Genomic DNA, 47,787 nt, shown 5'->3' on the forward strand with positions numbered 1-47,787 from the left:
GGCATTTTGGGGTGTTTTTTGGTTTTGGTGTGCGCGGCTTGGGTGGGTGCCTTTTTTGGGGGGCGCGGGGGGGGGGGCGGGGCGCGCGCCGCAATCGTTCTCCGGGCCCCGCCCCGCCCCCCGCCCCCTCCCTCCTCCCCACCCCAACCCCTTCCCCTTCCCCTTCCCCTTCCCCTTCCCCACCTGATGGCTGGGAGGAGAGGAGGGCGGGGTCAGCCGGGCGGGGCTCGCGGGGTGTGCGAGCCCCGCCCGGTACGGGAGGCGGGCGCTCCGTCCGCAGCGTGCGAGCGGGGCTTGCGCGCCTCGTGCGCCGCCTGCGGGTGCACGGACACCCCGAGGACGGCCGGCGATCCGCCCGTCACCGCGATGTCGCCCACCCGATCGGTGCGCAGCACGCTCGCACCCAGCGCGCGCAGCCGGTCCACCGTCCGCACGGACGGATGCCCGTACGCGTTTCCCTCGCCACACGAGATCAATGCCAGCCGGGGACGCAACGCACCGGTCAAAGCCCAGTCCTGATGCGCCGATCCGTGGTGCGCCACCTTCAGGACGTCCACCCGCCCCAACCGGCCCAGCAGCGCCGACTGGGCAGGCGGTTCGAGGTCCCCGAGCAACGCCATCCGCAGTCCGCCCGCCACCGACACCAGCAGCGCGACGCTCGCGTTGTTCGCCCCCGGGGCCTCGACAGCCGCCCCGGCGTCGGGCCAGACCACCTCCCAGGACAACGCCGGGCCCGCCGAGCGCCGTTCACCGCGCCCCGCGCGCAGCAGCGGGACTCCGGCACCGACCGCCCAGCCCGCCACCCGGGCCGCCTCACCCGGTGGATCGTCCAGGGTCGTGCCCTCGATCGCTCCGACCCGGCGGCCCCGGACCACCCCCGGCACACCCTCGACGTGATCGGCGTGGAAGTGCGTCACCACCAACAGCGGCACTTCCGTGACACCCAGATCCCGCAGGCACCTGTCGGCGGCGTTCGGATCCGGCCCCGCATCGACCACCACCGCGCTGTCCGGTGCACCGGCCGCGAGCACCAGCATGTCCCCTTGGCCCACGTCGCACATCACCATCCGCCACCCCGGCGGCGGCCAGCCGGTCGCGATCCGGGTGAGCTGTGGTGGCCGCAGCAGCACGGCCAGCAGGACCACGAGCAGCACCCCCGTCACCAGCGCCCGCACCCACCGCCGCCGGGCACGGACGGGCTTGCCGGACGGCGCTCGCCGTGGCAGCAGGAGCGGCATCACCCAGCAGGCCGCCAGGGTGGCCAGCGCGACCGTCGCCGTCCCGAACCACCCGCCCGGCCAGGAGAGTTGGCCGCCCGGAAGTTCGGCGCCGCGCCGCGCCACCAGGGCGAGCCAGCCGACCGGCACTCCGGCCGGCTCCGCGAGCAGGCGGGCCAGGTCCGGGAGGAGCGGCTGCAGCACGAGCACCCCGAAGCCGAGCAGGGTCGCCGGGGCCACCGCCAGTTCGGCCAGCAGGTTGCACGGGATCGCGACCAGGCTGACGTGCCCGGACAGCACCACCGTCACCGGCGCGCACAGGGCCTGGGCGGCGGCCGTCGCCGCCAGGGCACCCGCCAGGTGGTGCGGCCAGCGCCGGGACCGCAGCGCCTCGGCCCAGTGCGGCCCGAGGACGAGCAGCCCGGCCGTGGCGAGCACCGAGAGCAGGAATCCGAAGGAACGCGCCAGGAACGGGTCGAGCAGGACGAGCACCAGGACCGCCCCGGCGAGCGCGGGCACCGCCTGCCGGGGCCGGCCGGTGGCCAGCGCGAGCATGCCGATCAGCCCCGTCCCGGCCGCGCGCAGCACGCTGGGCTCCGGCCGGCAGACGGCGACGAAGGCCAGCGTCAGCGCCGTCCCGAGCAGCGCGCTGGTGTGCAGCGAGAGCCCCAGCAGCGCGGCCAGCCCGCGCCGTTCCGGGGTGCCGGCCTGCCCCGGGGCGCCCAGCAGCGCGCCGAGGACGATCGCCAGGTTGGCCCCGCTCACCGCCACCAGGTGCACCAGGTCGGTGGCCCGGAAGGCGTCCTCAAGGTCGTCGGGCAGTCGCGAGGTGTCCCCCACGACCAGGCCCGGGAGCAGCCCGCGCGCGTCCGGCGGGAGCCCGTCGCTGGCCGTGCGCAGACCGGCACGCAGCCGCCCGGCGATCCGCTGCGGCAGGTTCGGCGGCGCGAGGCGGCGGGGCGGGCCGTGGACGACCAGCAGCGCCGCGCACTCGGTGTCGTAGCCGTCTCCCGCGGGCCGCACCTCGGCCTCCACCACCAGCCGCTCCGACGGGAGCAGCCCCTGCCAGGGCCCGGATTCCGCGCCCCGGACCATGACGGTCACCGGGGTTCGCGTCCGGGTACTGCGCCCGTCCGGCAGGAGCGTGACCCGGTCGGCCACCGCGTCGACGGTGAGGAGGGTCTGCCCGCCGGTGGTCCCGCCCCGGGCCGCGTGGGACTTCGGGTCCCCCGCGACGGTCAGCTCCGCCTCCACCACCCGAGCGGGCTCGCCCGGAGATCGCGGCGGGGCGTGCTCGGCCGCTCGGACGAGCTCCGGCAGCGGACCCCGGTGCAGATCGGCGGTGTGCAGCGGGGTGGCCACCGCGGCGGCGGCTCCGGTGAGCAGGACGGCGGCCAAGGTCACCGCCGCTGCGCGTCGGCGTGGGAGCGCGGGCCTGACGAGCAGCAGGACGGCCGCCAGCGCGGCGGCACCCGCCAGGCCGAAGGCGAGGACGTCGTACCCCGGCTCCAGGCCGAGGAGCGCGGCCGTCACCACCCAGGCCGAGACGGCGGGAAGCAGCAGCCGGAAGTCGGCACCGGTGGAGCGGTTCGGCAGGTTCGGTTCGGTGGTGGCGGGCACGGCGGTACCTCCCTTCGGCGGGTGGCGGCGACGGACGAACGACGACGACGACGAGCAACGACGGCCGACGACGGACGGGCGGGAGAACAGGCGGGCAAGGGGACGGACGGGGAGGTCAGAGGGTCAGCAGCGGACGGAGTTCCGCGAACGTGCGCGCCCCGATGCCGCTGACCTGCCGGAGCTGGTCGAGCGTGCGGAACGAGCCGTGCGACGTGCGATAGGCGAGGATGCGCTGGGCGAGGGTCGGGCCGACGCCGGGGAGGGTGTCCAGCTGTTCGAGGCCGGCGCGGTTGAGGCTGACGGGCGGTCTGGGCGTGCCGGCCGCCGGCGGTCCGTTGCCGGCTCCGGCTCCCGGGGCGGAGGCCTGAGCCGGCTCGCCGACCAGGATCTGTTCACCGTCCGTCAGGACCCGGGCCAGGTTGAGGCTTCGGGTGTCCGTCTCCGGCAGCGGACCGCCCGCCGCCCGTAGGGCGTCGGCCACCCGCGAGCCGCCGGGCAGGGTGTGCAGGCCGGCGAGGTGAACCCGCCCGCCGATGTCGACCACGACGACCGCCCCGCCCCCGGGGCCGACGGGATCGGCCACCGAGACCGCGGCCGGGCCCGGGCCCAAGGCCGGAGTCGGCACGGACGCGGATGCCGCCCCCGCCACCCCCTCCACCCCCGGCGAGACCGGTGGGACCGGTGAGACCGGGGCGGACGCCAACGCCGGCACGGCCACCGCCTGCGGTCTGGCCAGCCAGAAGTGCTGCACGGCGTAGCCGACCGCGAACAGCAGCAGGACGGCCAACCCGGCCACCGCCCGCCGGTCGAGTGCCATCGCCGAGCCGAATCGAAGGCCCGACCCGGCCCCCGGCCCCGGCGGATCCGCGTCACCGCCCGCCCTGACCGGCTCCAACGGCACAGGCGGCACAGGCGGCGCAGGCCCCGCCGACGGAGGCCGCTCCCCCGCCCCGGACGGAACCGCGCCCGAAGGCGGCCCGGTCGACGCGAGCGCGCCCATCGCGGCACCGGAGCCCACCGGCCCGCCCGCCCCGGCCTCTGCTCCCGCCCCATCTCCCGCGACGCCGCCGCCGGTCGGCAGCAGCGCCGCCATCCGCAGCCGGACGGTCTCGTTGATCTCGTGGCGCTTCGCCGCGCCCAGGCCCATGGTCGTCATGCCGAGGACGGTAGGAGTCCTCGGCAGAGTACGCAGAAATTACCGAACCCCTGTGGATAACTCAGGGGTTGTGGACAAAACAGATCACTCACACGAGTGATCAGCGCCACGAAGAGTTGACCAGAGCCCGCGACACGGCACGCCCGGCCCGCTCAGCGCGGCGCGACGACCACCGCGAGCAGCCCCGGCCCGACGTGCGCGCCGATCACCGCCCCCACCTCGCCCACGTACAGCTCCCGCAGCCCCGGCACCCGGGCCCGCAGCCGCTCCGCGAGCGGCTCGGCCCGTTCCTCGGCCGCCAGGTGGTGCACGGTGATGTCGACCTCCCCGCCCCCCGACCGCTCGACGGCGATCTCCTCCAAGCGCGCGATCGCCCGCGACGCGGTGCGCACCTTCTCCAGCGGTTCGATCCGCCCCCCGTCCAGGTGCAGCAGCGGCTTGACCGCCAGCGCCGACCCGAGCAGCGCCCGCGCCGCCCCGATCCGGCCGCCCCTGCGCAGGTGTTCCAGGGTGTCGACGTAGAAGAACCCGCTGGTCACGGCCGCCCGCCGGGTGGCGGCCTCGGCCGCCTCCGCCAGGTCCCGCCCGGCCGCGATCGCCTCGGCCGCCGCCAGCACCGCGTATCCGAGGGCCATGCCGACCAGTCGGCTGTCCACCACCCGCACGGGTACCGGCGCCTCGGCGGCCGCCAGCCGGGCGGCCTCCACCGTGCCGGACAGCTCGCCGGAGATGTGCACCGAGACGATGCCCTTCGCCCCGGCCTCGGCGGCGGCCCGATAGGCGGCGGCGAAGGCCTCGGGGTTCGGTCGGGAGGTCGTCACCCGCTGCTTGTCGCGCAGCGCCTCGGCGACGTCCTTGGGGGAGATCTCGACGCCTTCGCACAGGACCGCGTCACCGACCGCGACGCTCAGCGGGACCACCGTGATCCCGTACCGGTCGAGGGTCTCCTGCGGCAGGTAGGCCGTGGAGTCGGTGACAAGTGCGAGGTCAGAGGGCATGAGGCGGAGATTACTCCCCGTTCGTCCGGGAGGACAGCGCCCGGGTGCGAGCCCCGAAAGGCCCCGAGGGCGCCGCCGGAGCAAGCACGCAGCACCCGCCGAAGCACGGCCGCAGCACCCGGCGCGGGGTGCTCGGCTCAGGCTCGGCTCGGCTCAGCTCAGCCTGCCGTGGGCCCCGCCGACGGCTTCCGCAGCCGCTGGGCCAGCTTGGCCAGCGGGTCGGCGAGTCCGAGGAGCTCCTCGGCGCTCGGACGGCCCTTCCCGTCCGTCAGCCCGGCCCGCGCAGCACCCCCGGAGGCCGCCCCCGAGCCAGAACCCGAACCCGAGGACGCCCCCGAACCCGAGGACGCGGAGGACGCGGAGGAAGCAGCGGAGCCGGAGGCGGACGCGGACGACGACTCCCCCGAGGTGTCCCAGTGCCGCAGCGCCCCCGCCTCGCTCTCGCACTCCTGGCTGAGCCGGCTCAGCTCGTCGTCCGCGAACCGGTGCATCCGGTCCTGCGCGGCCCAGCGCATGGTCTCCGCGGAGTGGGTGATCCGTTCGGCGCGCTCGCGCAGCTCCGGCAGCTTGGCCGCGATCCGCGCGGTGTCCGGCTCCCGCTCCAGCATCCGCAGTTCGCCGTCGAGTTCGGCGGCGTGTGCGTCGAGCCTGCCGAGCAGGGCGAGGGACTCGCCGAGCTGGCCGTCCTGGGGGAGGCCGCTCTCCAGCACCTGCCGGGTGCCGTCGAGCGAGGTGCGCAGGCCGAGCCGGACGGCGGCGATCTGGCCGGGCGGTCCGACCTTGGTGAAGGTCTTCGCCTTGAGGGTGGCGTTCTCCACGGCGCGCCGGGCGTTGGCCTCGTGCCGCCCGATCTTCGTGGCGACGGCCTTCGCCGCCTTGACCGTGCCGACCACGGCAAGGACGAACGCCGCGATCCCGAAGAGCAGGACCAGGCCGATCATCACGCCGAACGCGTCCATCGCGAGCCACCTTCCGCCACCGTTTCGGCCCCCACCGGACCCAACGCGGGCCGTACTGCCGAGGGTTCCACGGTAGCCGCCGGATCGGGCCCGGGGCGGACGGAACGGGCCCGGGCGGCGGAGATCAGGGACAGATCGGGGATCTCCCCGAGGGTTCGAGGGTCCTCCCAGGGCCCCGGACACGAGCAAGGGCGGGCGTCCCGAAGGACACCCGCCCCAGCAGCCTCAGCCGGCCGACTACCAGCCGACCGACATCAGCCGCGCGACCTCAACCGCAGCCGACCGACCTCAACCGCAGCCTCTCAGCCTCAGCCCGTGACGATGTTCACCAGCTTCGGCGCCCGCGCGATCACCTTGCGCACCGGCGCCTCGCCGATCGCCGCGACGACGGCCGGGTCGGCCAGCGCCAGCGCCTCCAGCTCGGCGTCCGAGATCGTCGGCGCGACCTCCAGCCTGGCCTTCACCTTGCCCTTGAGCTGCACCACGCAGGTCACCGTCTCGTCCACCACGTACGCCGGGTCGGCGACCGGGTAGTCGGTGTGCGCCAGCGACTCGTCGTGGCCCAGCCGGCGCCACAGCTCCTCGGCGATGTGCGGGGCCAGCGGCGCGACGATCAGGACCAGCTGCTCGGCCACGGCGCGCGGCGTGGAGCCGCGCTTGACCAGGTAGTTGTTCAGCTCGATCGCCTTGGCGACGGCCGTGTTGAACCGCAGCCCGGCCATGTCGCCGCGGATGCCGTCGATCGCCTTGTGCAGGGCACGCAGCGTCGCCTCGTCCGGCTCCTCCTCGGTGACGACCAGGTCGCCGGTGGCCTCCGAGACGACGTTGCGCCACAGCCGCTGCAGGAAGCGGTACGAGCCGACGACGGCGCGGGTGTCCCAGGGGCGGGAGACGTCCAGCGGGCCCATGGACATCTCGTACAGGCGCAGCGTGTCGGCGCCGTACTCGTCGGCGATCTCGTCGGGGGCGACGGCGTTCTTCAGGGACTTGCCCATCTTGCCGGCCTCGCGCTTGACGGCCTCGCCCTGCCAGAAGTACTGGCCGTCGCGCTCCTCGACCTCGGCGGCGGGCACCGGGAAGCCGCGCTCGTCGCGGTAGACGTCGGCGGTGATCATGCCCTGGTTGAACAGCTTGTGGAACGGCTCGACGGACGAGACGTGGCCCAGGTCGTGCAGCACCTTGTGCCAGAAGCGCGCGTACAGCAGGTGCAGCACGGCGTGCTCGGCACCGCCGACGTACAGGTCGGCGCCGCCGGCCGGCTTGGTGGCCGTGGGGCCGAGCCAGTACTTCTCGTTGGCCGGGTCGACGACCGCCGAGGAGTTCGACGGGTCGACGTAGCGCAGCTCGTACCAGCACGAACCCGCCCAGTTGGGCATGGTGTTGGTCTCGCGCCGGTAGGTGCGGACGCCGTCGCCCAGGTCCAGTTCGACGTTGACCCAGGCCTCGTTGCGCGACAGCGGGGTCTTGGGCGAGGAGGTGGCGTCGTACGGGTCGTAGGTGTGCGGCGAGTAGTCCTCGACCTCGGGGACCTCGACCGGCAGCATCGACTCGGGCAGCGCGTGCATGACGCCGTCCTCGTCGTAGACGATCGGGAAGGGCTCGCCCCAGTACCGCTGGCGGCTGAACAGCCAGTCCCGCAGACGGTAGTTGACGGTGCCCTCGCCGATGCCGCGCTCGGCCAGCCAGGCGGTGACGGCGGCCTTGGCGTCGACGACGCCCAGCCCGTCCAGCGTCAGCCCGTCCCGGGAGGAGTTGACGATGACGGAGTCGTAGGTGTCGAAGGCGTCGTCCCAGGCGGCCGGGTCCTCGCCGCGCCCGTCGGTGGGCTGGACGACGCAGCGCATCGGCAGCGCGAAGGCGCGGGCGAAGGCGAAGTCGCGGTGGTCGTGGGCGGGGACGGCCATGATGGCGCCGGTGCCGTAGCCCATCAGCACGTAGTCGGCGATGAACACCGGGACGGACGCGCCGCTGACCGGGTTCACGGCGTAGGCGCCGGTGAAGACGCCGGTCTTGACCTTGGCCTCGACCTGCCGCTCGACGTCCGACTTGGCGGCGGCGGTGGCGCGGTAGGCGGCGACGGCCTCGGCGGGGGTGGCGGCGCCGCCGGTCCACTCGGCGGGCACGTCCGCGGGCCAGGCGGCCGGGACGATCGAGTCGACCAGGCCGTGCTCGGGGGCCAGCACCATGTAGGTGGCGCCGAACAGGGTGTCGGGCCGGGTGGTGAAGACGGTGATCTTCTCACCGGAGTCGACGGCGAAGTCGACCCGGGCGCCCTCGGAGCGCCCGATCCAGTTGCGCTGCTGGAGCTTGATGGCCTCGGGCCAGTCCAGCAGGTCCAGGTCGGAGATCAGGCGGTCGGAGTACGCGGTGATGCGCATCATCCACTGGCGCAGGTTGGACTTGAACACCGGGAAGTTGCCGCGCTCGGAGCGGCCGTCCGCGGTGACCTCCTCGTTGGCCAGGACGGTGCCCAGGCCGGGGCACCAGTTGACCGGCACCTCCTTGGAGTACGCCAGCCGGTACTCGCCCAGCAGTTCGTCGCGCTCGGCGGCGGACAGGTCGGCCCACGGGCGCCCGTCCGGGGTCGGCTTCGCGCCGGACTCGAACCGGGCGATCAGCTCGGCGATCGGCCGGGCCCGGCCGGCCTGCTCGTCGTACCAGGAGTTGAAGATCTGCAGGAAGATCCACTGGGTCCAGCGGTAGTACTCCGGGTCGATCGTGGAGATCGAGCGGCGCGGGTCGTGGCCCAGGCCCAGCCGGCGCAGCTGCTGGCGCATGTTGGCGATGTTGGCCTCGGTGGAGACCCGCGGGTGGGTGCCGGTCTGCACCGCGTACTGCTCGGCGGGCAGGCCGAACGCGTCGTAGCCCAGCGTGTGCAGCACGTTGTGGCCGGTCATCCGCTGGTAGCGGGCGTAGACGTCGGTGGCGATGTAGCCCAGCGGGTGGCCGACGTGCAGGCCCGCGCCCGAGGGGTACGGGAACATGTCCATGATGAAGCTGTGCGGCTTCGCGGCGACGTCTCCGGCCGCCGGGTCGGCCAGCGCACCGGCGGGGTTGGGGGCGTTGAAGGTGCCCTCCTTCTCCCAGAGGTCCTGCCAGCGGGACTCGATCTCCGCCGCCAGCGCGGCGCTGTACCGGAACGGCTCGGTCGCGGTCTCGGCCGTGCCGGACGCAGGGGTCGTCTCGCTCATGGTCCTTCAAGCTCCATCGATGTCAGTTGGCGAACCGCGGACACGGCCGGCCCGTGAACGGGGGCGGAAAACAAAAAATCCCCTCGCAGGAGGGGACGCCACGCCGACTCCGGCACCGCCCGAGGGCGTAACCGGTCCTGGTCAGCGCGGCCGGCTAAGGAGCAGGCGCACGGTTCGCATGGGCTCAGGGTACCGCAAGCAGATCAGCGCGCTCCCGGGTATCCACCGGGGCCCGACGGCCCCGGGCCCGCCCCCGCACGGACCTCACCGCCGACCCGAGAAGCCCCCCACCACACGCAGCCCCCGCCCCACCGACGCCGCCCCCGCCCCGCCACACACAGACCTCACCGCCCCGCCGACGCCGCCCGCGTCGCCGCGTCGAAGTCGCGCAGCGCCCGCGCCAGCCGCTCGGACTGCATGCCCGCCGCGAGCGCCCGGGCGAGCGACGCGGTGCGGGCGGCCTCCCGCTGGTCGCCGAGGCGCCGGTGGGTCTCGGCGAGGCGGACCATCAGCAGCGCCTTGGACCGCCCGCGGCCGGCCCCCAGCCCGGCGACGGCCTCGGCGAGCAGCGCCTTGGCCATCCGGTGCTGGCCGAGTGCCAGCCGGCCCTCCCCCACCATCCCGGCGAGTTCGGCGCGGGCCGCCTCCGTGCCGGGCACGCCGTCGAGTTCGGCGAAGGCCCGGGCGGCGGCGGCCTCGGCCTGCTCGGCCTCGCCCCGGCGGCCGTGCGCGCGGGCGATCCGGCCGAGTTGCCGGGCCCGGCCGGCGGGGCTCAGTACGGAGCCGTGCCGGGCCAGGGCGGTGTTGAGCGCGGCGACGGCGTCCAGGCCGCGCCCGCCGGTGCCCTGGGTGGCGAGCACCACCAGGCCGCCGAGCACGGCGACGCCGAGCCGGGCGTCGCCGCTGACGTGGGCGGCCCGCAGGGCGGCGACGAAGGCGCGCTGGGCGGCCGCGTCGTGGCCGAGGTCGTACGCGGCCCAGCCGGCCAGCCGGGCGAGCCGGCTGGCCGTGCCGTACAGCTCGCGGCCGACCCGTTCGTCGTAGGCGCCGAGTTCCAGCAGCTTGGCCAGCATGGCGAGTTCGGCCCGGGTGGGGCCGAGGACGAGTCCGCCGCCGCAGGAGCGTTCGAGCCGCTGCTTGCTGCGGTAGGACAGGCCGAGGTCGCCGACGAGGCCGGGGTCGATGCGCAGCGCCCCTTCGCCGCCCCCGACGGGCGGGGGCGGGGAGGCGAGCCGTTCGGCGGCCTGGTCGAGGTCGGCGCCGCGGAAGAGGTCGGTGAGGCGGACGGGCCCGGCGTCGGTGGCGGCCTCGCGCAGCGCGGTCTGGGCGGTGTCGGCGGTCCACGGGTCGGTGAGCAGCCGGGGCGAGAGGATCTTGGCGCCCCGGTGGCCGCCCATCCGGCCCCAGAGCTGTTCGTAGGTGACGGCGATGCCGAGGGTGCGGCTGAGCACTTCGCAGACGGTCTGGTCGTGCGGGCTGCGCGGCACCATGCCGCGGTCGCGCCACTTGTAGGGGGCGGTGGAGCTGATGGCCAGGCCTGGCGGCAGGGCGAGGCTCACCTCGCGGGCGAGCCGTTCCGGACTCCAGCCGAGCTGGTGCAGTATCCGGGCCAGTTCCTCGTTCCGCCTTCGCTCCAGATCGGCCATGGAACGACGGTAGCGGTCCTTCCCGCCCTTGCGCCGGTGGCATGCGCAGAACGCCGAAGGGCCGCCTCCCATTTCGGGAGGCGGCCCTCGACTGCTGTGGAGCTACGGGGAATTGAACCCCGGACCTCTTGCATGCCATGCAAGCGCTCTACCAACTGAGCTACAGCCCCTTGACCTGCGATGTCACCGGAGGCTTTCGACCGTTTCCGTCCGGTTTCCCTCGGCGACATCGCCCACTTTACACGGTCCCGGGGGTGCTCCACGAATCCGTTCCCAGGGGCCCGCGTTCCCGCTCCCTCAGGCCCCCGCTCCCCCTCCCCGAGACCCGCGCTCCCGCCCCCGGGGCCCGCGCCTCCCACCCCGAGACCCGCGCTCCCGCCCCCGGGGCCCGCGCCCCCACTTCGGGACCCGCACTGCCACCCCCGGGCCCGCAGGTCACCCCGGAGGCGCCCCGGCGACGGGAACTGGCAGACCCACAGAGGCGGCCCGGCAACGCGAGAGGCCGCCACCCGATGGGTGACGGCCTCTCAACTACTGTGGAGCTACGGGGAATTGAACCCCGGACCTCTTGCATGCCATGCAAGCGCTCTACCAACTGAGCTACAGCCCCGCGACACGGGCGCTCCTGATCGAACAGGATCGCTGGTGCGGAGTGGAGCTATGGGGAATTGAACCCCAGACCTCTTGCATGCCATGCAAGCGCTCTACCAACTGAGCTATAGCCCCGCAGTCGTCGGATCTCCCGCTTCCCTTCCGGGCCGCGTTCCTTCCCTGCGAACGAGGAAAACTCTAGCTGGTCAGGGCCGGAACTGCGAAATCCGCCCCTGCGAAGCCCCTGCACGCCCCTGGCGAGCCCCCGGCAAGCCCCTGCATGCCCGCAACCCCGCCCGCACCCCACCCCACCCCGCGACGCGCCCGTCGCTCAGGCGTCATCGCTCAGGCGTCGTCGCTCAGGTGTCGTCGCCGATGACCGGCTGCGGGAGCGTGCCCGCGTTGTGCTCCAGCAGGCGCCAGCCGCGCGCCCCCTGTCCGAGCACCGACCAGCAGCAGTTGGACAGCCCGCCGAAGCACTCCCACTGGACCGGGTCCAGGTCCAGCAGCCGCCCGAGCATGGTGCGGATGGTGCCGCCGTGGCTGACCACCACCAGCGTCCCGTCCTCCGGCAGCTTGTCGACGGCCTCCAGCACGACCGGCACCGAGCGGTCGGCGACCTCGGTGGCCAGTTCGCCGCCGCCGCGCCGCACCGGCTCGCCGGCCGCCCAGGCCGCGTACTCCTCCGGGAAGCGGTCGCGGATCTCGGCGTTGGTCAGGCCCTGCCAGGAGCCCGCGTAGGTCTCCCGCAGGCCCTCGTGGTGCTGCACGTCGAGGCCGGTGACCTCGGCCAGTTCCTCGGCCGTGCGCTTGGCCCGGGTGAGGTCGGAGGAGATCAGCAGGTCGGGGCGCAGGCCGGAGAGCAGCCGGGCCGCCCGCTGGGCCTGGAGGACGCCCTGGTCGGTCAGTTCGATGTCCGTGGTGCCCTGGAAGCGGGACTCCAGGTTCCACGAGGTCTGGCCGTGGCGCCAGAAGACGACGCGCGGCCCCCGCCCGTCCCGGCTCAGTGCAGGTCCTCGGGCTTGCCGAAGTCGTCGGCCGGGGCGACGACGTTGCCGGCCTCGTCGGTGTGGGCGTCGGGCCGGTTGCGCGTGGCCAGGGCGTCCTCGGGCAGCGGCAGCTCGGGGCAGTCCTTCCAGAGGCGGTCCAGCGAGTAGAAGGAGCGCTCCTCGGAGTGCTGGACGTGCACGACGATGTCCAGGTAGTCGAGCAGGATCCAGCGGCCGTCGCGCTCGCCCTCGCGGCGCACCGGCTTGATGTCCAGCTGCTCGCGCAGCTGGTCCTCGATCTCCTCGGCGATCGACCGGACCTGGCGGTCGTTGTTGGCGGAGGCGATCAGGAAGGCGTCGGTGATCGACAGCACCTCGCTGACGTCGAAGGCGATGATGTTGTGCGCGAGCTTGTCGGCCGCCGCCTGCGCGGCGACGGTGATGAGCTGCTGGCTGTGGTCGGTGACGGTCACGGTGTTCTTCCGGCTCGGCGGCTTGGGGGGCGACCCCTGGCTCCTGGCCGGGGGTCGCCTTCCAGGATCTCACGCCGCCCGGGCGGCCCCGGAACGCTTTTCCGGGGCCGCCCGGGCCGGAGGCCGCGGCCTACTGGCTCTTCGGCGGCTGGTAGTCCTTGCCGAGCACGACCACCAGGTCCGCGTTCTGGGCGTCGCCGACCTTCTTCACCGCCGTGTCCGGCAGTCCGAGGCTGATCGCCAGCGACTTCGCCGCGGCCTGCCGGGCGTCGTCGGTGTAGCGGATCTCACTGGCGGCCTGCGCGGCGGTCTTGGAGCCGGGCAGGAAGGTCAGGCCGGAGTTCACGATCTGGACCTGTGCGGCGGCCGCCGCCTGGTCGTTGCCGGTGGCGTCCTGGAGCGAGACCCGGGCGGGGGCGTCGGCGGAGGCCGCGGACTTCACGGTGCCGCCGAGCACGTCCTTGACCTGCTTGCCGGCGGTGGCCTCGTCCAGGCCGCCGTCCGGTTTGACGGTCAGCGCGGTGGTGCCGAGGTGGCCGTCCTTCGCCTGCTGGGCGAGCTGGGCGAGCACTCCGGCGAGGGCGTCCTCGGGCAGCGAGGGGTCGAGCACCGCGTTCATCCGGTGCACGTCGTCCTTGGCGTCCTTGAACTCGGTGGGCATGGTGCGCACCACCGCGTCCATCACCTGTCCGAACCGGGCCAGTTGGGCGTCCCGGTTCTCGCCGGACGCCTGGAGGGTGGCGTACGCGACGGCGGCCTTCCCGTTCAGCAGGGTGTTCTTGCCGGCCGCGGACAGCAGCTTGCCGTCCGGCTTGCCGCCCTCGTGGGTCTCGGCGTTGGTGTCCACCCGGACGCCGCCGAGCTGGGAGACCAGCATCTCCAGGTAGGGGGTGTCCAGCCGCCAGGTGCCCGCGACCGGGGCGCCGAGCACGGTGGACAGGCCGTCGCGGGTCGCGGAGGCGCCGATGCTGTCCATGGCCTGGCCGACGGTGGTGACCGGCGGGTCGCCGGGGCCGGGCAGCCGCAGGGTGTCGGGCAGCAGGAGCACGGTGCCCTTCTTCCCGGTGGAGTCGTTGACCAGCAGCGCGCTGGAGACCTTGCCCTGGAGGTCGCGCAGGTGGACCACGCTGACCTGGCGCGGACCGGCCGCGCTCGCCGCGGTCTGCTTGTCGCCGGTGAACCAGAGGTAGCCGCCGGTGCCGGCCGCCGCGAGCGCCACCACCACGCCGAGGCCGATCAGCCGGTTGCGCAGCCGGCGGCGGCGCTCGGCGCGCACCTCGCTGCGGGACTCGGCGAACTTCAGCCAGTCGATGACGTCCTCGGACTCCTCCCCCTCCTCGTCGACGAAGGTGAACTCGTCCGTGGGGTAGTCGTCCTTGGCGGCCTTGCCTCCAGGCTTGCCGCCGGCCTTGCCGGCCCGGGCCCCGCCGACCAGTTCGGACGGCGGCTCGGGCTTGGCGCCCGCCGCCTCGGCGGCGGGCCGGGGCACGCGCGGGCGCGGCGGCGCGGGGGCGCCGGGCGCGGACGCGGCGGGCGCAGGCGCGACGACGGCCTCGGGCTCGACCGCCGCCGGCGCACCCGCCGCCGGGTAGGCCTGCTGCTGGTAGCCGCCCCCGGCCTCCGGCCCGGGCGACCCCCACGCGCCGTACGCCGGGTCCTGGTAGCCGTAGCCCCCCTGCTGCTGGTACGCCTGCACGGGCTGCCCGTACTGGTCGTACTGCTGCTGGTCGTACTGCTGCTGCGGGGGCTGCTGGTACGCCTGGTACGGCTGCTGCTCCTGGTAGCCGCCGTACGGGTCCCCCGTGTACACCGGCTGCCCGTACTGGTCGTACTGCTGCTGCTCCGGGACCTGTTCGGGCTGCTGCTGGTAGCCCCCCTGGTACTGCTGGTACTGCCCGGTCGACCAGTCCTCCGGCTGCTGCTGGTGCTGGTGCTGCCGGCCTCCGCCGCTTCGCTCGGTCACGCCCGCTCCTGGTCAGGTCCGGTGCGGCGCGTAGAGCGCCCGCTTGTCGATGTAGCGGACCACGCCGTCCGGGACGAGGTACCAGACCGGTTCGCCCTTGGCGACCCGGTTGCGGCAGTCCGTGGAGGAGATGGCCAGCGCGGGGACCTCGACCAGGGAGACCCCGCCCACCGGGAGTCCGGCGTCCGACAGGGTGTGTCCCGGGCGGGTGCACCCGATGAAGTGCGCGAGCGAGAAGAGCTCGTCGGAGTCGCGCCAGGACAGGATCTGGGCGAGCGCGTCGGCGCCGGTGATGAAGAAGAGGTCGGCGTCCGGGTGCTGGGAGTGCAGGTCGCGCAGGGTGTCGACGGTGTACGTCGGGCCCTCGCGGTCGATGTCGATCCGGCTGACCGAGAACTGCGGGTTCTCGGCGGTGGCGATGACCGTCATCAGGTAGCGGTCCTCGGCCGGGGTGACGTGGCGGTCGCTCTTCTGCCACGGCTGCCCGGTCGGCACGAAGATCACCTCGTCCAGGTGGAACGCGCTCGCCACCTCGCTGGCGGCGACCAGGTGGCCGTGGTGGATCGGGTCGAAGGTGCCGCCCATCACCCCGAGGCGCTTCTTCACCGGTTCCGGTCCGCCGGGATTCCCGGCCTGCTCTCCCATGCCGCCACACCTTACGCGACGCCCGTTACGGTGCGGGAACGCCCGGGTGGGGGTTGTCCGAAGACGCGTGAGGGAGCGGCCGGCCGGTACGCCGGACGCTCCCCGAGCGGCCCCGGGAGGCGGCTCAGCGGTCCCGGTTGAAGCGGGTGGTCACGAAGAGCAGAAGCGCCAGGATGAACAGTGCGGCGCCACCCGTCAGGTACGGGTTCAGGCTCTCGTGGTTGCCCCCCTCGCTCTCGGCGAGCAGGTTCAGGACGGGGAGTGCGGCGGCAGTGTTCATGGTCGGCGGGACCTTCTCGGCTCGGGTGAACGGACCAGGGGTTCTTCCGGGCCGGTGAAGGCCCACCTGTCATCGTACGGGGGCTTACCCGGCAACCGCTCGGCGGCCCACCGCCGCTGACCGGGCGTGAGCCCGAACCGGGGCGGCGGTGCTCAGTTGCCGCGGAAGGCGCGCGCCATGATCCAGACCAGCAGGCCGACGCCGACGAACGACGCCACCACGATGATCCGCAGGAACAGGCCCGGGCCGGCCTCGTTGGAGATGGGTGCGGCCAGGCTGACAAGCGCGTCGGTGGACATCTGCGGGGCTCCTCGAACTGCTCGGTACCGCGGCCGGATCCGGTCTCGGTTCTCCAGGACATTCAGGGTAGACCGGCCTCACACCGGCGCCGCCCACCGGCCCCTGCGGCGTGGCCCGGCCCGCGCGTACGCTGCCCGTGGGGACGAGTACGCAACCGCGGACGTTGCAAGGACAGTCGTTGCAGGCGTAGACCAGCGGGGGCCGGCCGCCGAGCCGGGGCCGCCGTCGACCAGGAGGTACTCAGACCATGACCGACCCGACCGCGAAGACCCCGAGCCGGCGCCGCCAGCGCTTCCCCGACATCTCCACCCGCGCCTGGGAGCACCCCGCGGACCGTTCCGCCCTGGTCGCCCTGCGCAAGCTCACCGGCTTCGACGACGTCCTGAGGAAGCTCGCCGGGCTGGTGTCCGAGCGCTCGATCCGGCTGATGTTCCTGGCCACCGCCGTGAAGACCTCCGAGCGCCAGTTCCCCGAGCTGTACGACATGGTGCGCGACGCCGCCTACGTGCTCGACCTGGAGCAGGTCCCGGACCTGTACGTCACCCAGGACCCGACGGTCAACGCGCACTGCATCGGCATCGACACCCCGATCATCGTGATCACCAGCGGCCTGATCGAGCTGCTCGACGAGGAGGAGCTGCGCTCGGTCATCGGCCACGAGGTCGGCCACGCGATGTCCGGCCACGCGGTCTACCGGACGATGCTGATGATCCTCACCAACATCGCCACCCGGGTCGCCTGGGTGCCGCTCGGCAACCTGGCGATCATGGCGATCGTCACCGCGCTCAAGGAGTGGTTCCGCAAGGCGGAGCTGTCCAGCGACCGGGCCGGCCTGCTCGCCGGGCAGGACGTCCAGGCGTCCATGCGCGCCCTGATGAAACTGGCCGGCGGGCACAACCTGGCCGAACTGAACGTCGACGCCTTCCTGGAGCAGGCCGAGGAGTACGACAAGGCCGGCGACCTGCGCGACGGCGTGCTCAAGCTGCTCCAGCTGCTGCCGCAGAGCCACCCGTTCGCGGTGGTACGGGTCGCCCAGCTGAAGAAGTGGGCGGAGAGCGACGAGTACCGCTCGATCCTGGCCGGCGCCTACCCGCGCCGCACGGACGACCCGGACACCTCGGTCGGCGAGCAGTGGAAGGCCGCCGCCGACCACTACACGACCTCGGTGAAGGAGAGCAAGGACCCGCTGATGGGCCTGATCCGCGACGTGGCCGGCGGCGCCGCGACCGTCGGCGGCAAGCTCCGCGACACCTTCGCCGACACGTTCACCGGCGGCTCCCGCGGCGGTTCCGCCACCCGCGAGGACGGCCGCACCGACCGGGGCGAGCGCACCGACCGGGGCGAGCGCACCGACCGGGGCGAGCGCACCGACGGCTGACCCCCCGCACCCGCGCCGACGGCCGGTGCACCCCGCCCGGGGTCACCGGCCGTCGGCCTGCCCCGGCTGCCAGTGGTACACCGCCACCCCGGCCCCGCCCGCCACCCGCCGGTACCCGCCGCCGTCGACCAGGCCGGCCAGGAACCGCCGCTGCTCCGCCACCGGCACCGGGAAGCCGTCCGGCTCCTCCAGCACCGCCACCCACTCCGCCACCGGCCGCCCCCAGCCGCCCGGCCCGCCCGCACCACCCGGCCCGCCCGGCGGCGTCAGGTACGGGAACAGCGACACCGTGCAGCGCCCGGTCAGCTGCGGCGCCAGACGGTTGGCGGCGGCCACCCGGGCGCCGTCCGGGACGACCGCCAGCACCCGGCGCACCTGCGCCGCCCGCCCGTCGCCCCGCCAGGCGTCCCCCGACAGCACGCCCGCCACCGGGCCGGTCGCGGTCAGCGCCACCGTGACGGCGAGCATCCCCGCCGCCACCGGCAGCCCCCGGCCCAGCCGGCCCAGCCGGGACAGCCGGGACAACAGCAGGCCCGCCCCGTGCAGCCCCGCCGTGAACAGCAGCGGCACCAGCACCGCGTCGTAGTGCTGCCCGGTGCGCCAGAACGCCGGATTGTCCACCCAGAACCGGGCCGCCAGCAGCACGCCCGCCAGCAGCACCAGCGGCGAGCGCAGCGCCAGCAGCAGCGTCGGCGCCAGCAGCAGCAGGACGGTCAGCGCCTTGACCGCCGGGAACAGCAGCCGCGCCAGCGGGTTCCCGCCGCCGTACTCCCCCATGTGCCCGTACGTGTACTCGCCGCCCGGGTTGAGCGCCGGAATCACCACCAGGGTGACCAGCAGGCCGGCCGCCACCGCCGCCAGCACGGTGACCGCCCCCAGCCGGCGCCGCCCGCGCCACCACACGTAGCCGCCGACCGCCGCGACCAGCAGCGCCTGGTCCTCCTTGACCAGCAGCAGCGGCAGCGCCCACGCCACCGCCGGGCCGTACCGCTCCCGGGCCAGCGCCACCACCGCGGCCGCCGCGAGCGGCACCGCGAAGGCCACCTCGTGGAAGTCGAACGCCACCGCGCTCTGCAACCCCGCCGACAGCCCGTACGCGACCCCGGCGACCGCCCCGCCCGCCGTCCCCAGCACCCGCACCGCGTACGCCGTCACCGGTACCGCGGACAGCGCCACCAGCACCGCCTGCGCCACCAGCAGCGTGCCCGCCCCCGGCCAGAGCCGGTAGAACGGCGCCAGCACCGCCAGCACCGGACTGAAGTGGTCGCCCAGGAGGTTGAAGCCCGTGCCCTTCAGCGCGACCACCGGTGCTTCGAGCCGGGCGTAGGCGCGCACCGCCTCCTCGAAGATGCCCAGGTCGAAACCCGAACTCTCCAACCGGCCGTATCTGGTGAGCGAGACGGCGGCGTACAGCGGGGCGAGCAGGGCGGCCACCGACCACGGCAGCACACGTCGGAAATCCATGACCCGGACGCTAGGAATTCCCCACTGAAGGGAAACTGAGGAAAGCTGAGGAAAACTTCAGCTCGGATATCCCGGGCAAGCCGGTCAAGGCCGTTGCGGGAAAACGTAATTCCCCCAAGGATGTCCGTCATGCGGCTACTGATCATCGAGGACGAGGAGCGGCTCGCGCAGTCCCTGAGGCAGGGGCTGGCGGCCGAGGGATACGCGGTCGACCTGGCCCACGACGGCGTCCACGGGCTCGAACTCGCCCTCACCGAGCCCTATTCGGCGATCGTGCTCGATCTGATGCTGCCCGGCCTCAACGGCTTCAAGGTCTGCCGCGAACTGCGCGCCACCGGAAATTCCGTACCGATTCTGATGCTCACCGCGAAGAACGGCGAGTACGACGAGGCCGAGTCGCTGGACTGCGGCGCGGACGACTTCCTCAGCAAGCCGTTCTCCTACGTCGTCCTCACCGCCCGGCTGCGCGCCCTGCTGCGCCGCGGCGCCGCCGCCCGCCCGCCGGTGCTCGCGGTCGGCGCGCTGCGGATCGACCCGGCGGCCCGCCGCTGCACCGCCGCCGACCGACAGGTCCGGCTCACCACCAAGGAGTTCGCCGTGCTGGAATGCCTGGCCCACCGCCCCGGCGAGGTGGTCCCCAAGGGCGGCATCCTGGACACCGTCTGGGACGCCGCCTTCCGGGGCGACGTGAACATCGTCGAGGTCTACGTCGCCGCCCTGCGGCGGAAACTGGACGTGCCCGGCATCGGCTGCCGGATCGAGACGGTGCGCGGCGCCGGATACCGGCTGGTGCCCGATGCACACTGACCGCCTCCGCCCGCTGCTGCGCCCCTGGCACCGCTCCTCGCTCCGCATCCGCGCCGCCCTCGGCGCGGCCCTCGCCTCCGTGCTGGCCTTCTCGGTGGCCGCCCTCTGGGTCGGCGGCGCGGTCCACGACCAGTGGACGGCCGTCGCCGAGAAGCAGTCCCAGGAAAGTGCCCAGCTCGTCGCCCACGACATCACCACCGGCACCCAGACCTGGACCTCGACCCTGAAGGAGTCGTTCCTGCTGGTCCTGGCCGACGGCCAGGTGGCCTTCCCGCTCGCCCCCGACGGCCAGGGCAGCATCACCATCTACCCCGACAAGAAAGAGACCGGGGCCAACACCCTGCTGGGCGAGTACGCGGGCCTGCCGCCCGAACCCTTCGCACCCCTCCCGCCCTACCCCCAGGACGTCTCCCCCGCGCACACCGAGCGGGTCCGGATCACCCTGCCCGACCACACCCGGCTGTTCCACCTGCCGGAGAACGGCCCCTCCCTCATCGGCCGGGACGTCACCATGATCAAGCGGGTCACCGACCCGGTCTCCTCCCGGACCCTGCGGCAGTACACCGGCATCCTGGGCATGCCGGAGCAGCGCGTCACCGTCTACCTGCTGGTCAACCCCACCGTCGCCGACCAGGCCGAGGACCGGATCACCGGCATCCTGCTGCGCTACGTGCTGCCCGCCGCGACCCTGTTCACCGCCCTGATCGCCTGGCTGGTCACCGGCCTGGCGCTGCGGCCGGTGGAGTCGATCCGCCGGGGCATGGCCCGGATCGGCGCCGGGGCCTTCCACGAACGCGTCCCGGTGCCACCCTCGCGGGACGCCATCGCGCGGCTGGCCGAGACCACCAACACCACGCTCGGCCGACTGGAACACGCGATCGACGAGCAGCGCCGACTCGTCTCGGACGCCTCGCACGAGCTGCGCAGCCCGCTGGCCGCGCTGCGCAACTCGCTGGAGGTCCCGCTGGCCCACCCGGCGGGCGTGGAGTGGCCGCAGGTGGTGCGCGACGCGCTCACCGACACCGAGCGGCTACAACTGCTCACCGACGACCTGCTGCTGCTCGCCGCCGTCGAGGAGCCCACCGGGCCGCTCGGCGGCGAGCCGGTGGACCTCGCCGACCTGGTCGGCGAGCAGGTCGCCGAACGCGCCCACCCGTCCACCGGCGGGCCCGCCTTCCTGGCCGTCTCCCTGGAGCCCGCGCCCGTCCCGGGCAGCGAGCTGCGGCTCGGCCGGCTGGTGCGCAACCTGCTCGACAACGCCGCCCGGCACACCCGCACCGCCGTCGCCGTCTCGGTGACCGTCGAGGACGGGCACGCCGTGCTGACCGTCACGGACGACGGCCCGGGCATCCCGCCCAAGGACCGGGAGCGGGTCTTCCACCGGTTCGTCCGGCTGGACGACGCCCGCTCCCGCGACTCCGGCGGCGCCGGCCTGGGCCTCGCCCTGGTCCGCTCGATCGCCCGCGGCGTCGGCGGCACCGCCGCCTTCACCGACCCGCCCCCGCCCGGCCCGGGCGCCCGCGCGGTGGTCCGCCTCCCGCTCGCCGCCGACGCCCCGGACGGGCCCTAAGGCGCGAGCACCCCGCACACCTGCCAGGCCGGCTGCGCGTGGTTGCCCGGATCGATCGGCGCCGGCGGCGGGACCTGGGTGCCCTGCGGGGTGGCCAGCACCGGCTGGAGGAAGCCGGCCATCGAGGTGGTGCAGGGCTCCGGCCCGGCCTGGATCACCGAGTCCACCAGCCGCAGCTGGGCCGAGGCCAGGTCGACCCGGTCGAACTGGAAGGTCAGCTGCCGCCGGACGGTCTCCAGGGTGACGGGCGCACCGGCCGCGGCTCCGGCCGGCTTCAGCGCGTAGACGAAGGTGTGGTCGGTGGTGATCTGCAGCGTGCCGCCGTCGGCCTCGTCGATCCGCATCGCGCCGGTCACCTTCACGGTGTCGGCGGCCAGCGCGACCTGCGCCGGGTCGAAACGCACCAGCCAGCCGGTCAGCGCGTGGTGCCGGTCGTCGACCGGCTGGGTCACGCTGGTGTCGAACTGGGCCTGCTCCCCGGGGGTGACGAAGGCCCGCACATCGGCGGTCGCGCCCTGGACGAGGGTGGCCGGGGCCAGCGAGGAGGCCACCAGGTAGCGCTGGACGGTGTCGAGCGCCTTGGTCACCTCGACCCGGCTGAAGTGCTCGGTGGCGGCCCCGGTCGGGGTGCCCAGTCCGATCGCCCCGTCGCTGTACCCGACCGGCAGCGCGGCGAACGGATTGGCCGGGTCGGCGACCGGCCGGACCACCGAGGCCGGGCTCAACGCGACCAGGCTGACGGTCAGTTGGCTGCCCTCGGGCCGGGCCGAAATCCGGTTCGGCGAGCTGACCCCGAAGTACACCGCGGCCCCGAAGGCCAGCAGCACGAGCAGCAGCAGGGCGAGCGCCTGCCGCGGCACGCTGCCCAGCGGGCCGAACCGCACCCGCGGGCGGGTCGCCCGGCCGAAGGACCCGGCCAGCCGCTCCCGGGCGGACAGCTCCTGGATCCGGGCAGCCCGGACGAAGGACTCGTCGAAGACGACGGACCGGAACTCGTCCTCATTGCCGGAACCACCGTCGGGCGCACCCTCAGGAGGCTCTCGCGGGTCACCCATGACACCAGGGTAAGGCGCGCCCTCGCCCCTCCACGAGGGTGCGACCGCAGATTCCCGGGAACGCCCCGCAACCGCCCGCCCCGGCGCGCACCACCCCTGCGCCACGCCCTACGACGTCACCCCGCAGGTGCCGTGACCACGAGCGACGGCTCGGCCGGCGCGGGCCTCGGGTCGGTCCCGGGGCTGCTGCTGCCGGACTCCGGGCGCCGGGGCGCGCCGGAGGAGCCGCCCACGCCCTGGTAGATCGCCGCGACCGCGACGGCCACCAGGCTCACGCCCATGATCACGGCGAGCACCCAGGCCACCGGCCGGTGCCAGCGCTGCTGGGCCACGTACCGCCCGCGACCGCGCCCCGGGTCGTAGCCGCGTCGGCGCCGGCCCGGGCGGCCGGTCGCCCGGCCGGGGCCCGACCAGGGATCGGGGTACAGGTGGTCGTCGTCCAGTCCGCTCGGGTGCGGGCGCAGCTCCAGCGGCAGCCCGTCCCCTGCGGTGACGTCATAGCCCCAGACCGGGCCCGCGGTGTCCGGCTCGAACCGGGCCTCGGCGGCGGCGAGCTGCCGCTCCTTGGCCGTCGGCTCGTGCACGGCGGCGGACCGGACGAAGGCCTCATCGAAGACCACGGTGGCGAACTCGTCGTCCGCACCACCGTGGTCGGCGCCGTCGGGGTACGGCGAGCCCCCCACATCGTCAGCCACGGATTCAGCGTATTACCGGGCGGCCGATTTGTCTGTGGCTCATCGCAGTTGGTCCGTCACACGTGTGACGCGGGCCGCTGCCGACCGCCCCGGGGCCCGGCCGGCCCGCCGCGCGGGCCGCGCTCAGCGCACGTCCGCGTCCCCGCCCACGGTCTGCGTCGCCTCGCCGCGCACGTGCCCGTCACCAGTGACGATGTACTTGGTGCTGGTCAGCTCGGGCAGGCCCATCGGGCCGCGGGCGTGCAGCTTCTGGGTGGAGATGCCGATCTCCGCGCCGAAGCCGAACTCGGCGCCGTCGGTGAAGCGGGTGGAGGCGTTGACGGCCACCGTGGTCGAGTCGACCAACCGGGTGAAGCGCCGGGCGGCGGCCTGCGAGGTGGTGACGATCGCCTCGGTGTGGCCGGAGGACCAGCGGCGGATGTGCTCGACGGCGGCGTCCAGCGAGGGCACCACGGCCGCGGCCAGGTCGTAGGACAGGTACTCGGCGCCCCAGTCCTCGTCGGTGGCGGGCACCACGGTGGCGGCGCCGCCCTCGGCGGCCTTGAGCACCGCGTCGTCGCCGTGCACGGTCACCCCGGCCTCGGCGAGGGCGGCCAGCGCGAGCGGCAGGAAGGCGTCCGCGACGTCCTGGTGGACGAGCAGCGTCTCGGCCGCGTTGCAGACGCTGACCCGCTGCGCCTTGGAGTTCAGCAGGATGCCGACGGCCATCGCCAGGTCGGTCTGCGCGTCCACGTAGACGTGGCAGTTGCCGGTGCCGGTCTCGATCACCGGCACGGTCGAGCCCTCGACCACCGTGCGGATCAGCGAGGCCCCGCCGCGCGGGATCAGCACGTCGACCAGGCCGCGGGCGCGCATCAGCTCCTGGACGGAGTCCCGGCTCTCGCCCGGGACGAGCTGGACGGCGTCGGCGGGCAGCCCGGCCGCGGCGACCGCGTCCCGCAGGACGGCGACCAGCGCGGTGTTGGAGCGGTAGGCGGAGGCCGAGCCGCGCAGCAGCACGGCGTTGCCGGACTTGAGGCAGAGCGCGGCGGCGTCCACCGTGACGTTCGGCCGGGCCTCGTAGATGATGCCGACCACGCCGAGCGGCACCCGCACCTGGCGCACGTCCAGGCCGTTGGGCAGGGTGTAGCCGCGCAGCACCTCGCCGACCGGGTCGGGCAGGCCGACGACGTCGCGCACGTCGGAGGCGATCGCGGCGATCCGCTCGTGGTCGAGGCTCAGCCGGTCGATCACCGACTCGGCGGTGCCGGCCGCGCGGGCCCGGGCCACGTCCTCGGCGTTGGCGGCGGTGATCTCGGCGCTGCGGGCCACCAGGGCGTCCGCGATCGCCAGCAGCGCGGCGTCCTTCGCCTTGCGCGGCAGCGGGGCGAGCGCGGCGGCGGCCTCCCGGGCTCGGCGCGCTACGGCGAGGACGGGGCTGTCGGCGGTGGCGAGGTCGCTGGTCATGCGCCAAGGGTAGCGACTGCGCAGGGCCCGCCGAGCGGCCATTTCGCCTGGCGGGACGGCCCGGCGAGACGGTTCTCCCCTGCGGCTCGCCCCCCTCAGTACGGGTGCACCCCGCCCAGGTGCGGCGGCGGATCGCCGAAGCCCTCCGCCACCCGCTTGTGGTACGTCGCCCGGTCGACCACCTCCAGGCCGACGATCTCCCACGGCGGCAGGTTCGCGGTGACCTTGTGCTCGCCCCACAGCCGCAGCGCGATCGCCGCCGCGTCGTGCAGGTCCCGGGCCTGCTCCCAGTACCGGATCTCGGCATGGTCGGCGGCGTAGCGGGCGGTGAGGAAGAACGAGTGGTCGTACGCCAGCCGCTCCAACGAGACGCGCAGCGAGGACAGCGGGGTGACCTGCCCGGACACGCTCAGCACCACGTGCCAGAGCCTGGCCTGCTCGGGCACGGTGGGCGGCTCCCCCGGGTCCGCGTGCTGCGACCGCGGCCTGCGCGTCCCGCCGGGCCCCTGCGGCGGCGGACCGGCCGGCTCGGCGGGTCCGTCCCCGCGTCCGCCGTCGATGCTGGTCAGCCGCCGGCCCGCCGTCCCTGCGGTCAGCGTTGCCTCGCTTCTGCGTTCCACCGGCGGCCTCCTGTTCGGCGATGTCGTGTCGTCCCCCGCACCGGACCCGCCGGCCCGCGGCCGACCGGTACGGCTGCACCGCTCCTCGCCCGCGGCCGGGCCACTCCCCGTACGGAGCGGCCCGCCGACCGCGCTCAACCGATCGGCCGGTACCGGCACACCGGCCGGTCAGCCGCGCAGAACGACCAGGTCGTCGCGGTGGACGACCTCACGCTCGTACGCGGCGCCGAACTCCTGGGCCAGGTCGCGGGTGGACCGGCCGAGCAGGCGGGGCAACTCCCTCGCATCAAAGTTGACCAGTCCGCGAGCCACGATGTGGCCGTTTTCGGCAAGAAGGTCCACCGGATCACCCGCCGTGAACTCCCCGTCCACCTTGGTGACCCCGGCGGGCAGCAGCGAGGCGCCGCCGGAGACGACGGCCGTGACGGCGCCCGCGTCGAGGTGCAGGGCGCCGCGCGGGCTGCTCGCGTGGGCCAGCCAGAGCATCCGGTCGGAGGTGCGGCTGCCGGTGCGCAGGAACAGGGTGCCGGTGCGCCGTCCGGCCAGCGCGTCGGCGGCCTGGCTGGCGGCGGTGAGCACCACCGGGATGCCCGCGCCGGTGGCGATCCGGGCCGCCTCGACCTTGGTGACCATGCCGCCGGTGCCGACGCCGGCCTTGCCCGCGCTGCCGATCTCGACGCCGTCGAGGTCGTGCGGGCCGCTCACCTGGTCGATCCGGCTGGTGCCGGGCCGGGCCGGGTCGCCGTCGTAGAGGCCGTCCACGTCGGAGAGCAGCACGAGCAGGTCGGCCCGGACCAGGTGGGCGACCAGCGCGGCCAGCCGGTCGTTGTCCCCGAACTTGATTTCGGCGGTGGCGACGGTGTCGTTCTCGTTGACGATCGGCATCGCGCCCATCGCCAGCAGCTGGTCGAGGGTGCGGTAGGCGTTGCGGTAGTGGGCGCGCCGGCTGGCGTCCTCGGCGGTGAGCAGCACCTGGCCGACCCGGATGCCGTACCGGGCGAAGGAGGCGGTGTAGCGGGCGACCAGCAGGCCCTGGCCGACGCTGGCGGCGGCCTGCTGGCGGGCCAGGTCCTTGGGCCGCTGGTCCAGGCCGAGCGGGGCCAGGCCGGCGGCGATGGCGCCGGAGGAGACGAGGACGACCTCTGGCGCGTCCGGGCGGCTGCGCACCTTGGCCAGCGCGTCCACCAGGGCGTCGACCCGGTCGGCGTCCAGGCCGCCGGCCGCCGTGGTGAGGGAGGAGGAGCCGACCTTGACGACGATCCGCCGGGCGGTCAGCACCTCCTCGCGCAGTGAGTCCTCGCTCATCTCGCTGTACGCCCTTCCGGTGTGGTGCGGGTGCGGCGGGCCGGGCCCGGCCGTCACCCCCGAAATCTACGCGATCCGCGCAGGTCGCCCGCAGGGTGTTTCACCGGCTGGACCGGCGCCGCCACGGCCGGGCCGCCGGTCCGGACGGCCGGCACGGCCCGGCCGACCCGCTGAAGCCCCGGGCCTCCCGAGCGAAGTGACGCTCAGTCAGTTCCGGACGGGGGCCGGACACGCGAACGGCCCCCACCGCCCCGGAGGGTGGTGGGGGCCGTTCGCCCGGGCCGGCTCAGGACGCGTCCCGGCCGGCCGGGTCACTCCTCGTCGTCGCCCTCGTCGATGGCGGCCGGGCGGGTGCTGGAGAGCGCCTCGAAGGCGAGGAACTCGGCCTCGGCCGCGTCCCGGCCCTTCTGCTTCTCGCGGCGGCGGTCGACCGCCGGGCGCGGGCTCTCCAGGCGGTGGTCCTCACCGCGGCGGCCGAGCATCTCGGCGCCGGCGGCCATGGTCGGCTCCCAGTCGAAGACGACGGCGTTCTCGTCCGGGCCGATGATGACGGTGTCGCCCTCGTGCGCCCCGACCTTCCACAGCTTGTCCTCGACGCCGAGGCGGGCCAGCCGGTCGGCGAGGTAGCCGACGGCCTCGTCGTTGGAGAAGTCGGTCTGGCGGACCCAGCGCTCCGGCTTGGTGCCGCGGATGCGGTAGGCGCCGTCCTCCTCGGTGATGGTGAAGCCCTCGTCGTCCACGGCCTTGGGCCGCAGCACGATCCGGGTCGACTCCTCGACCGGCTTGGCGGCGCGGGCCTCGGCGACGATCTGCGCCAGCGCGAAGTTCAGCTCGCGCAGGCCCTTGCGGGAGGCGGCGGAGACCTCGAACACCTGGTAGCCGCGCTCCTCCAGGGACTCCCGGGTGAGGTCGGCGATGTCCTGGCCGTCCGGCACGTCCACCTTGTTGAGCGCGACCAGGCGCGGGCGCTCCTCCAGACCGCCGTACTCGGCCAGTTCGGCCTCGATGGTCTCCAGGTCGGTCAGCGGGTCGCGGCCGGGCTCCAGGGTGGCGCAGTCCAGCACGTGCACCAGCACCGAGCAGCGCTCGACGTGCCGCAGGAACTCCAGGCCCAGGCCGCGGCCCTGGCTGGCGCCGGGGATCAGGCCGGGCACGTCGGCGATGGTGTACACGGTGTCGCCGGCGGTGACCACGCCGAGGTTGGGGATCAGGGTGGTGAACGGGTAGTCCGCGATCTTCGGCTTGGCCGCCGAGAGCACCGAGATCAGCGAGGACTTGCCGGCGCTCGGGTAGCCCACCAGGGCCACGTCGGCGACGGACTTGAGCTCCATCACGATGTCGCGGGCCTCGCCGGGCTCGCCGAGCAGCGCGAAGCCGGGCGCCTTGCGGCGGGCCGAGGACAGCGCGGAGTTGCCGAGGCCGCCGCGGCCGCCCTGGGCGGCGACGAAGCTGGTGCCGTGCCCGACCAGGTCGGCCAGCACCTCGCCGTTGCGGTCCAGCACCACGGTGCCGTCCGGCACCAGCAGGACGAGGTCGCCGCCGTCCGCGCCGGTGCGGTGGCCGCCCGCGCCGGGCTTGCCGTTGGTGGCCTTGCGCTTGGGCGAGTGGTGGTACTCCAGCAGGGTGGTGACCTGCGCGTCGACGGTGAGGATGACGCTGCCGCCCTCACCGCCGTTGCCGCCGTCGGGGCCGCCGAGCGGCTTGAACTTCTCCCGGTGCACGGAGGCGCAGCCGTGGCCCCCGTTACCCGCGGCGACGTGAAGTTCGACGCGGTCCACGAAGGTGGTCATGGTGTGCCTCCAGTGTGCGAAAGTCTGCTGCTACCTGCGTAAAGCATGAAGGGTGGACCGGAACATTCCGGCCCACCCTTCACTGTGAGTCTGGTGTGACTCAGGCCTCGACGGCCACGATGTTGACGACCTTGCGGCCGCGGCGGGTGCCGAACTGCACGGCACCGGCGGTCAGCGCGAACAGGGTGTCGTCGCCACCGCGACCGACGCCCGCACCCGGGTGGAAGTGGGTGCCGCGCTGGCGCACGAGGATCTCGCCGGCGGAGACGACCTGGCCGCCGAAGCGCTTCACGCCGAGGCGCTGGGCGTTCGAGTCACGGCCGTTACGGGTAGAGCTTGCGCCCTTCTTGTGTGCCATATCTCGCTATCCCCTTACTTGCTGACCGAGTCGATGCTGGTGATGCGCACCGCGGTGTGCTTCTGACGGTGACCCTGGCGACGGCGGTAGCCGGTCTTGTTCTTGTAGCGCAGGATGATGATCTTGTCACCCTTGGTCTGGTCGACGACCTCGGCGTGGGTCTTCACACCGGCCAGGACCCACGGGTCGGACGTGACGGCTTCGCCGTCGACGATCAGGATGGTCGAGAGCTCGACCGAGTCACCCGGCTTGGCCTCGATACGGTCGATCTCCAGCACGTCGCCGACGGCGACCTTGTGCTGGCGGCCGCCTGCGCGAACGATCGCGTACATGCGGTACCTGCTTTCCTTACTCGGTCGGAACTCCCGACGCCAGCCGCCTGGGTACGGACACAGGGGCCTCTCCCCGCCCGCTGCCGCGCGAACGCGGCGCTTCGGGAAGGTGATGTGCTCGGGAGCGTGTGGCGTAGACACGCCGAGGGTCAAGAATACGGACCGGCCGCCCGGGGGGCAAACCGGCCCGTACGGCCCGGGGCGGGAAGGGTCCCGCCCCGGGCGCGTGGGCACTACTCGGCCGCCGTATCACCTTCGGCGGCCGCCGCCTTCTTGGCCGCCGCGCTCGTCCGCTTGGTCGCGGTCTTGCGGGCGGTGGTCTTCTTGGCCGCCGTGGTCGTCTTCTTGGCGGCGGTCTTCTTCGCGGCGGTCTTGCGGGCGGCCCGCTTCTTGGGCGCCGGAGCCTCCTCCGCGGACGGCTCCTCGGCCTCGGCCTCGGCGGCCGGGGCCTCCTCCGCCGGGGCCTCGACGACGGCCTCCGCGGTCTCGACGGCCGGGGTCTCCTCCGCGGGCGCCTCGACGACGGCCTCCACGGCCTCGACGGCCTCGGGGGTCACCACGGCCGGGGCGGCCGGGGTGGCAGCCTCCAGGGCCGCCTCCAGCGCCGCGTCGGCCCGCGCCTGGAGCACCACGATCTCGGCCTCGCCCGGCGCCCCGGCCGGAGCCGTCGCCTTGCGGACCGCGCGGCGGCGGGTGCGGCCGGCCGGAGCCGCCGCGGCGGCGGGGATCTCGACCAGGTCCGGCTGGGCGGCCGGGGCCTCCTCGACGGCCTCCGCCTCGACGCCCGGGACCTCCAGGGCCAGCTGGCCCTCGATCTCCTCGCGCACCGGCTCGCCCTCGACGACCACCTCGGCCACCGCGGCCTCGACGGCCTGCGGCTCCTCGGCGGCCGCCCCGCCCTTGCCCCGGCGACGGCGCTTGCTGCTGCCCGCGGCCGCCTCGGCCGACACGGCCGGGGTGTGGACGTGGGCGCTCGGCTGCTCCATGTGAACGATCACGCCGCGGCCGTTGCAGTGCACGCACGGCTCGGAGAAGGACTCCAGCAGGCCCTGACCGACCCGCTTGCGGGTCATCTGGACCAGGCCCAGCGAGGTGACCTCGGCCACCTGGTGCTTGGTCCGGTCCCGGCCCAGGCACTCCAGCAGGCGGCGCAGCACCAGGTCCCGGTTGGACTCCAGCACCATGTCGATGAAGTCGATCACGATGATGCCGCCGAGGTCGCGCAGCCGCAGCTGGCGCACGATCTCCTCGGCCGCCTCGATGTTGTTGCGGGTGACCGTCTCCTCCAGGTTTCCGCCCTGGCCGACGAACTTCCCGGTGTTGACGTCGATGACGACCATCGCCTCGGTGCGGTCGATCACCAGCGAACCGCCGCTGGGCAGCCAGACCTTGCGGTCCAGCGCCTTCATCAGCTGCTCGTCGATCCGGTAGGTGGCGAACACGTCCACCTCGGAGGTCCACCGCTGGAGCCGCCCGGCGAGGTCCGGGGCCACGTTGGAGACGTAGTCGTGGATGGTGCTCCACGCCTCGTCGCCGGAGACGATGACCTTGGTGAAGTCCTCGTTGAAGATGTCGCGGACGACCCGGACGGTCATGTCCGGCTCGCCGTACAGCAGCGCGGGGGCGTTGCCGGTCGCGGCCTTCTTCTGGATGTCCTCCCACTGCTGCTGCAGCCGCTGGACGTCGCGGGTCAGCTCCTCCTCGGAGGCGCCCTCGGCGGCGGTGCGCACGATGACGCCCGCGTCGTCCGGGACGATCTTCTTGAGGATCTGCTTCAGGCGGGCGCGCTCGTTCTCGGGGAGCTTGCGCGAGATGCCGGTCATCGAGCCCTCGGGCACGTAGACCAGGTAGCGGCCGGGCAGCGAGATCTGGCTGGTCAGGCGGGCGCCCTTGTGGCCGATCGGGTCCTTGGAGACCTGCACCAGCACGGACTGGCCGGACTTCAGCACCGACTCGATCCGGCGCGGGCCACCGTGGCCCAGCGCACCGAAGTTGACCTCGCCGGCGTACAGCACGGCGTTGCGGCCCTTGCCGATGTCGACGAAGGCGGCCTCCATCGACGGCAGCACGTTCTGGACCTTGCCCAGGTAGACGTTGCCGACGTACGAGGTGGCCTGCTCCTTGTTGACGTAGTGCTCGACCAGCACGCCGTCCTCGAGGACGCCGATCTGGGTCCGCTGGCCGTTCTGGCGCACCACCATGACGCGCTCGACCGACTCGCGGCGGGCCAGGAACTCGGCCTCGGTGATGATCGGCACCCGGCGGCGGCCCAGCTCGCGGCCCTCGCGGCGGCGCTGCTTCTTCGCCTCCAGACGGGTCGAGCCCTTGATGGACTGCACCTCGTCCGGGTCGAAGGACGGCTCGGTGGAACGGCGGCGCGGCTCGCGCACCTTCACCACCGTGCGGACCCCGTCCTCGGTGGTCTCGGCGGTCTCGACGGCACCGGCCTCACCGCTGCGGCGGCGACGACGGCGACGACGGCGGGACGAGGACAGGCCGGCGGCCAGGTCGTCGTCGTCCTCGACGTCCTCCTCGACGTCCGCGGCCGGCTCCTCGACGACGGACTGCCCGGTCTCGACGGCCTCGGCCTCGAACTCCTCGGCCTCGCCACGGCGACGACGGCGGCCGCCCCGACGGCGACGGCGCGACGGACGGTCGTCCTCCCACTCGCCCTCGGTCTCCGGACCGGCGACGGGGGCCTCGACGACGGGCGTCTCGACCGGCACCTCGACGACCCGCTCGACCGGCTTCGCCTTCTCGGCGGCCTTCGCCCTCTCGACGGCCTTGGCCTTCTCGGCCTTCTCCGCCCGCTCGGCCCGCTCGGCGGCCTTCCGCTCGGCGGCCTTCGAACGGCTCGGCGGCTGCACCCGCACCGAGGTGCGCACCCGGCGGCGGCGGCCGACGCCGCTGTACTCGAACTCGTCCTCCTCGCGCTGCGCGGCGGCCGGGGCCTCGACCGGCGCCGGGGCGGCAGCGGCGGGCTGCTGCTGCGCCTGCGGCTGCACGGCGGGAGCCGGGGTGGCGGCCGGGGCGGCGGCGGGCTCCTGGAACACCGGAGCCTGGAAGATCGCGGTGGACGGGCGGACCGCACGGCGGCGCACCCGGTGGGTCGGCTCGGCGGCCGGCGCGGGCTGGACGGCCACGGCCTCCTCGACCGGCTCCTCCTCGACGGGCTCCTCCGCGGCGGCGGGCTCCTCGACCGGGGTCTCGACGACCGGCGCGGCCTCGACCACGCGGCGGCGACGGGCCCGGCGGGCCGGAGCGGCGGGGGCCTCCTCGGCAGCCGGCTCGGCGGCGGGGGCCTCGGCCACCGGGGCGGCGGCAGCGGGCTCCTCGGCCGGGGTCTCGGCGGCGGCCGGCGCCCCGGCGGGCGCCTCGGCGCGCTTGCGGGTGCGGCGGGCCCGGGCGGGCTTCTCCGCCTTCTCGTCCTTCTCGGCGGCCGGCTCAGCGGCCTTCTCGACCGGCTTCGCGGTCGCCTTCGCGCTCGTCTTCGCCGTCTTCTCGGCGGCGGGCGCCTCGGCGGCGGCCGGCTCGGTGACCACGACCGGGGTCGCCTCCGGCGTCCCGGCCGGAGCCTCGGCGCGCTTGCGGGTCCGGCGGGCCCGGACCGGCTTCTCGGCCACCGGCTCGGCGGCCGGTGCGGCCTGCGCCTCGGCGGCGGGTGCCTCGGCCTGGACGACCGTCTCGGCCGTCTCGGCGGCCGCACCCTGCGGGGTGCCCGCCGGGCGGGACACCGCACGGCGACGGCGGCGCGGCGGCGCCGCGGAGGTGCCTTCGCCGCCGGTCGGGGCGGTCTCGTTCTGTTCCGTCGCCGCGTTCTGCTGCGGATCGGTGTTATCGAGCATGCGGGTGGATCTCCCGTCAGGCCCCCGGGCTCCACATCCGGGCACGGCACGGCACCCGTGGCCGGCCGGCATCGCGAGGATGCTCGGGCCGGACCCTTTCACGGTGCCGCCGCGCGGACGCGAGGCCGCACAGGGGCTCGTAGTCTCGCTCGGCGCCCCGCCGCACGGCGGGGTGTCGAAAGTCTTCTGGTCTGACCAGTCTTCTGAGGTTTTCCCAAGCTGCGCCGTTCCCCAACCCCGGGTGGCTCCCGGACGGGGTTCCCGGGCCCACCGACCGTCCTGGTCGGCGGGCCTCAGGTGGCCGGCCTGTGCTGCGACGACGCTCGCTCCCCTGGGGAGCCGCGGGAACCTGGAGGACCGTCGGGCCCAGTGAGGCACTGGACCCGGCCTCCGCCCGTCAGGCGGACGCGGCCCCGCGCACCCCGGCGGCTGTCAGCCGGCCGGGGCCGCGGCGCGGTCGAGCGCCAGCGGGTCGGTCACCGTGCCGGACTCCTCGTCGAGCGGCCCCTGCGCCAGCCTGGTCACCTCTGCGGGGACCGGCGGCGCCAGGTCGGCCGTCACACGGAGACCGGACAATACGTCGTCGGGTCGTACGGCTGGTGTGGCGTGTCGTACTACCAGGCGCAGTATCGCACAGGGACGGCCGGTCCGAACATCGCGGTCCGCTTCGGCCGCCGTGTCCGCACCGTCGACGACCTGCGGCGCGGCGATCTCGAGCGCCGCCACCGGACCGCGCGCGTCGAAGACCCGCACGCCGTTCTTGGTCACGCGTTCGACCTCGACCCGCTCGGCGGCGAGGAACACCGCGACCGCGCGGGCGGCCTCCTGCGGCTCGACGCCGTCCAGCCGGACCAGCCACTCGGAGGCCTCCAGGCGCTCCACGAAGTTCGGCGTCCGGACCTCGACCGCGTCGATCACGTCCAGTCCGGTCGGCAGCGACTCGTCCAGCTGTGCCCGCAGTTCCTCCGGGTCACGGAGGGCGGCCAGGCCGATCTCCAGGTACTCCGCCTCGCTCGCCACCCCGGTCGGGGCCGCGTTGGCGTAGGACACCTTCGGGTGCGGGGTGAAGCCGGCCGAATAGGCCATCGGCACGGAGGACCGGCGCAGGGCGCGCTCGAAAGCGCGCTGGAAGTCGCGGTGGCTGGTGAAGCGGAGCCGGCCGCGCTTGGTGTAGCGGAGACGGATCCGCTGCACCGTCGGCGCGGGCGGAGGACCGTCGGGCGTACGGCGTGCCAGGGTCGCTCAGTCCTTAGTCAGTTGTCCCCGTCCGGCGCGACGGCTGCCGCCGCTGTCCGGACTCTGTCACCTCAAAGGGTACGCGCCCCGCCACCCCCCTCGTCCCGCCCCTGGTCAGCCGCACCCCGACGCCCCCGGCCGCCGTCCGCCCGGCGAACGCATGGAGCCCTCCCCGATTCCCGGGGAGGGCTCCATCCGTCACTTCGAGCACGTCACGCGGCCCGGACCCGCCCGATCCGCGCCATCCGTACCACCCGCGCCGTCAACTAGCCCTGCGGGGCAGCCCCGTTGACCACGGCCAGCGGCAGCAGCTTCTTCCCGGTGGGACCGATCTGGATCTTGAGGTCCATCTGCGGCTAAATGGAGACAGGTCTAAAACCATCGAGGGGGCCACCGACATGGCGAAGCGCACCCGCACAGCACGCAGCGCGCAACAGAAGGCGTACACGGTCGAAGCCGAGTGGACCGCCGCGGATCTGGCCCTGCTAGAAGAGCTGAAGAGAGCCGAGGCCGCACTTCCGGCAGACGCGCCGCGGGCGCTGCTCTCCGTCCGGCTGTCCGTGCTGACGGAGGACACCACCTCCCCCGTCCGCCAGGAACTCGACCTTCGCCGCGAGGCGCTGAACCGGGGCTGCCGCGTCGTCGGCGTCGCCAGCGACCTCAACGTCTCCGCCACGAAGGTGCCACCGTGGAAGCGGAAGCAGCTGGGCGACTGGTTGAACAACCGGGCGCCGGAGTTCGACGTCCTCCTGTTCTGGAAGCTCGACCGCTTCATCCGCCGGCTCTCCGACCTGAACGCGATGATCGACTGGGCGTTGAAGTACGGGAAGAACCTGGTCTCCAAGCACGACTCGATCGACCTGACCACCGTGGTCGGCAAGATCATGGTCACGCTGATCGGCGGCATCGCGGAGATCGAGGCCACCAACACGAGCACGCGCGTCGCGAGCCTCTGGGACTACGCCAAGACCCAGTCCGCCTGGCTCGTCGGCAAGCCGGCTTTCGGCTACACCACGGCCGAGGACGAGGACGGGAACGTCGTCCTTGTTATAGAGGCCGACGCGCACAAGGCCCTGCACTGGTGCCGGCGCCTGGCCCGCCGCGGCGTGTCCGCCCGCCGCATGGTCACGCTGCTCAAGCGCGCCGGTCTCGCCAGCGACGGCCTCACCCCCACCACCCTCCGCCGCCAACTGCGCAACCCGGCGCTGATGGGCTACCGCGTCGAGGAGGACAAGACGGGCGGCGTCCGCCGGTCCAAGCTCGTCCTGGACAAGAACGGGAAGCCCATCAGGGTCGCCGAGGCGATCTTCGAGGACGACGAGTTCTACGAGTTCCAGGCCGACCTCGACAAGCGCAGCAAGAACCAGCCTCAGCGGCAGCCGGGCAGCGCTACGAAGTTCCTCGGCGTCTTCATCTGCGCCGACTGCAAGACGAACATGACCGTGCAGAGGAACCGCGTCAAAGACCGGATGTACGCGTACCTGCGGTGCCAGGGATGCAAGGCCGGAGGCCTGGGCTCCCCCAACCCTGATGCGATCAACGCCAAGCTCGTCAGTGACGTGCTGTCCGTCCTCGGCGACGAGCCTGTACAGGTCCGGGAGTACGCGCGGGGCGCCGAGGCCCGCGCGAAGGTGGCCCAGCTTGAAGAGTCCGTCGCCTATTACATGAAGGAACTTGAGCCCAGCGGCCGGTTCTCGAAGACCCGATTCACCCGCGAGCAGGCTGAGGAGACCCTGGACAAACTGATCGCCGAGCTCGGGGAGATCGACCCCGCGACCACGGAAGACCGGTGGGTGAACGTGGCCAACGGCAAGACGTTCCGACAGACCTGGGAGGAAGGCGGCATCGAGGCCATGTCGGCCGACCTCCTGAGGGTGGGCGTCCGCTGCGAGGTCACCCGCACCAAAATCAAGGGCCAGCGCGCACCCGAGGTGAAGCTGAGGCTCATGATCCCCAAGGACTACCGGGACCGCCTGGTCATCAAGGAAGACCACTTCGCCGGAAAGCTCTGAACAGACAAGGAGACGTGCGACAGCCCCCGACATCAGAGCCGGGGGCTGTCGTCGTCAGTGCCGCGTCGGGTCGTAGGGCTCCTCGTTGCCTTCGTCGTCCACGATGACGATCTCGCTCCTGATGACCGGCGCGCTCGCTTGCTCCGAAGCCCGCTCGGCAGAGCTTCCCGCCAGAGGGGTCGTGCCCGGCGTGGCGGGACGAACCGTCACGGCACTTCCCGGCGCCGGTCAGAGAGCCCCGCGGCGTCGCGGGCCACCTCACGGTTGGTCGTAAGGTCCTCCGCGATACCCGCAGCGATGAGCGCTTCCCCCGGACTGTGGCCGGACCCGACGAAGCGCCATGCGGCGTCGACCGTCGTCCCGGTGTCCCAGTCGGCGTACAGGTCCCGGCCGGCGGCGACGGCGCGGGCGTGTTCGGCACGGGCGGCGCGGAGTTGGCCGTAGGTGGTGGAGTAGGCGCGGGTCTTGGTGAGGCAGTGGCCGCGGTATCCGAGCATGTGGGCCCAGGTGCGCAGGCGTAGGTGGTGCAGTTCGGGCAGGCCGCCGAGGCGCCAGGCGGTGGCGATGAGGGCCCTGACGTGCGGGTTGACGCGCAGCGTCCGTATCTCTGCCAGCGACGTGATGTGGCGGTCGGCGGCACCGGCGGTTTCGGCGCTCTTGCTGGTGTATTTGGCGACGTAGGCGGCTACCGCGTCGTCCGTGAGCCGTCCGCCGTCCCCGTTGGTGAGGGGATGCGCGTCGAGCTGAGTACCAAAGCTGAGCCGTCCGCCGCTGTAGGCCTCCGAGTCGGGGCACGGCAGCGCGACGGCGGAAGCCGCGGAGTGGACCGTCTCCAGGAGGAGGTCCGAGGTGGCCCAGGGCGGGGGCGGCGATGTGGGTCCGTCGGGCCCGTCAAAGCGGATGACGGCGTGGAAATGGACGGCGCCGCGCTTCTGGTACTCGGCGACCTTGGTGGCCGAGACCCGAACCAGGGTGCGCACCTGCCTCCGGCCTACGCCAGCCCCTGCGGCGATGTGGTGGTAGAGGTTGTCGCGGAAGGCCTTCCATAACGCCGGGGCCATGACGTTCCACAGGATGTGGCCGGGGTAGTCGTAGCAGTCGGCGCAGAGCGGCTGTCCGATGAGCGGGTCCGTGTCGGGGTGGGTTCGGCCGCAGCCGTGGTGGCCGCCGTGTTCGCAGCGTCGACGCCGGGCGGGGTGGCAGTCGTCGGCGCGGTGGACCGGGCCGAACGAAGGCGCGGTCAGGGTGACGAACAGTCGCGGGTGCGTCCGCACGGTGTCGGGGACGCCCTTGCCGCCGATGAGACCGGAGCGAACCAGGTGGAAGGTGTCGCCGCTGTGCTCGCGGGAGCAGGGTGCGCAGCGGGTGGCCCGACGGTTGCGGCAGCGGACCGGGAGCCGGCCGCCGGGTTCGGTGCCGGTCGAGTAGTGGCGCAGGACCTCGCCGGTCTCGGCGTCGAGGGTGGTGGTGCTGCCGGTGAGGTAGATCGGTTGGGCACAACCTCCGGTGGCGCGGATCTGGTCGAGCCAGCGGTTGAGGTCGGGCATCTCGCCGAGACTGACCAAGTCCCGGTCAATGATAGGAAGTTGAAGCAGCCGTGCCTCCCGGTCGAGGAGGGCGCGGCGTGCGGTGGGGTCGGCGTAGGGGTTGTTACGGGTCATGGTGGGTGTCTCCAGGGCCAGGGGTCGCCGGGCCCCGGCCGGGCCATGTGCGCGGTGGCTCGACCGGGGGTGGCGTGGGGGCGAGTGGAGCGGGTCCGGCGGGTGGGGGTTCGGCCGCCGGTGGGGGTTGGGTGGGTTGGCACGGCGATCACGTCTTTCAGGTGGTGTGGGTGAGGCCTTGGACGAGCCAGGTCACGGCGTAGACGACGGGGTCGGCCCAGCCAATGCGGTCGAGGTAGATGCCGAGGACGCCGACGAGCAGGACGTGCCAGGTGCGCAGTTCGCCGGAGCGGACGAGGAGGAAGGTCACGACGGCCAGGAAGGCAATCAGCACGGCGGTCATGTCCATCAGACGTAGACCCCTTCGTTGGGCTCGTCCGACTGGTGGAGGCCGGGCCAGGTCGGTGCCAGGCGGGCGTACTTCCTGGCGGTCCGGCGAGCCTGGTCGGGGGTGACGTGGATGGAGCGGGCCCGGGTCCACTGACCGTCGGTGTCGGCGGTGATGGCGACGCCCTGTTCGGCGAGGGCGATCCGCTGCGCAGCCTCCAAGGCGTCCTTGTTGAGGTCGCCGAGCGCCATCTCTGCCGTCCCCGCGTCGCTCACCCGGTGGCAGACCCGGCCGGCCAACTGCGCCCGCAGGGCCGTGACCCCGGGGCCGAGGTCCGAGCCGACGCGTTGCCCGGCGATGATCAGGTGGACGCCGAGGGCTGCGCCGAGTTGAGCGAGCCTGAGCAGATTGGTGGAGATCTCCCCGACTTGCGCCTTGTCGTCCCTCGTCGCGACCAGGTACAGCTCCGCGACCTCGTCCACGATCAGGACGACGGGCATCTTGCGGAGCTTGGCCGGCAGGTCCCAGATCGAGCGGGCGCCGACGGATCGGCACAGCTGCATTCGGGCTTCGGTCTCCGCGACCAGTTCTGCGAGCAGGTGGGCGGCTTCCGTCCTGGTGGATGCCAGGGCGGACAGCCTGTCCTCGAAGAGCGACAGCTCCATGCCGCCCTTGAGGTCGATGCCGAACAAGGCGACGCGTTGCGGGGCGAGTTCCTTCACCAGGGCAGCGATGAGAGTGGACTTGCCGGAGCGGGTGGCGCCGACGATCAGCCAGTGCGGGGCCCGGCGGAGATCGATCGCCCAGGCCCGGCCGTCCTCCAGCAGGCCGACAACCGCCCGCAGGACGCGTTGCTTCAGTTGGTAAGGGACAACGGGCACCCTGAGCGGGTCCCAGGCGAGAGCGGACAGGGTGACGAAGCCGCGCTCGCCCGAGAACACCCGGATCGTGTGCACACGCCAGGCATGGGTGAGCGCTTCGACGTGGGAGAGGAAGTGATCCGGCACCTGCCCGGGGTGAAGCCGCACCACCACGTCCAGACCGCCGCGCCGGTACTTCGGCATGCCCAGCCGGGGCGGGGCCGGCCGCAGGGGGTCGCCGCGCACCACCATGTCGCCGAGCAGCGCCCGCCCGGGACGCCTGGCCACCGCGAGACCGAGGTTCGTGGTCAGCCGCCGCCACGTCACCCTGACCCGGACGACCGTGACCGGGTAGCCGATCAGGTACCACCAGAGGTAGGGGTGGTTACGCCGCAGGCCCGGGGCCGTGCTGAGGAGGATGAGCGCCGCGGCCAGCAGCACCACCCAGAGGAACTGGAGAACGATCACGCCTGCCCTCCGTTCTCCATGGCCGTGTTGTGGGCCTCGGTCTCCAGGTCACGGGCCTGCCTGGCGGCCTTGGTGGCGACGATGGCGATGTGGTCGAAGAGCTGAGCGCCGACCTCGTCCCGGCCGAACGGGTCGACCTCTTCGGCCAGGTCTCCGAGTTCGCGCAGCAGGCCGCGCAGCTTCACGCGCGTCGCGCCGCTCATCAGGCGTCGCCGCTCTTGCGCGAGCCCGCCGGGGGCGAGACGGGAACGGGGGTGATGGTGTCGGCCCGGAAGGAGAGGCCGTGCCGGTCCCCCATGGCCCAGGAGAAGGCGGTCAGGCCGGTGACGTGCACCCGCACGCCCTCGACGACGCCCGCCGGTTCGCCGGACACGCTGATCTCGATGATCGAGGCCCGCCGGCCGTCCTGCCGGACCGCGACACCCACCGTGTACACGGTCTGGCCGTCCCGGTCCTTCCTCACCTCACCGGTCTCGCGGTTCGCCACTCGGGCTTCGGGGGCGACGATGCAGGTCATCGTGCCGAGCCGGGTTCCGTCCACGGGAATGGACTGCATGAGAGCACGCTCCTAGGTCACCAAGGCCGCCCGACGTAAGTCGTCAAACGTACTTACCTTTGATGCCCGATGATGCCCTTCCTTGACGCCCCGACGCAAGCGATTCATGCTTACGTTTAACGGCTAGCAACTGAAGACAGACATAGACACGCGGCCCGAGCTGGGCAAACGACCACACGCGAAGCACCCGACAACGACACGCGCACACGAAGCGGGCCTCCCCCCGGCGCCCGCACCAAGGGGTCAACACGATGGCGATCATCCGGAACGAGGCACTGCACAAGCAGGTGGCCGCAGCCATGCGACAGTCAATCGCCACCGGCGAGTGGCCCCCCGGTGCGCAGTTGCCCACCGAGACCGACCTCGCCCAGAAGTACGGCGTCTCCCGACCCACCGTCAGGCTCGCCGTCGCCGCCCTCCGCAGCGAGGGACAGTTGGACGTCAAGCAGGGCCGCGGCACCTTCGTCCGCACCGCCGTCCACGGCCCTGCCAGCGCCCTCGTACGCACGGTCACCCAGCGTGGCAACCACTACGAGACGCCCACCGACGCGTGGTTCGAACGCGGGGAGGAACCGACCGTCTACCGCACCCGCACGGACGCGGTCTCCGCGCCGCTGCTGGAGATGGACCAGGACGAGCTGGTCATCGGCTGCGACCGCCTTCTCACCGACCCCGCAGGCGACGGCCGAGTCCTGCACCGCCTCCTACTCCCCATGGAGCGCGTCGAGGCCACCCCGCTCGCCCAACAGCCCGCCGTCACGCCGGCCGAGGCCTACTCGACGCTCGCCGACGCCGGCCACGACCCCGCTTGGCGCGAGCGAGTCACCGCCCGCGTCCCCCAGCCCGACGAGCGCGAGGCTCTACGCCTGTCCGAGGCCGCCGTCCTCCTGGTCGTCCACCGCATCACCTACGACCGGGCCACGGACGTACCGCTGCTGCTCGAAGAAGCCCGGCTCGGCGCCGAAACCACCGGCCTGACCTACGACATCGAGGCCACCAAGCCCAAGCGCACCGCCCGAACGGCCAAGGCCGGCCGCTAATCACCGAGAACGCCGAACAGCCCTCGCGCCAGAGCAAGGCGTGGGGGCTGTCGCAACTTTCCTTCACTTAATCAAGCGGCGGCGCATCCGCGCCGCGGGGCGGCCCCAGCCGCCCCGGCCGGGCATGCGGCCTTGCGGCCGTTCCGGGCCGGTCGCCTGGCCCGCCCGCCAACAACCGCCCGCGTGCGGGGCTGCCGCGCCATGGCTGATGCCGGACGGCTCCGCGGTTTTACCCACCTCCCCGGCCCGGGACCCTCGTCGAGCAAGACCGGGGGCCACTCGGCCAAACTGCGGTCAGGCCCACAAGCCCTGACCGAGTCGCAGCAGCTTACGGCACCCCGATCATGCTCGACCCCAGACCAGACAGGACACCGGCCAAAACCACTCCGCCGCCCTCAGTCAGACACCGCCGCATGAAGGCCCAACACCCAAATCCACTGCCTCGCAATGATGTTCAACAGAAGATTGCGCAATGCATCACGAGAACCCAATGTTCGGAGGACCGCGTCGTGAGCTGATCCACCATCTGGAATGACCTGCATGCGCATGAAGACGAGTGCGACCAGGTGCCGCCATCCGGCGCCGATGAGGCAGCCGAAATGAACCGTCTTCGAGGCCTTGTGATGGCGCAGCGGCACGGCTGCCTCGTCCGTCGCCGAACCGGCAGCTGCCACGACCAGCCGCGGCGTTTGAGCAGGGCCCATACGCCCTCCACCGCGATAAGCCACATGGAACATGCGCCCGATTAGGTCTTGATCCTGACCTGCATCCGGCGCTGGTCCTCACAGTCGTGCGCCGGCGGACCACGATCCTACTTGCGCTCAAGCCAATCGACTTGTACGGACTCAGCCTCCGTCAGCCCGGTGATCCGTCCGAGACGGCCCGGCCTCACCGTGCTTCCGCCACTACCGGCTCAAGCACTTCACCGACCACTCCGAGACGCGCGACGTGGCAGCGATCTCCCGGCTCTTCTCCCTAGCCTCGAACCTGGCCGCGGCCTGCGGCCGAACCCGTTCCCGAACAGCCCTCTCAGCGTCGGTCAAGCCGCCGGTGTGCCCCACCCCCTGAGAGCTACTGGACCCAAACCATCGCCATCAGGCAACGCCCTTACTTGACCCTTTCAAGTTCAGTAGCGGGAGGCAGATTCAACTACCGGGACAGGGCTCCTGGGATAGCGAGGAAGCAATCGCCGCTTAATCGCGCAAGAGGAAAAACAAATAATGAATCCCGTGAAGCCAAATTGGGCGGCCGCACGGGACTCATTAACTTACATTCTGGGCCTCGCCTCTAGGTCCCAGAACTCACAAAATCATCCCTGGGTCCAGTTGACCAATGACCGAGAGATGTTGAAAGTGCAATCGATCTGACCCCAGTTATTGACGGTCGACTTCTCGTCAAACCACGTATTCGTGGAAGTCTGGTCGGCCTCCCAGTCACAGTAGCCGTAGTTCTGGAAATAACCAGACTTCTGCACATTCTGACAGTGAGCGTTGGAACCAGTGCTACCCCAGGTCGACCAGCATCCAAAGGTATTGCCGCTCGTTCCGGCAAATGCGCTCGGAGTGATCGAAATAACTGCTGCTGCCGCCAGCCCTGCCATCACCGCAACTCGGGTCAATTTCGACCGGAACGAAAGATCCGCGGCGCCATCCTTACCCATTTACCCTCCCAGTTAATCTACAGGTTGACCGCCCTGGTGTTGCCTCAACAGAGCGGCCGCCTACACCACACGAGTTGACCTATTTGAAGCCCGGCCACGTGGGCGTCGACTCTTTGATACTGACATAAGGGAGAACTTCACGCAAGCAAGACAGCAATTCAAGAATCAGTATTCGATACGCGCGCTACCAGAAATTTCGCCTTGCCCCGGGCAATCCGCCAAGGCGTAAAGTGGATCGACGTGAAGATGACAAGGAGAGCCATGGCCGCAATGACCCAGCAGTTCCAAGATGAAGCTGGCTGCCCCGCCCAATCCCACCATCGGCGATTCCCGGATGCGTCTATCTCCCAATAAGTCAGGGGGAATACTGTAAGAAGAGGAAGAACCCACGAAAGACGCCACCCAAAAACCCTGCCGGAAAAAACGGCAAAGCCGCCCCAAATAATCATTGATCGAACGGCCAATACGGCTTCGCTTGGACCCATGGCCAGCTCTTCAAGGGCCAAGACTGCCGTAGAGAGGCCAAAAGATCCAGCAACCCAGACGACCTCATATCGCCGAAGAGATAGGGTTCCTGTGAGCTCCAGAGAGCACATGGCGCTATCCAGGCCAACAGCTGCCACCGATGCAAATGCCAGCGGCATTTCTTTTCGAAAAGGAATTGGCGAGTCTGCGGCCCGATCAGCGAAAGGAAGTTCCAAATAGACGGCCCCGAAGAGCAGATTCACTACGGCGAGCAAGAAGATGGCTAAAGCGAGCTTACGGAAATGGTGCGCACGCGCAAACCTTATCCAGTCTGCGAGTCCATCATGCACAGTGGATTCCCTTGATGCTCTGGATCCGTTCCTGGGCCCAATTATTCTGGGCAGTCTCGGATTGCATGATCAGACGGCCGATCGCCTCCTGATCGACGCCGGGTGGGCCTCCATGAACATCTGACGGCTGACCGGAGCCGGTAATACGAGCAGCTACCCACGAGTCCAGCTCAAAGTCAGCCGTCAGAATCTTGCCCTGGTCATCACTGGTTTTTGCCACGCAGGAAGGTGTACTAGCGTTAACGATCAAAATTGACATACTGATCGCAACCTCCCACATGGACCCCTCGCGAATTGTGAAACTCTCCTCGACGGTTGAATTCTTCAAGCCCCGCTCGTAGAAGACCGGGGGCGAGATAATTAATCCCCGTGGCAACTGCGCTGCCCGCGTCGCCATGGCTTCCAACTGCGGCAGGTACTTCCGCTGTTCGGGCCAGACGCAGATCTTGGGCTGAGATGCAGTACACAGAGAGGCTTCAGGTGCTGACCGACGCACCTGTACGGGTCCCATCGGGCCGTAGACGGCCCCAAGCGCCACCACCGCGACCGCACAACCAAGGGCTGTCACTCGCTCCGGCCATGCACCCTCGATCCGCTTCCGCTCAGCCTTCACCGGGCGGTCAACCAATACCACCAGGGAGACGGCCAGACAGGCAATCAATAGACGTACGGCAACAGCCCCGGCAGAAGTTGTGGAAGCTGGCGGACCAGAGAGGAGAAAGAGTCCCAGACCAGACGGACCTGCGGTGGCAGCCAGAACGACGAAGCATCCAAGGCCGCATACCACTGGGCTGGCAAACACCGACGGAAACCATCGGCCTACCGCATGACCCAAGGCTATACAGAGAACAAGAACGCTTGTGCCGAGAAGTAGATATCCCGGCCACAGAAATCCAGGGCCGGCATCGCGATAACTCACGAGCGCAGCGCTGAGGATTCCAGCTATATATGCGACGATCCCGTAGCTCACGGTGGCCGCAAGCTGGACCAGCTCAGCCTTCCATCGTGAACGCGAAGCTGCAGTTATCTGGTCCTGGAGTCCGTGGCGCTGAACTCGCCCAGCCGACCATGCGGCAGCCGCCGCAAGAAGCGGGCCCAGATAGAATGAGGGGATCTGAGCAGCCACGCTGGCTTCAGGCCAAACACCTATCCACCACTGGGACCGGCCAAACAGAACGGCCAGGTCCAGTGTGATAAGAAAAGGCAACCACCACTTTAACGGGGAGCGGCGAAGCTCCAATAAGAAGATTCGCATCATGCGATCACCCGCTTTCCCTCCAGGACCGCCATATAGCCGCGCTCCAGCGGGCTATCCCCAGCGAGTTCGCAATTTCCGAAGCCGTTTAGCTCCTGCGGAGTACCGCGGAACACGAATTCGCCGGATCGCAGGACAAAAACCTCATCGCAAACGGCTGCAACGTCCTCCACCAGGTGGGTACTTAGAACAACTGCCGTATTTTCGAGCGACCGAACAAGCTGACGGAACTGAAGACGTTGCGCAGGGTCCAGACCCACAGTTGGCTCATCAAGCAGCAGTAGCTTGGGGGATCCAACGATCGCCGATGCCACACCTGCTCGCCGCAGCATTCCGCCCGACAAGGCCTTCATCTTTATTTTCTGCTGTCCATCGAGATCAACATCGTTTAGCGCCTTTAGCGTAGCCGAGTGGGCCTCAGAGGCTGGTACCTCACGCAGCCAAGCACTATATCTCACAAAATCATAGACCGAATAGGAAGGATAGTATCCAAAATCTTGCGGAAGGTACCCGATCTGACGGCGAGCAGTACGAGCATGTCGTTCACTATCGATGCCCCTTCCATAAATGGAGATCCTCCCCTGGAGGGGCGGCGCAACCGTTGCAAGAGTCCGGAGCAGGGTCGTTTTTCCGGCACCATTGGGGCCCAGCAAGCCAAATACGCCGACGCCAATTTGCCAATCGAGATTAGAAATCACCCGCTTCCGGCCGTAGCCCTGCGAGACACCGGACAAGGCTACGATCGGTGACACCTCTGTCCTTTCAGTCTATTTCGGTGGGCGCCCTCTGGAGCGCCCACCGAAATGATCAATCGCTGGTTTTGGTTAATTCCCTCTTAGTAAATCAACCGCGGCTGTAGGCCACCCAAGCCCGCGTCATGCTGAATGTGCAGTCAATCTGCCCCCAGTTTTCCTTCGAGGAGTAAATGTCAAACCACTCGGAGTCGGACTGTCGGTCCGGAGACCAGCTGCAAATCGCATTATTGGCGTAGTTGCCACTGTCGGTGACATTCTGACAATGGGCATTCGATCCAGTACTGCCCCAAGTCGACCAGCAACCGTTAGTCGAGGAGCTTGTTCCAGAGGCAAATGCGACCGGCGTCGCAACGACAAGTGCAGCGACACCCAGGCCGAGGCCGGCGACGGCTCGCGCTATCCTGAAGCGTGCCCCCGCAGGGGGAGAGATGATCTCCGCCATGACTGCTTCCTCCCAGTTTCAGCTCCATGGCGGGAACCCAGGGTCTCGGCGTTGCCTCGCCGAGACCCTGATCATTGGTCAATCCTCTTTAGGACATGGCAATTTCGCGCACAGCTGCCACCCGCCGACGGCCATGCTCCCACCACCTCAGGGCGCCACACAACGGCTTTCGGTAGCGACCCAGAGTCGGACTACTACTGTGAGTGGCGCTACCCGACCACGCTCGCGTGCATTCACTCGCCAGATCCCTTGTCGCCCGATTTGCACACCTACCGAGAGTGACGGCATGCGTGTGAAATTTCACCGACGCTCAATCATGCCTCTCCGGGGGACGCTCTCCAGACTCTGGCTTACAGTGCCACGCGGCAGTAGGCGGCGGGTCACGGTTCTCGGCGCTCTGACCTCCAAAGCATGGCCACTACTACGAGGGTGCATGTCAGCGGGTGGCAGTGGATAGTCGGAGCCATTCCAGCACATCAGCGGCACTACTAGCCGTAGTCGAACGAGTGCCCAGGCCGCTTCGGAACGAGGAGGCCAGAGAGCTTGGGCCAATGCAGTCTATGCAGGTACTGGCTCCGGTCTGAGGTTCCCCCGAGGTGCGGAAGGTTGCCGGATATGGCCTGATGGGCCATGAGAAGGGAGCCTCTGTCATGGCTGCACCGATGAAGTACCCCAATGCCGCGTAGTTAAGGGGTGGTTGGGCTGGTCAAGACCACGTCCGGGTGATGTTCCAGCCGGTCGGGAACGGCCCATTCGGGAGCGAGGATGTAGGTCGCGGGGGCCACCTTGCGCAGGATTCCCTCCCTTTCCCAGCGGATGAGCTCACCGGTCAGGCTCCGATGGTGGGGAAGGCCGAGTTCCTTGGCGATCTCGGTGGCGTGCCGGGCTCGGCCGGGGTCAACGCGCATGAGCTGGAGCGTACGATCCCGTCGCCCCTCGGGGGCGAGTTCGGCGCTTTGGTGGACGGTGACCGTGATCCCGGTCATGCGGGCGGTGGCCCGGAGCTGGCTCTGGTCGGGCGGGTTCGCGTAGCGGGAGACGGGGCACTTGACGCGGCGCGGTGCGACGCGCGGCCGACGCCCGGGCAGCAGGTTCTCCAGGACCGCCTGGCCGATTCGGCCGGTCCGGAGGGGTCGGGTGGGGTCGGACAGGATGCCATCGGCGGCGACGACCTGGTCTCTGGCGGCTTCGAGGGCGGCGGTGAACGCGGCCCGGTCGGGGTCGGTGCCGGGCACGGACTCCGAGGCTTCGGCCATGGCCCGGCGAAGAGCCTGATAGAGAACCAGCTGGGCCCAGACCTCCTGCTGCACCCCGAGGGGGTCGTGCGAGCGCAGGACAAGCCCTCCGGCCAGAGAGTGCCGCAGGGCGTAGAACGCTGATTCGATCTCCCATCGCTCGCGGTAGAGGGTGACGAGCTCGGCTGCGGGGTAGCGGTGGTGGTCGAGCAGCGTTGTGGCCAGGCGGTAGTGGCCGGTGATGCGGACGCCCCCGTGGATTGTCGCTGTGACCTGGGCGTCGATGACGCGCAGGCGCACCCCACGGATCCGCGTCAGGTAGGAACCGTCGGACAGGTGGGCCCACTTGGCGGGGGTACGGCGGTTGTCGAGGCGGACCAGGAGCTGGGCTCCGGTGGCCGCGCAGCGGGCCAGGAACTCGTCGGAGTCGAAGCCTCGGTCGTTCAGCAGCAGCATGCTGTCGTTCAGTAGCGGCAGCAGCTGCTCGGCGTAGACGGTCTCTCCTGGGGCTACCGGGCCGAAAACTGCTCCGAGCAGGGCGCGTGTCCCGGTCTCGCACAGGGCCATGAGTTTCAGCATGGGGTAGCCCTCCTGTCCGTAGCGGTGCTTGATCTTGCCGAGCCAGTCGCAGACGCGGGGCCGGTCGGGGGCCTTGGCAGAACTGCAGCCGTCGAAGGCCACGGTTCGCCAGCTCCGGTAGCACACGCCGGGCGTTGTCGGCTGGGCGACCGGCCCGGCGAGGCTGTCGAACAAGAGCTTCAGTGGGGTCGG

General features: G+C 71.7%; 39 protein-coding genes and 3 tRNA genes. 5 read left to right on the plus strand and 37 right to left on the minus strand.

The genetic code is table 11. The features are described from left to right. Positions 1-212: 212 nt before the first annotated feature. The 15 genes from ACFWPT_RS05950 to ACFWPT_RS06020 all read right to left on the minus strand — a co-directional run bounded on the left by ACFWPT_RS05950 (position 213) and on the right by ACFWPT_RS06020 (position 16,027). Positions 213-2,837 carry a ComEC/Rec2 family competence protein gene (locus ACFWPT_RS05950; protein WP_380479829.1) on the minus strand — a complete coding sequence of 875 codons (2,625 nt, stop codon included), beginning with the start codon at positions 2,835-2,837 and terminating at the stop codon, positions 213-215. Positions 2,838-2,952: 115 nt separating this feature from the next. After that, positions 2,953-3,993, minus strand: a complete 1,041-nt coding sequence (locus ACFWPT_RS05955; RefSeq protein WP_380479831.1) for a ComEA family DNA-binding protein — start codon at positions 3,991-3,993, stop codon at positions 2,953-2,955. Positions 3,994-4,145: 152 nt separating this feature from the next. After that, positions 4,146-4,991: a DegV family protein gene (locus ACFWPT_RS05960; protein ID WP_063347537.1), complete on the minus strand. Its 846-nt coding sequence runs from the start codon at positions 4,989-4,991 to the stop codon at positions 4,146-4,148. Positions 4,992-5,149: 158 nt separating this feature from the next. Further along, positions 5,150-5,950 (minus strand): hypothetical protein, encoded by an 801-nt coding sequence (locus tag ACFWPT_RS05965; protein WP_380479833.1) that lies wholly within the window; start codon positions 5,948-5,950, stop codon positions 5,150-5,152. A gap of 308 nt (positions 5,951-6,258) precedes the next feature. Beyond that, positions 6,259-9,141 carry a leucine--tRNA ligase gene (gene leuS / locus ACFWPT_RS05970; protein ID WP_380378489.1) on the minus strand — a complete coding sequence of 961 codons (2,883 nt, stop codon included), beginning with the start codon at positions 9,139-9,141 and terminating at the stop codon, positions 6,259-6,261. 344 nt (positions 9,142-9,485) lie between these two features. After that, the gene (locus ACFWPT_RS05975; RefSeq protein ID WP_380479835.1) at positions 9,486-10,787 is read right to left on the minus strand and encodes a hypothetical protein; all 1,302 of its coding nucleotides are present in this window, start codon (positions 10,785-10,787) and stop codon (positions 9,486-9,488) included. Positions 10,788-10,884: 97 nt separating this feature from the next. Next, positions 10,885-10,957, minus strand: a tRNA-Ala gene (locus ACFWPT_RS05980). 367 nt (positions 10,958-11,324) lie between these two features. Further along, a tRNA-Ala gene (locus tag ACFWPT_RS05985) sits at positions 11,325-11,397 on the minus strand. Positions 11,398-11,440: 43 nt separating this feature from the next. Beyond that, positions 11,441-11,513 (minus strand) — tRNA-Ala (locus ACFWPT_RS05990). 224 nt (positions 11,514-11,737) lie between these two features. Beyond that, positions 11,738-12,385: a histidine phosphatase family protein gene (locus ACFWPT_RS05995; RefSeq protein ID WP_063351096.1), complete on the minus strand. Its 648-nt coding sequence runs from the start codon at positions 12,383-12,385 to the stop codon at positions 11,738-11,740. Then, positions 12,382-12,840: a ribosome silencing factor gene (gene rsfS / locus ACFWPT_RS06000; RefSeq protein WP_063347541.1), complete on the minus strand. Its 459-nt coding sequence runs from the start codon at positions 12,838-12,840 to the stop codon at positions 12,382-12,384. Before rsfS ends, ACFWPT_RS05995 begins: the two co-directional genes overlap by 4 nt. Positions 12,841-12,970: 130 nt before the next feature. Continuing rightward, entirely contained in the window at positions 12,971-14,803 is a 1,833-nt protein-coding gene (locus tag ACFWPT_RS06005) for an LCP family protein (protein ID WP_380479837.1), read from the minus strand. Between the two features lie 12 nt (positions 14,804-14,815). Continuing rightward, a complete protein-coding gene (gene nadD / locus ACFWPT_RS06010) occupies positions 14,816-15,448 on the minus strand; it encodes a nicotinate-nucleotide adenylyltransferase (RefSeq protein WP_063347543.1) in 633 nt (210 codons plus the stop codon). 124 nt (positions 15,449-15,572) lie between these two features. Next, positions 15,573-15,728, minus strand: a complete 156-nt coding sequence (locus ACFWPT_RS06015) for a hypothetical protein (RefSeq protein WP_167745857.1) — start codon at positions 15,726-15,728, stop codon at positions 15,573-15,575. 152 nt (positions 15,729-15,880) lie between these two features. Then, positions 15,881-16,027: a hypothetical protein gene (locus tag ACFWPT_RS06020; RefSeq protein ID WP_159398425.1), complete on the minus strand. Its 147-nt coding sequence runs from the start codon at positions 16,025-16,027 to the stop codon at positions 15,881-15,883. A 248-nt stretch (positions 16,028-16,275) separates the two neighbouring features. On the opposite strand from ACFWPT_RS06020, the gene ACFWPT_RS06025 reads away from it, so the two are divergent. After that, complete coding sequence (locus tag ACFWPT_RS06025) at positions 16,276-17,406, plus strand: M48 family metallopeptidase (RefSeq protein WP_380479839.1); 1,131 nt, start codon at positions 16,276-16,278, stop codon at positions 17,404-17,406. A 42-nt stretch (positions 17,407-17,448) separates the two neighbouring features. Here the strand turns inward: ACFWPT_RS06025 and ACFWPT_RS06030 are convergent, their stop codons facing one another. After that, positions 17,449-18,870, minus strand: coding sequence for a DUF2079 domain-containing protein (locus ACFWPT_RS06030; RefSeq protein WP_380479841.1), 1,422 nt, complete (start codon positions 18,868-18,870; stop codon positions 17,449-17,451). Positions 18,871-18,999: 129 nt separating this feature from the next. Here ACFWPT_RS06030 and ACFWPT_RS06035 point away from each other — a divergent pair, with 129 nt between their 5' ends. Beyond that, a complete protein-coding gene (locus ACFWPT_RS06035) occupies positions 19,000-19,677 on the plus strand; it encodes a response regulator transcription factor (protein ID WP_380371273.1) in 678 nt (225 codons plus the stop codon). After that, positions 19,667-21,247 (plus strand): ATP-binding protein, encoded by a 1,581-nt coding sequence (locus ACFWPT_RS06040; RefSeq protein ID WP_380479843.1) that lies wholly within the window; start codon positions 19,667-19,669, stop codon positions 21,245-21,247. The genes ACFWPT_RS06035 and ACFWPT_RS06040 overlap by 11 nt, the downstream gene beginning before the upstream one ends. Here the strand turns inward: ACFWPT_RS06040 and ACFWPT_RS06045 are convergent. From ACFWPT_RS06045 to ACFWPT_RS06090, 10 genes are all read right to left on the minus strand, one after another. After that, complete coding sequence (locus tag ACFWPT_RS06045) at positions 21,244-22,302, minus strand: hypothetical protein (RefSeq protein ID WP_380479845.1); 1,059 nt, start codon at positions 22,300-22,302, stop codon at positions 21,244-21,246. The genes ACFWPT_RS06040 and ACFWPT_RS06045 overlap by 4 nt on opposite strands. Before the next feature lie 116 nt (positions 22,303-22,418). Continuing rightward, on the minus strand, positions 22,419-22,997 hold the full coding sequence (locus ACFWPT_RS06050) for a hypothetical protein (protein ID WP_063347549.1): 579 nt from the start codon (positions 22,995-22,997) through the stop codon (positions 22,419-22,421). Between the two features lie 123 nt (positions 22,998-23,120). Continuing rightward, entirely contained in the window at positions 23,121-24,443 is a 1,323-nt protein-coding gene (locus ACFWPT_RS06055; protein WP_380371269.1) for a glutamate-5-semialdehyde dehydrogenase, read from the minus strand. 95 nt (positions 24,444-24,538) lie between these two features. Next, on the minus strand, positions 24,539-25,063 hold the full coding sequence (locus ACFWPT_RS06060; protein WP_363369892.1) for a hypothetical protein: 525 nt from the start codon (positions 25,061-25,063) through the stop codon (positions 24,539-24,541). A 168-nt stretch (positions 25,064-25,231) separates the two neighbouring features. Beyond that, the gene (gene proB, locus ACFWPT_RS06065; protein WP_063347552.1) at positions 25,232-26,368 is read right to left on the minus strand and encodes a glutamate 5-kinase; all 1,137 of its coding nucleotides are present in this window, start codon (positions 26,366-26,368) and stop codon (positions 25,232-25,234) included. A 311-nt stretch (positions 26,369-26,679) separates the two neighbouring features. Continuing rightward, complete coding sequence (gene obgE / locus ACFWPT_RS06070; RefSeq protein ID WP_063347553.1) at positions 26,680-28,158, minus strand: GTPase ObgE; 1,479 nt, start codon at positions 28,156-28,158, stop codon at positions 26,680-26,682. A 100-nt stretch (positions 28,159-28,258) separates the two neighbouring features. Next, entirely contained in the window at positions 28,259-28,516 is a 258-nt protein-coding gene (rpmA, locus tag ACFWPT_RS06075; RefSeq protein WP_030309712.1) for a 50S ribosomal protein L27, read from the minus strand. Between the two features lie 14 nt (positions 28,517-28,530). Then, positions 28,531-28,848 carry a 50S ribosomal protein L21 gene (gene rplU / locus ACFWPT_RS06080; RefSeq protein WP_063347554.1) on the minus strand — a complete coding sequence of 106 codons (318 nt, stop codon included), beginning with the start codon at positions 28,846-28,848 and terminating at the stop codon, positions 28,531-28,533. 233 nt (positions 28,849-29,081) lie between these two features. After that, complete coding sequence (locus ACFWPT_RS06085) at positions 29,082-32,693, minus strand: ribonuclease E/G (RefSeq protein WP_380479848.1); 3,612 nt, start codon at positions 32,691-32,693, stop codon at positions 29,082-29,084. 432 nt (positions 32,694-33,125) lie between these two features. Next, on the minus strand, positions 33,126-33,887 hold the full coding sequence (locus ACFWPT_RS06090; RefSeq protein WP_063347556.1) for a TIGR03936 family radical SAM-associated protein: 762 nt from the start codon (positions 33,885-33,887) through the stop codon (positions 33,126-33,128). A 440-nt stretch (positions 33,888-34,327) separates the two neighbouring features. Between ACFWPT_RS06090 and ACFWPT_RS06095 the strand changes: the two genes are divergently transcribed. Further along, positions 34,328-35,941 carry a recombinase family protein gene (locus ACFWPT_RS06095; protein WP_380479850.1) on the plus strand — a complete coding sequence of 538 codons (1,614 nt, stop codon included), beginning with the start codon at positions 34,328-34,330 and terminating at the stop codon, positions 35,939-35,941. 206 nt (positions 35,942-36,147) lie between these two features. On the opposite strand, the gene ACFWPT_RS06100 is transcribed toward ACFWPT_RS06095, so the two are convergent. The 5 genes from ACFWPT_RS06100 to ACFWPT_RS06120 all read right to left on the minus strand — a co-directional run bounded on the left by ACFWPT_RS06100 (position 36,148) and on the right by ACFWPT_RS06120 (position 39,814). Further along, positions 36,148-37,602, minus strand: coding sequence for a replication initiator (locus ACFWPT_RS06100; protein ID WP_380479852.1), 1,455 nt, complete (start codon positions 37,600-37,602; stop codon positions 36,148-36,150). A 157-nt stretch (positions 37,603-37,759) separates the two neighbouring features. After that, complete coding sequence (locus ACFWPT_RS06105; protein WP_380479854.1) at positions 37,760-37,951, minus strand: hypothetical protein; 192 nt, start codon at positions 37,949-37,951, stop codon at positions 37,760-37,762. Then, entirely contained in the window at positions 37,951-39,258 is a 1,308-nt protein-coding gene (locus ACFWPT_RS06110; protein ID WP_380479859.1) for an FtsK/SpoIIIE domain-containing protein, read from the minus strand. Before ACFWPT_RS06110 ends, ACFWPT_RS06105 begins: the two co-directional genes overlap by 1 nt. Continuing rightward, on the minus strand, positions 39,255-39,461 hold the full coding sequence (locus ACFWPT_RS06115; RefSeq protein WP_380479861.1) for a hypothetical protein: 207 nt from the start codon (positions 39,459-39,461) through the stop codon (positions 39,255-39,257). The genes ACFWPT_RS06110 and ACFWPT_RS06115 overlap by 4 nt, the downstream gene beginning before the upstream one ends. Next, the gene (locus tag ACFWPT_RS06120) at positions 39,461-39,814 is read right to left on the minus strand and encodes a hypothetical protein (RefSeq protein ID WP_380479863.1); all 354 of its coding nucleotides are present in this window, start codon (positions 39,812-39,814) and stop codon (positions 39,461-39,463) included. Before ACFWPT_RS06120 ends, ACFWPT_RS06115 begins: the two co-directional genes overlap by 1 nt. 251 nt (positions 39,815-40,065) lie before the next feature. Here ACFWPT_RS06120 and ACFWPT_RS06125 point away from each other — a divergent pair, with 251 nt between their 5' ends. Then, a complete protein-coding gene (locus tag ACFWPT_RS06125; RefSeq protein ID WP_380479865.1) occupies positions 40,066-40,854 on the plus strand; it encodes a GntR family transcriptional regulator in 789 nt (262 codons plus the stop codon). 395 nt (positions 40,855-41,249) lie between these two features. On the opposite strand, the gene ACFWPT_RS06130 is transcribed toward ACFWPT_RS06125, so the two are convergent. The 6 genes from ACFWPT_RS06130 to ACFWPT_RS06155 form a co-directional block, all read right to left on the minus strand. Next, on the minus strand, positions 41,250-41,591 hold the full coding sequence (locus tag ACFWPT_RS06130; protein WP_380479867.1) for a hypothetical protein: 342 nt from the start codon (positions 41,589-41,591) through the stop codon (positions 41,250-41,252). Between the two features lie 572 nt (positions 41,592-42,163). Then, on the minus strand, positions 42,164-42,514 hold the full coding sequence (locus ACFWPT_RS06135) for a hypothetical protein (protein ID WP_380479869.1): 351 nt from the start codon (positions 42,512-42,514) through the stop codon (positions 42,164-42,166). 158 nt (positions 42,515-42,672) lie between these two features. Then, positions 42,673-43,329, minus strand: a complete 657-nt coding sequence (locus ACFWPT_RS06140) for a hypothetical protein (RefSeq protein ID WP_380479871.1) — start codon at positions 43,327-43,329, stop codon at positions 42,673-42,675. Continuing rightward, a complete protein-coding gene (locus ACFWPT_RS06145; RefSeq protein WP_380479873.1) occupies positions 43,322-44,587 on the minus strand; it encodes an ABC transporter permease in 1,266 nt (421 codons plus the stop codon). Before ACFWPT_RS06145 ends, ACFWPT_RS06140 begins: the two co-directional genes overlap by 8 nt. Next, positions 44,584-45,336: an ATP-binding cassette domain-containing protein gene (locus ACFWPT_RS06150; RefSeq protein WP_380479875.1), complete on the minus strand. Its 753-nt coding sequence runs from the start codon at positions 45,334-45,336 to the stop codon at positions 44,584-44,586. The genes ACFWPT_RS06145 and ACFWPT_RS06150 overlap by 4 nt, the downstream gene beginning before the upstream one ends. 1,131 nt (positions 45,337-46,467) lie before the next feature. After that, positions 46,468-47,787, minus strand: a 1,320-nt coding sequence (locus ACFWPT_RS06155) for a transposase (RefSeq protein ID WP_380479877.1), incomplete at its 5' end; no start/stop codon positions are given.

Origin of the sequence: Kitasatospora sp. NPDC058478 (genome assembly GCF_042720345.1) — a bacterium.
GTDB lineage: Bacteria > Actinomycetota > Actinomycetes > Streptomycetales > Streptomycetaceae > Kitasatospora.

What these genes read in the sequence shown, in the direction of transcription:
- obgE (WP_063347553.1), bottom strand. Translation starts at nt 28,158, where the DNA reads ATGACCACCTTCGTGGACCGCGTCGAACTTCACGTCGCCGCGGGTAAC.
- ACFWPT_RS06040 (WP_380479843.1), top strand. Translation starts at nt 19,667, where the DNA reads ATGCACACTGACCGCCTCCGCCCGCTGCTGCGCCCCTGGCACCGCTCC.
- rpmA (WP_030309712.1), bottom strand. Translation starts at nt 28,516, where the DNA reads ATGGCACACAAGAAGGGCGCAAGCTCTACCCGTAACGGCCGTGACTCG.
- ACFWPT_RS05965 (WP_380479833.1), bottom strand. Translation starts at nt 5,950, where the DNA reads ATGGACGCGTTCGGCGTGATGATCGGCCTGGTCCTGCTCTTCGGGATC.
- ACFWPT_RS06045 (WP_380479845.1), bottom strand. Translation starts at nt 22,302, where the DNA reads ATGGGTGACCCGCGAGAGCCTCCTGAGGGTGCGCCCGACGGTGGTTCC.
- ACFWPT_RS06135 (WP_380479869.1), bottom strand. Translation starts at nt 42,514, where the DNA reads ATGGGTAAGGATGGCGCCGCGGATCTTTCGTTCCGGTCGAAATTGACC.
- ACFWPT_RS06145 (WP_380479873.1), bottom strand. Translation starts at nt 44,587, where the DNA reads ATGATGCGAATCTTCTTATTGGAGCTTCGCCGCTCCCCGTTAAAGTGG.
- ACFWPT_RS06020 (WP_159398425.1), bottom strand. Translation starts at nt 16,027, where the DNA reads ATGTCCACCGACGCGCTTGTCAGCCTGGCCGCACCCATCTCCAACGAG.
- ACFWPT_RS06015 (WP_167745857.1), bottom strand. Translation starts at nt 15,728, where the DNA reads ATGAACACTGCCGCCGCACTCCCCGTCCTGAACCTGCTCGCCGAGAGC.
- nadD (WP_063347543.1), bottom strand. Translation starts at nt 15,448, where the DNA reads ATGGGAGAGCAGGCCGGGAATCCCGGCGGACCGGAACCGGTGAAGAAG.
- ACFWPT_RS06035 (WP_380371273.1), top strand. Translation starts at nt 19,000, where the DNA reads ATGCGGCTACTGATCATCGAGGACGAGGAGCGGCTCGCGCAGTCCCTG.
- ACFWPT_RS05975 (WP_380479835.1), bottom strand. Translation starts at nt 10,787, where the DNA reads ATGGCCGATCTGGAGCGAAGGCGGAACGAGGAACTGGCCCGGATACTG.
- leuS (WP_380378489.1), bottom strand. Translation starts at nt 9,141, where the DNA reads ATGAGCGAGACGACCCCTGCGTCCGGCACGGCCGAGACCGCGACCGAG.
- ACFWPT_RS05960 (WP_063347537.1), bottom strand. Translation starts at nt 4,991, where the DNA reads ATGCCCTCTGACCTCGCACTTGTCACCGACTCCACGGCCTACCTGCCG.
- ACFWPT_RS06085 (WP_380479848.1), bottom strand. Translation starts at nt 32,693, where the DNA reads ATGCTCGATAACACCGATCCGCAGCAGAACGCGGCGACGGAACAGAAC.
- proB (WP_063347552.1), bottom strand. Translation starts at nt 26,368, where the DNA reads ATGAGCGAGGACTCACTGCGCGAGGAGGTGCTGACCGCCCGGCGGATC.
- ACFWPT_RS06025 (WP_380479839.1), top strand. Translation starts at nt 16,276, where the DNA reads ATGACCGACCCGACCGCGAAGACCCCGAGCCGGCGCCGCCAGCGCTTC.
- ACFWPT_RS06105 (WP_380479854.1), bottom strand. Translation starts at nt 37,951, where the DNA reads ATGGACATGACCGCCGTGCTGATTGCCTTCCTGGCCGTCGTGACCTTC.
- ACFWPT_RS06100 (WP_380479852.1), bottom strand. Translation starts at nt 37,602, where the DNA reads ATGACCCGTAACAACCCCTACGCCGACCCCACCGCACGCCGCGCCCTC.
- ACFWPT_RS06130 (WP_380479867.1), bottom strand. Translation starts at nt 41,591, where the DNA reads ATGTTCCATGTGGCTTATCGCGGTGGAGGGCGTATGGGCCCTGCTCAA.
- rplU (WP_063347554.1), bottom strand. Translation starts at nt 28,848, where the DNA reads ATGTACGCGATCGTTCGCGCAGGCGGCCGCCAGCACAAGGTCGCCGTC.
- ACFWPT_RS06115 (WP_380479861.1), bottom strand. Translation starts at nt 39,461, where the DNA reads ATGAGCGGCGCGACGCGCGTGAAGCTGCGCGGCCTGCTGCGCGAACTC.
- ACFWPT_RS06120 (WP_380479863.1), bottom strand. Translation starts at nt 39,814, where the DNA reads ATGCAGTCCATTCCCGTGGACGGAACCCGGCTCGGCACGATGACCTGC.
- ACFWPT_RS06095 (WP_380479850.1), top strand. Translation starts at nt 34,328, where the DNA reads ATGGCGAAGCGCACCCGCACAGCACGCAGCGCGCAACAGAAGGCGTAC.
- ACFWPT_RS05955 (WP_380479831.1), bottom strand. Translation starts at nt 3,993, where the DNA reads ATGACGACCATGGGCCTGGGCGCGGCGAAGCGCCACGAGATCAACGAG.
- ACFWPT_RS06125 (WP_380479865.1), top strand. Translation starts at nt 40,066, where the DNA reads ATGGCGATCATCCGGAACGAGGCACTGCACAAGCAGGTGGCCGCAGCC.
- ACFWPT_RS06055 (WP_380371269.1), bottom strand. Translation starts at nt 24,443, where the DNA reads ATGACCAGCGACCTCGCCACCGCCGACAGCCCCGTCCTCGCCGTAGCG.
- ACFWPT_RS06030 (WP_380479841.1), bottom strand. Translation starts at nt 18,870, where the DNA reads ATGGATTTCCGACGTGTGCTGCCGTGGTCGGTGGCCGCCCTGCTCGCC.